Genomic DNA, 56,078 nt, shown 5'->3' on the forward strand with positions numbered 1-56,078 from the left:
CTCTACGCGGTGCAGGACGCCGTGGGCACCCCGTTCCTGCTGCTGGCAGGTCTCGAACCCGACCTGAAGTGGGAGAAGTTCACCACCGCGGTGCGTCTGCTGTCGGAGCAGCTCGGAGTACGCCGCACCATCGGCCTCAACTCCATTCCCATGGCGGTGCCGCACACCCGGCCGCTGGGCGTCACCGCCCACTCCAGCGACACCGACCTGGTGGGCGAGCACCACAAGTGGTCGGGTGAGCTGCAGGTGCCGGCCAGCGCCTCGTCCCTGCTCGAGTACCGCATGGCTCAGCACGGCCACGAATCGATGGGCTTCTCGGTGCACGTGCCGCACTACCTGGCACAGACGGCGTACCCGAGCGCGGCGGAGACGCTGCTCGAACTGGTAGCCGAATCGTCGAAGCTGACCATTCCGTTGAACGCACTGACGGAATCTGCGGCACGGGTGCGCGAGCAGGTCGACCAGCACGTCGAGGGCAACCCGGAGGTCCAGTCCGTGGTCCAGGCACTCGAGCGTCAGTACGACACCTTCGTCACGGCGCAGGAGCAGCAGTCGACGCTCCTCGCCGCGGACGAGGAACTGCCCAGCGGCGACGAACTGGGTGCCGAGTTCGAGAAGTTCCTCGCGGAGCAGACCGAGTTCGTCGAGGACGAGCCGTCGCCCGAGGGTCCCGAGGACGGAACAGACCGCTCCTGACGTCACGAGTTCTTACCCAGCCGTAACCCGACGGCTGTGTGAACGGTGACGATCCCGGTTTACGCTCGGTCGGCGACACACACGGTGCCGCCGATCGAGAGGGGCGGGGATGTCCGACACACGCCGCCGTGCCCTGCGTCCGGTTCCCGACGCGGAACCGCGGCTGCACTTCCGCACGGTGCACGGTTATCGACGTGCCTTCCGGATGGCGGGAGACGGACCGGTACTGCTGCTGATCCACGGCATCGGTGACAGCTCCGAGACCTGGCTCGACGTGCTCCCCCATCTCGCGTCGAAGTACACCGTCATCGCGCCGGACCTGCTCGGCCACGGACTGAGCGACAAGCCTCGTGCCGACTACTCGGTGGCCGCATACGCGAACGGCATCCGCGATCTGCTCGTCACCCTCAACATCGACGCGGTGTCCGTGGTGGGCCACTCGCTCGGCGGCGGTGTGGCCATGCAGTTCGCCTACCAGTATCCGGACATGGTCGAGCGCCTCGTCCTCGTCTCGGCGGGCGGTGTCACCAAAGACGTCCACCCGGCGCTGCGACTCATGTCCACGCCCATCGTCAACGAGGCGTTCAAGTTGCTGCGCCTGCCCGGCGCCATGCGCATGCTGCGCATGGCGGGCGCTGCGATCGACCAGTTGGACGGCACTCCTCTGCACCCCGGGGCCGTCCTGCACGACACACCCGATCTGGTCCGCGTTCTCGGCAACCTCCTCGACTCCACCGCCTACGACGCCTACCTGCGCACGCTGCGGGCCGTCGTCGACTGGCGCGGGCAGGTGGTCACCATGCTCGACCGGTGTTACCTGACCGAGAACCTGCCCGTGCAACTCATCTGGGGTGATCAGGACACGGTCATCCCCATCGCCCACGCGACGCTCGCGCACGCCGCGATGCCCGGCTCCCGCCTCGACGTCTTCGCCGGCGCCGGCCACTTCCCGTACCGCGACGATCCGATGCGCTTCCTCGAGGTCCTGGAGAACTTCCTCGGGACGACGATGCCGCTGAAGTTCGACGAACAGCGATGGCGGCAGATGCTCGTCTCCGGTGTCGGCGAGGACGCCATCACCGGCAGTGCGACGACGAGGCAGGCGGTCCTGGGTGCCATGGGGTCGGACGAGAGGTCGGCTACGTAACCTGTAGTGATGCTGCTGACCGAGATGGTTCCTGACTCCGCGTCGGCCGACGATCTGTACGACGCGTTCACCACCTGGGTCTCCGACCGTGGACTCGAGCTGTATCCGCTGCAGGACGAGGCCGTCATCGAGTTGGTCTCCGGCAACAACGTCGTGCTCGCCACCCCCACGGGGTCGGGAAAGTCGATGGTGGCCATCGCCGCTCACTTCGCCGCGTACGCGGCCGGCATCCGATCGTTCTACACGGCGCCGATCAAGGCGCTCGTCAGCGAGAAGTTCTTCGCACTGTGCGAGATCTTCGGTGCGGACAAGGTCGGCATGGTCACGGGCGACGCCTCGGTCAATGCGTCGGCACCCATCATCTGTGCGACAGCGGAGATCGTCGCCAACATGGCACTGCGGGAGGGGCCGGACTCGTCCATCGGCCAGGTGATCATGGACGAGTTCCACTACTATTCCGAGCCCGATCGCGGCTGGGCGTGGCAGGTGCCGCTCATCGAACTCCCCCACGCCCAGTTCCTGCTGATGTCCGCCACTCTCGGCGACGTCTCCTTCTTCCGCGACGACCTGACCCGCCGGACCGGACGGGTCACCACCGTCGTCGAGGGCTCCGAACGCCCTGTGCCGCTGATGTTCTCCTACCGACTCACACCCGTCGTCGAGACCATCGAGGAACTCGTCTCCACGCACCTCGCACCCGTCTACGTCGTGCACTTCACGCAGGCCTCCGCACTCGAACGGGCTCAGGCGCTCACCTCGATCACCGTCGCCTCCAAGGAGACCCGTGCGGCCATCGCCGAGGCCATCGGTGGGTTCCGGTTCACCACCGGATTCGGTAAGACGTTGTCCCGCTTAGTCCGTCACGGCATCGGCGTGCACCACGCGGGCATGCTGCCGCGCTACCGGCGGCTCGTCGAGAAGCTGGCGCAGGAGGGTCTGCTCGCCGTGATCTGCGGAACGGACACTCTCGGCGTCGGAATCAACGTGCCCATCCGCACCGTGCTGCTCACCGGACTGACGAAGTACGACGGTGTTCGCACGCGCCAGTTGCGCGCCCGCGAGTTCCATCAGATCGCCGGTCGCGCAGGCAGAGCAGGGTACGACACCCTGGGTACCGTCATGGTGCAGGCACCCGAGCACGAGGTGGAGAACGCCCGGTTGGTGGCCAAGGCCGGAGACGATCCCAAGAAGCTCAAGCGGATCCAGCGCAAGAAAGCACCGGACGGGTTCGTCTCGTGGGGCAAGCCCAGTTTCGAGAGGCTCGTGGCGGCGAGCCCCGAGCCGCTGACGTCGAAATTCACCGTCAACAACTCGATGTTGCTCAACGTCATCGCCCGCCCGGGCAGTTGTTTCGACGCGATGCGGCATCTGCTCGAGGACAACCACGAGACCCGAGCGAACCAACGGCGGCACATTCTCCAGGCGGTGCGGTTGTACCGGGGTCTTCGCGATGCGGGCATCGTCGAGCAGCTTCCCGAGCCCGACGAGGACGGTCGCACCGCACGGCTCACCGTCGACCTGCAGCGCGATTTCGCTCTCAATCAGCCGCTGTCGCCGTTCGCCCTCGCGTCGTTCGAGCTGCTCGACCAGGAGTCGCCGTCCTACGCGCTCGACGTGGTGTCCGTCATCGAGGCCACCCTGGACGACCCCCGCCAGATCCTGATGGCCCAACAACACGCGGCGCGCGGCGAGGCGGTGGCGCAGATGAAGGCGGACGGTCTCGAGTACGAGGAGCGTATGGAGCTGCTCGAGGAGGTCACGTGGCCCAAGCCGCTGGCCGATCTTCTGGGCCCCGCCTTCGAGATCTACCGCGGTGGGCACCCCTGGCTGTCCGAGTTCGGCCTCTCCCCCAAGTCCGTGGTGCGCGACATGATCGAGAAGTCGATGACGTTCACGGAGCTGATCTCACACTACGGTCTCTCCCGCTCGGAGGGCTCCGTGCTGCGGTACCTCGCCGACGCGTATCGCGCTTTGCGACAGACGGTTCCACCGGAGGCGCGGACCGAGGACGTCCAGGACATCACCGAATGGCTCGGCGAGACCGTGCGCCAGGTCGACTCCAGCCTTCTCGACGAGTGGGAGAACCTCACCGATCCGACGTTCGAGGAGGACGGCACACCCGTCGTCGCGTACGGAGCCGACACACCGAAACCCATCTCTGCGAACCCCCGAGCGTTCCGAATCATGGTGCGCAACGCCCTGTTCCGACGCGTCGAGCTGGCGTCCCGTCGTCGCTGGGACCTCCTCGAGGAGCTGGGCGACGAGGTCGACTGGCAGGACGAGCTCGAGCCCTACTTCGAGGAGTACGGCGAGATCGGCATGACGCCCGCCGCCCGCGGACCGCACCTGTTCTCGTTCGTCCAGACCCGCGAGGAGACCACTGCGCGTCAGGTTCTCGACGATCCGGACGGCGACCACGGCTGGTCGCTGGACGCGACGGTGGACGTCGAGGAGTCCGACGCCCTCGCCGAGATCGTGTTCGACGACATCACCGTCACCGCAGGCTGAGAGGAAGACCATGTCATTCGACGTCCATGTCGTGCGGGTGTTCACCGACGACCAGGGTCGATGGGGCAACCCCCTCGGCATCGTCGACGCTGCGTCCGTTGCCCCGTCGGATCGCCAGTCCGTGGCGCACGACCTGCAGTACAGCGAGACGGTGTTCGTCGATGTTCCCGAGAGCCCTGTCGACTCCGCCGTCCTCCGCATCCACACGCCCGCCGTCGAGTTGCCGTTCGCCGGGCACCCCACCGTGGGCACAGCAGCATGGCTGGCCGGCCGCGGAACTCCGGTGGAGACGTTGCTCGTCCCCGCGGGCGAGGTTGCCGTCCGAGTCGCCGGCGACACCACCTACGTCCGTGCACGGCCCGAATGGGCACCACACTTCGAGTTCCGTCAGGTCCGGGGCGCCGACGACGTTCTGGCCGTGGACCCCGCCGAGTTCACCACGGGCCATCACTACGTCTGGGCATGGGTGGACGAGGAGCGCGGGGCGATCAGGTCACGCATGTTCGCCCCCGACATGGGCGTCCCCGAGGACGAAGCCACGGGCTCGGCCGCCGTCCGCGTCACTGAGCTCCTGGGTCGAGATCTGAGCATCGTCCAGGGCCGCGGGTCGGTGCTGTCGACCACGTTGTCCGACGACGGGTGGGTGGAGCTCGGCGGGCGCGTGGTGGCGGACGAGTCGCGGACTCTCTAGTCCAGCACGACCGCGATCTCACGCCCCAGCTCGACGCCCTCCGCCAAGGGAAGGTGATCGCCGCTCCAGAACCGGCCGGGGTCGTACCAGTTCGCGCGGCGCCGCGGTGGCCTCAGGCCCACCTTGTCGAAGGGCTTCAGCGGCGTCGGTGACTCTCGTGGATCGAGCAGACCCATCGCCTCGTACGTCAGGGCCACCACCTCCGCGCAGTAGGCGGTCTCGAGTCGACGGTCGTCCTTGGCCGAGACCGCTGGGAGCCGCCCCGCGAACCATCTACCCGCCAGCTTCGCGGTGGTCGGGAATGCGGTGCCGTCGAGTCGCGCGATGGTCCGCATCAGCTCGTCTTCTTGTTCACGCGTGATCGGCGACTGCAGTTGCCGGAACCAGCATTTCTGGTCATAGCGCTCGCCCCAGTGAGTGACGGCGTCGCGTAGGTCGTGCAGCTGCACGCCGCGCTGATGGCGCCCGGTCCACATGTCGGGCAGTGACTGGCCCAACTCGGCATGCCACATCAAGGGCGGCAGGTCGTCGAGGACCACGGCCATGCCCACGTGATTCACCGGGCTGTTCGTCAGCGTCTGGATCGCACGATCCGCCGCCGACCGGCCGCGGAAGATCCAGAGATCGCCTGTCCGCGTGGTCTCCACGGCGGTGGCGAGGTTGACTGAGGACACTCCTTCGACGCTCATCGACGCCGAGCCTAGTTCGTGGCGCTAGCCTTCATGAATGGCTGCACGATCCCGAAAGATCTCCGTGCGCGGTCTGCTGAAGGTCGCAGGTCTCGCCGGCGCCGTCGGCGTGGCAGCGTCCGGCGTCCTCGTCGCCCGCAACGAGCGTCAGCGTCGTCAGTACGAACCGGACGAGGTGCGCGAGCGGTTGCACCAGCGGCTGGCCGTGGCCACGTCCACGAAGCGCTAGCGTTCGATCGTCACCTCCTAACTGCTCGGAGTGGTGATCGAGCGCGCGAGCGCAGTCGCGGGAAACCGCTCGTCGCGCCGGTAGTCCCGCAGTCGGCGCGCGAGCGCCTCGGCAACCTGTCCGGGCGCGTCATCGCCCACCAGCAGTCGCAGCCTGTCGTCGCCCGGGCTGCGGACATGGTCGACGATCGCCGCCGCAGCATCCGCGGGCGCCGTCCCACCGCCCGTCCCCTCCCTCGGCCACGGCACGTCGGGGGTGCCGAACACCGCGGTCCGCAGATCGTCGTAGTCGGGAGACGGAGCGCTGAATCGCATGCTTCCCGTGCCCCACTGGGTGTCGACCGCGCCGAGCTCCGCGATGCTCACGCGAATCCCGAAGTCCGTCACCTCTGCTGCCATCGCCTCACTGAAGGCTTCGAGCGCCCACTTCGACGCGGCGTACAGGCCCAGGGTGGGCATCGTGCCGACGGCTCCGACGGTCGATATCTGCACGATGTGGCCGGACCGCCGAGGCCGCATGACCTCGACGGCCGCCTGACTGAGCCAGAGCGCACCGAAGAAGTTCGTGTCGACGATGTCGCGGGCCTCCTGCTCCGTCGTCTCCTCGATGGCACCCACCGCCCCGTGACCCGCGTTGTCGACCAGTACGTCGAGGCGGCCGAACTTCTCCACGACGGAAGAGACGACCGCCCGCGCCGCGCCGCGATCGCGCACGTCCAGGTAATCGACGACGAGTCGCTCGTGAGCGGGAAGGTCCGCCTCGCCCCTCACGGTCGCGATCACGGTGTCCCCCACATCGAGTACACGGTCCACCAGCGCGCGACCGAGCCCTCGACTCGCACCGGTGATCAGCCACACCCGGCCGCTCATGATCCGACCCCCGCTCGACGGGTGTACTCGGCGATGACGACACCGGAGTCGAACGCCCGCAGTCGGGTGCGCTCGAACGATCGATCGGCGTACCGAGCACCGGCGAACAAGCGCACACCGTCTCCGAGAACAACCGGGTTGATCTTCAGGACGAGTCGGTCGATCCGGTCGACGAGGTCACCCGCCAGCGCTCCCCCACCCGCCAGCCAGATTCCGGCGCCGTCTTCCTCACGGAGCTCGCGGACGGTGGCGACGGGGTCCGCGGTGACCGTCACGTCCGGCGACACCGTCTGCCGGTGCCGAGAAGCCACGAACTGCCGCAGGTGCGGGTAGGGGCTGACGATCCCCACGTCCAGGGCCGCGGAGTATGTCGTCCACCCCATGATCACCGTGTCGAACATCGTTGCGTCCGAATGGATCCCGAGCGCATCCTGCACGTGTCCGGGAAGTGTGTCCGCGAACTCGTCGACCAGCACGTCCATATGGTCGCCCTCGTCGAGGAACGCGCTCCAGGTGCCGTCGGGAGCCGCGATGAATCCGTCGAGACTCGTGGCGACGTAGTAGGTCAGTTCTCGCATGGTCGAACCCCTCTCGGTCGGCCCTTGCACGGTAGGTGGTCGACCAGCGAGCGCGCGACCCCATTTTCGTGGCTGCAGTCGGGGCGCGCCTGACGCCACATGATTGCGACACATTCTGCGGATCGGTGGACATCGTGACGATCGTGTGGCAGAAAGCGCACAGAGGGGTTGAGTAGCCGCCGATGCCGAGGTTCGATGCCCGGATGGCTGTCATGACACGGCGGTGACCGCGTGGCAGAGGACACGTACCGCGCGCGGCCCGGGTTTCGTACCGTCGAACGATGTGGCGACGACGCGTGCGCGGGCCTCTCGTACCCGAGGGAACGCTGGCCGCAGCAGCGGCGACGCAAGGGCTTGTTCTCGACACGTCTCAGCTCGAGGCCGCAACCCGTCTCGAAACCATGGCCGGCCAGGGGATCTACCTCTGGGGTCCGCCCGGTCGGGGCAAGAGCTGGCTGATGGACACCTTCCTCGCGGAGGCACGCACCAGCCGGACGACGAGGACACACTGTCACCGCTTCTTCACCGACCTGCACGCCGAGCTGAACCTGCGCGCTCACGACCTCGACGCCGCGCTCGATCACATGCTCGGTGATGCGGAACTGGTGTGCTTCGACGAGTTCCACGTCCATGACCCGGCGGACGGCATCTTCGTCGACCGACTGCTCGACGCGTTGTTCCGGCGGCCCGTCAGAGTGATCCTGACGTCGAACTACCCTCCGCGACGGCTGCTTCCGAACCCTCTGTTCCACAGCATGTTCGAGCCCACCATCCACCGCATCGAGCAGAAACTGGCGATCGTGCACGTCGACGGCCCGATCGACTATCGCACCCTGGACCTCGACACACCGCGCAGCGGGTTCGCCGCGGGACGGTGGATGACGGGGGACCGATTCTCCGATCGGCGAGAACCAGGTGACGGAGACGCGGCCTCACTCTCGATCGGGGTACGTACGGTCGTCGCTCGAGCTGTGCGTCCGGACCTGGTGTGGTTCACGTTCGACGCTCTGTGCGCGCGACCCACCGCACCGTCCGACTTCCTCGAGCTCGCGGACCGATTTCCTCGGTGGGTCATCAGCGAGGTACCGGGACCCGACCGCCTCGGACGAGACGCCGCCCATCGGTTCGGCAGCCTCGTCGACGTGCTCTACGACGCGTCGATACGCACCGATTTTCTCGCGGAGGTTCCACTCGGACAATTCCTCCGGAGCCGGCATCTTCCGGTCGATGCCGAACGTATGGCGAGTCGCCTGAGCCAGTTGCAGACAACCCCGTGAGCAGCCGTCCCGCGGATCGAATCGGTTCCCGCTGATGCTGCAGCATCCACCACTCCCGATGACGTCCGCGGCAACTACGGCGACTCCACCAACTCCGGCCCCGCGGGGAAGTCGAGCACGTATTCCTCGCCCACGTCCCCCACAGCATCGGACGCGGCGGTCGTCAGGACGATGCGGTGGTCGTCCAGAGATCGGATGCGCACTGTGCGCCCCTCGAACAGGAACCTGTTCATGAGGAACCGGAGGCCGCGGCGCTCCACCGCTTCTTCCGCATCGGGCCACTCCGACACCGCCGACAGTGGTCGGCCCAGTCGATCGATGGGGATCAGATCCGGTGTCGCCGTCTGCATGTCGATCCACCCGATCACCTCGCCGTCCTCGCGGGCGTGCGGGATCCAGTGATCGGGCACTGCCACGACGCTCAGCTCACCGTGGCGTCCAGCGCCCGCGCGGTGGCGGACGCCATCTGTTCGACCTGCTCGTCGGTCATGACGAACGCCGGCGAGAACTGGATCGCGCCGTTGCCGGCCGCTCGCGCGGAGACACCTTCGCGGCGCAGAGTCTTGACGAACGGCATCGCGTAGGACGGATCGGCGAACTGCACCGCGGCGACGACACCCATCCCACTGCGGACCTCGCTGACCAGGTCGTGCGAGGCCAGGGGTGAGAGATGCCGGTGCAGCGTGGCTTCGAGGCGCGACGCGTGCGTCAGCAGGTCCTCCTTCTCGATGATGTCGAGGTTGGCCATGGCCGCGGCAGCGGCGCCGGCGTGCCCGCCGTACGTGTAGCCGTGGCGCCACCAGGCGCCGCCCTCGTAGAACGGCTCGGCGACGCGCGGGGCGACGAAGACCGCACCCATCGGCACGTAGCCCGACGTCAGACCCTTCGCGGTGCACATCATGTCGGGCTCGAGGCCCAGCTTCGACGACGCGAACCACGCTCCGCCGATACGACCGAATCCGGTCACCACCTCGTCGGCCACGAACAGGATGTCGTGGTCGCGGCAGATCTGACGCACCTCGTGCAGGTAGCCCTCGGGCGGCAGGTAGACCCCGCCGGCACCGATGATCGGCTCGGCGAAGAACGCGGCGATGGTGTCCGCGCCCTCCTTCTCGATCAGTTCGAGCAGCGCCTTGCCCTCGTCCCACGCGACCGTCCGCGCGTCCGTCATCAGCTCGCCGTAGTTCTCCCGGTTCAGCGGGAGTCCGGACAGTGCGGTGCCGGCGACGTGCATGCCGTGGTACGCCTTCTGGCGGCCGACGACGACGGTCTTGCCGGGCTTGCCCATCTGGTGCCAGTAACGCCGGGCCAGCTTGGCAGCGGTGTCGATCGAGTCGGAGCCGCCCGAGGTGAAGAAGATCTTGCTGCCCGCGACGGGCGCGATCGCTGCGAGGCGGTCGGCGAGTTCCAGCGTCACGTCGGGAACGACGTCGCCGAACGTCGAGTAGTGCGCGAGCGTGGACAGCTGCCGCGCCACGGCGTCCGCGATGGCGGTGCGGCCGTGACCCACGTTCGTGAACCACAGACCCGCGGTGCCGTCGAGATACTCGGTGCCGGCCGTGTCCCAGATGCGCGCGCCCTCACCTCGGGCGACGACGAATCGGCCGCCGGACTCGACGGTGTGCATGTCGGCGAAGCCGTGCCAGAACGCGGAGGACGTGTGCTGGGGAGTGGTCACGAGAGGTCAGCCTAGGCCACTCGTGGCGTGCTTCCGCGACCGGCGGGACGCCGCTAGTTCGCCCACTCTGTCGACCGCCAGGGCGATGAGCAGGAACGCCACGACCAGGACGGCGAGCCCGATCGCGAGGGGGCCGTACCCCCGCTCCCGCGGGTCCAGGAACGGATACGGGTACCACTCGACGATGGGCCCGCGGATCAGGCTGTAGACCCCGTAGACCACGGGAAAGACCAACCACAGCACCGGCCCGCTCTCCGCGCTGCGACGACGTGGTGGCGCCAGGATCCAGTCGAGAACGATGAGGACGGGCACGATGCGGTGCAGCACCGAGTTGGTCCACGCGTCCTGGATCTGCACGTCGACGTTCGACAGCAACACCGCGTACACGATCCCGGTGATCACCATGTAGGTCGTGGCCGCCCCGCGAAGCCTGTCGAAGGTCTCGGAGCGGGGATCGACGACCCCGCCGATCACGAAGACCACGACGGCCAGCACGTTGCTCAGCACGGTGAAGTAGCTGAAGAAGTTGGCTAGCGAGAATCCGGGGACGTCCGCGGACCGGACGGGGATCCAGATCAGGGCGGCCAGCCCGAGCAGCGCGGCGACGACTCGGAGAACGCGCAGCGCGACAGGGGTGGCGACGCGATCGTCCGGCGGAGTCATGGAGCGATCCTCACACGAGCGCGGTCCTCGGCGCCGAGCAACGAAGCACTAGAGCGCGACGCGATGCTCCCTGTCGCCCTGCCATGCGTCCACCGCGTCGGAGACCGGCAGTCCCAGTGCCGCACAGATCTGCAGCACGGTCCCGAAGCTGGGGCTCGCGATCCGACCCACCTCGATCTTGCGGAGCGTCTCGGGTGAGATCCGGGCGTCACGGGCGACGATCTCGGGGTCTCGTCCCGCTCGTGCGGCGCGCAGGACGGCGCCGAGGCGACGACCGGCCTCGACCTGCTCGGGACTCAGGGGAATGCGGACCACGAGGTCAGCATAGCGGTATTCCTGTACCGGTCTGCTACCGTTCGTTGGTATTGAAATACCGACAGGAAGCGATGGACGGATGATCGAGCTCAAGGGCCCTGCCGAGATCGACAAGATGGCGGTGACCGGCGCGTTCGTGGCCGAGACACTGACGACGCTGTCGGAGCAGGCGCAGCCCGGCGTGAACCTGATGGATCTCGAGCATCACTGCCGCGACCTCGTCGCCACCCGCGGCGCGGTGTCCTGCTACTGGGACTACGCCCCCGAGTTCGGCAGCGGGCCGTTCCGCAACGTCATCTGCCTGTCGGTCAACGACCGTGTACTGCACGGCCTCCCGTTCGACCACACGCTCGCCGCAGGGGACGTCCTCAGCCTGGACTTCGCTGTCTCCATCGACGGATGGGTCGCCGACTCGGCGCTGACCGTCGTCGTCGGCGACAACCCTGATCCCGCGGACGTCGAACTGATCCAGAGCACGCAGCGCGCACTGGATGCCGGCATCGCCGCGGCCGTCGTCGGTGGGCGACTCGGGGACATCTCGGCGGCGATCGAGAACGTCGCGCGGGAGACCGGAAAGCAGGTCAACACCGATTTCGGTGGTCACGGCCTGGGCCGGACGATGCACGAGGACCCGCACGTGGCCAACGCCGGCCGTGCGGGATCGGGATTGACACTCCGGGCCGGCATGACACTCGCGTTGGAACCCTGGTGGTCCCGCGGGACGGCGAAGCTCGTCATGGACCCGGACGGATGGACCCTCCGGTCGGCCGACGGATCCATGACCGCCCATTCCGAGCACACCATCGCGATCACGGACGACGGGCCACGCATCCTGACGCAGCGGTGACGGATAAACTGGCGTGAGCCATGTCGACATCTGCTCCCCCGTCCTCCGGACCCACCCGCCGCGACCTCACGGCCCGCCTGTCCGACCTCACCTTCCGTGACGCGCACAGGCTGCGCCGTCGGCTCGACCGCAGCCGCAAGCCCGCCGAACTCGCATCGATCGCTGCCGACATCGGCCGCGCCGAAGCCACGATCGCGGCTCGTCGAGCCTCCGTTCCCACGATCACGTATCCCGAGGCACTGCCGGTGTCCGCCCGCAAGGACGACATCGCAGCCGCCATCGCGGAGAACCAGGTCGTCATCGTCGCGGGCGAGACCGGCTCGGGCAAGACGACACAGATTCCCAAGATCTGCCTCGAGCTCGGTCGCGGCGTCCAGGGCGTCATCGGACACACACAGCCCCGGCGACTGGCCGCCAGGACGGTCGCGGAACGTATCGCCGACGAACTAGGGCAGGAGATCGGCGACGCCGTCGGTTACACGGTGCGCTTCACCGACCACTCCAGCGACAACACCCTCGTCAAGCTGATGACGGACGGCATCCTGCTCGCCGAGATCCAGCGGGATCGGCTGCTGCGTCGGTACGACACGATCATCATCGACGAGGCGCACGAGCGCAGCCTCAACATCGACTTCATCCTGGGCTATCTCGCCCGGTTGCTCCCCCAGCGTCCCGGTCTGAAGGTCATCGTCACCTCGGCCACCATCGACCCTGGCCGCTTCGCGCACCACTTCGCGGTGAACGGGGTCGACGCGCCGATCGTCGAGGTGTCGGGCCGGACGTTCCCCGTCGAGGTCCGGTATCGGCCGCTCACGGTCGAGAACGGCGAGCAGACCATCGAACTCGACCCGGTCGACGCCACGTGCGACGCCGTCGAGGAACTGCTCACCGAACCGGAGGGCGATGTCCTCGTGTTCCTGTCGGGCGAGCGCGAGATCCGCGACACCGCCGATGCTCTGAAGGATCGCCGACTGCGCAACGTCGAGATTCTTCCGCTCTACGCCCGGCTGTCGGCAGCCGAGCAGCACCGCGTCTTCACCGGCCACACCGGTCGACGAGTCGTGTTGTCCACCAACGTCGCCGAGACGTCGCTCACCGTGCCCGGCATCCGGTACGTCGTCGACCCCGGAACCGCGCGCATCTCGCGGTACTCGCTGCGCACCAAGGTGCAGCGTCTGCCGATCGAACCCATCTCGCAGGCGTCGGCCCGCCAGCGTGCCGGCCGGTGCGGTCGCGTCGCGGACGGCATCTGCATCCGGCTGTACTCGGAGGAGGACTTCGAGGCCCGCGCCGAGTACACGGATCCCGAGATCCTGCGCACGAACCTCGCATCGGTGATCCTGCAGATGGCCTCGCTGGGACTGGGCCGCATCGACGCGTTCCCGTTCGTCCAGGCACCGGACCCGCGCAGCATCCGTGACGGCCTGGGCCTGCTCGACGAACTCGGGGCGCTCGAGTCGCAGGGCGAGGACGGGCCCGTGCTCACCTCGCTCGGCAAGGAGCTCGCCGGCCTCCCGGTCGACCCGCGCATGGCGCGCATGCTGGTCGAGGCCAACCGCAACGGATGCCTGCGGGAAGTTCTCGTCATCGTCTCGGCGCTCTCGATCCAGGACGTGCGCGAGCGGCCCGCGGAGCATCAGCAGGCCGCCGACGAGATGCACAAGCGTTTCGTGGTGGAGGGTTCGGACTTTCTCGCACTGTGGCAACTGTGGACGTATCTGGGAGACCAGCGCCGAGAGCTGTCCTCCAACCAGTTCCGACGCATGTGCCGATCGGAATTCCTGCATTACCTGCGCATCCGCGAATGGCAGGACCTGCACGGTCAGCTGCGCCAGATCATGCGCGGCCTGGGCTGGACCATGCCTGACGCGGGCGACTCCTCGGAGCCGAACCATGCCGTGATCCACCAGGCACTGCTGCCGGGCCTGTTGTCGCACATCGGTCTTCGTGAGGGCGACAAGAAGGATTTCCTCGGAGCACGTGGGTCGACCTTCGCCGTCTTCCCCGGTTCGAGCCTGTTCCGCAAGCCGCCGCGCTGGATCATGGCGGCCGAACTCGTGGAGACCAGCAGACTCTGGGCCCGGATGGCTGCGCGCATCGAACCCGAATGGGCCGAGAAGCTGGCCCCGCACCTGATCAAACGCCAGTACTCGGAGCCGCACTGGTCGACGAAGCGCGAAGTCGCGATGGCCTACGAACGCGTCACGCTGTACGGCATTCCTCTCGCCGCCCGCCGGCCCGTCACCTTCAGCGGTATCGATGCCGAGGTGTCTCGCGACTTGTTCATCCGCCACGCTCTCGTACAGGGCGAGTGGCGGACGCACCACCGCTTCTTCCACGCGAACCAAGAGATGCGCAGCGACGCCGAGGAACTGGAGTCGCGCGCCCGCCGACGCGACATCGTCGTCGACGACGACACCCTCTTCGCCTTCTACGACGAGCGTGTACCTGAGACCGTGGTGTCGGCCCGTCACTTCGACCGGTGGTGGAAGAAGGCGTCCCGCACGACGCCGGACCTGCTCGACTTCGACCGCGCCACCGTCGTCAACCCGGACGCCGCCGCGGTCGTCGAGGGCGACTACCCCGACGCCTGGCGTCAGGGCGAGGCGCAGTTCCCCCTGACCTACCAGTTCGAGCCGGGCAAGGAGGACGACGGCGTCACCATCACCATTCCCATCGCCCTCCTCCCCCGCGTCGCCGACGTCGGATTCGATTGGCTCGTCCCCGGCATGCGCGTCGAGTTGGTGACGGCCCTGATCAAGACTCTTCCGAAGGAGTTGCGCCGCAACGTCGTCCCAGCGCCCGACCACGCGGTGGCCGCCGTCGCGGCGATGCGACCGAGGACGGAACCACTACTGGTCGCACTGTCGCGTGAACTCACCCGCATGGGCGCCGTGCCGATCGCACCGTCGGATTTCGACCCGTCCGCGCTGCCCCGCCACCTGAAGATGACGTTCGTGGTGGTCGACGATCGCGGCCGTCGACTGGACAAGGACACGTCCCTCTCCGCCTTGCGCACCCGACTCGGTGCTGCCGCGGCCGCTGCGGTCGGCGTCGCCGCCAAGGACTCGGAGAAGGCCCCGGTGACACGGTGGACGTCCGAGACCATCGGCACACTCGAGCCCACCGTCACCCGAACGGTCAACTCGCAGAAGGTGACCGGGTATCCCGCCCTGGTTCCCGAGAAGGGCGGGGTCGCCGTTCGTGTCCTGGGCACCGCCGCCGAGCAGCGAGCAGCGATGCGCGAGGGCACCCGACGCCTCCTGCTCGACGCCATCCCATTGTCGACGAAGAACCTGCTCACCGGACGCTCCCCGGCTCAGCGGCTCGCGCTGGGGCAGAATCCGCACGGAAGCATCGAGGCGTTCGTCGAGGACTGCCGCACCCTCGCGGCCGACGAGCTCATGATGAAGCACGGCGGCCCGGTGTCCACGCCCGAGGCGTATGCAGTGCTGGAGAAGGCGGTCCGGGGCGAGCTCGCCGGCCGGACGGCCGCGGTGCTCCGGGTGGCGGAACCATCTCTCGGTGCCGCGACGAGGGTCCGCCTCGCACTCGACGACGCGACGGGTGATGCCGCGGACGACGTGCGCCAGCAGCTCGACGGGCTGATCTTCCCCGGATACGTCTTCGAGACCGGCGAAGCGCACCTGCCACATCTTCCGCGCTACCTCGAGGCGGCCGAGCGCCGACTTCGCGCATTCCCGTCCAGCGCTCGCCGCGACGCGGCGGGGATGGACGTGCTGGACCGCGTCTATGCGGACTACGACGCCCTGCTCGGGTCGGTACCGGACTCGGTGGGCCGCAGCGATGCCGTGCGGGAGATCGCCTGGATGATCGAGGAGCTGAGGGTCAACCTGTTCGCTCAGACCCTGGGAACGCTGTACCCGGTGAGCGAGAAGCGGGTGCGCAAGGCCATCGACGACGTCCGACGTGCGGTGCGGCGCTGACTCACCGCTGAGCGGCGGGCTCCGCGTCCTGGGCGGGGGCGGCATCGTGCTCGGCGCGGTGGCGACGAAGGTCCTCGATCTCGCGCTCGAAGTCGTCCGCACTGCTGAACGAGCGGTAGACGGAGGCGAATCGGAGGTATGCCACCTCGTCGAGATCGCGCAGTGGCCCGAGGATGGCGAGCCCTACCTCGTTGCTGGGGATCTCGGCCGATCCGGAAGCCCGCACCGTGTCCTCGACCTGCTGGGCGAGGAGGACGAGCGCGTCGTTGTCGACCTGGCGGCCCTGGCAGGCCCGACGGACTCCCTTGACCACCTTCTCGCGACTGAACGGCTCGCTCACGCCACTGCGTTTCACGACGGAGAGCACTGCTGTCTCCACCGTGGTGAAGCGTCGACCGCACTCGGGGCAGGAACGACGCCGCCGGATCGCCTGGCCCTCTTCCGCTTCACGCGAATCGACGACGCGCGAGTCGGGGTGACGGCAGAACGGGCAGTGCATCGGACAGAGACCCCTCGATGGCTCGGGCGTTTCCCGAGCGCCACGGCGGCTCTCGGTGTGTCCAGCGTACCGGGACGGCCTTCCGCGGCCCCGGGGGCGTGTCCGGCCGGTGTCAGCGTCCGGAGACGACGCCCATCTCCACCTGCTCCGAGATGGACGGCTGTGCCGGAACGTCGGCGGAGCGCATGTTCGCCAACCCCACCAGCCCCAAAACGGACACTGCTGTGATCAGCGCCACAGCGATGGGCGTCGCGAATCCGTGTCCCCGACGAGTGCGGTGTTCGACCTGCGAGACACCGTTCGAGCGGCGACGGTAGTCGACAGTGCCGCCGTCGGGGCGGCGGGAGTCGCGCGGAGCGGGGCTGCGGCGGACCGTGGTGCGCTCACGCACGTCGGTCGTCGTGGACCCGGCCGCGCGGTCGGCCACACCCCAGTAGGAATCGTCGTCGCAGGTCCAGCGCGTGCGGACGGGTGCATGCATGTCGATGGAACGTGCGGTGCCGACAGTCAGCAGGTCACTTCGAGTCATTGCAACCACTCCTCGTGGATAGCCGGTGGCCGTCCGCGTCGCCGATGCACCGAGGTGTTCGAACAACACATTCGCCCACGCGTTCGAATGAACGCATGTTCGATGTATAGCAGTCCGGTCCGACAAAGTGCATCGAACACGCGACACGCTTCGAACAGGTGTTTGATCCGAGTCCCGTTTCGGTTTAGGTTCGACACACGCACAACGGACGTGACACCAGCACCACCTGCCCCACGTCCACTGCTACCGATGGAGGTATCTCGATGAAGGACGACAGCTCATCCGGCACGGTCGGCGGGCGCGCGTCAGCGACCGGCTCGGCCACGACCGCCGACACCGAGTCCGGTCTCACCGAACGTCAGCGGCGAGTGCTCGAGGTGATCCGTGCGTCGGTCGTCGAACGCGGCTATCCGCCGAGCATCCGGGAGATCGGTGACGCCGTCGGATTGACGTCCACCTCGTCGGTCGCGCATCAACTGCGCACCCTCGAACGCAAGGGGTTCCTGCGCCGCGACCCCAACCGTCCCCGCGCCGTCGACGTGCGTCTGCCGGGCGAGAACGGGCGCCCCGAAGAGGTCTCTGCCGTCGCGCAGGACGATCTCGTCGCCACGGACACCACGAATCACCTCGACAGCGCGGACACACCGTCGTCGGACGACGATCGCCTGCCCGCACCGACCTTCGTCCCCGTCCTGGGACGTATCGCCGCGGGTGGTCCGATTCTCGCGGAGCAGGCCGTCGAGGACGTGTTCCCGCTTCCGCGCGAGCTCGTCGGGTCCGGCTCGCTGTTCCTTCTCCGCGTCGTCGGTGAGTCGATGATCGACGCCGCCATCTGCGACGGTGACTGGGTGGTCGTGCGTCAGCAGAACGTGGCCGACAACGGGGACATCGTCGCCGCCATGATCGACGGAGAGGCCACCGTCAAGACGTTCAAGCGGACTGGTGGGGACGTCTGGCTGCTACCCCACAACGACCTGTTCGAGCCCATTCCCGGGAACGACGCCGTGGTGCTGGGCAAGGTCGTCACCGTGATGCGCAAGCTCTGATTCCGGACACACGAACGCCGGCGCTGGATGTCCAGCGCCGGCGTCGTCGTGTTCGAGGTTCCTACAGGTCCAGACCGCGACCGATGATCTCCTTCATGATCTCCGTCGTGCCGCCGTAGATGGTCTGCACGCGGGAGTCCATGTACGCCTTGGCGATCGGGTACTCCTTCATGTAGCCGTAGCCACCGTGCAGCTGCAGGCACCGGTCGATGAGCTTGACCTGGTTCTCGGTGGTCCACCACTTCGCCATGGCGGCTTCCTGGACCGACAGCTCGTTCGCGTTGAGCTGCTCGATGTACTTGTCCACCATGATGCGGACGGCAGTCGTCTCGGTCGCGCACTCCGCCAGCACGAATCGCGTGTTCTGGAACTTGCCGATCGGCTTGCCGAACGCCTTGCGGTCCTTGCAGTACTGGATCGTCATCGCGAGCGCGGACTCCATCGCGGCAGCCGCGACGACGGCGATCGACAGGCGCTCCTGCGGCAGGTTCTGCATCAGGTAGATGAAGCCCATACCCTCCTGACCGAGCATGTTGGCGGCAGGGATGCGGACGTCGGTGAAGCTGAGCTCCGCGGTGTCCTGCGCCTTCATACCGATCTTGTCGAGGTTGCGGCCGCGCTCGAAGCCCGGCATGTCGCGCTCGACGACGAACAGGCTGAAGCCCTGCGCGCCCTTCTCCGGATCGGTGCACGCCACCACGATGACGATGTCGGCGTTGATGCCGTTGGTGATGAACGTCTTGGAGCCGTTGAGCACCCAGTCGTCACCGTCACGGACGGCCTTGGTCTTGATGCCCTGCAGGTCACTGCCCGTGCCCGGCTCGGTCATCGCGATCGCGGTGATCAGCTCGCCGGAGCAGAACCCGGGCAACCAGCGCTGCTTCTGCTCGTCGTTGGTCAGCTCGATCAGGTAGGGAGCGACGACGTCGTTGTGCAGCGTGAACCCGATGCCGCTGTACCCACCGGCCGTGGTCTCCTCGGTGACGATGGCGTTGTAGCGGAAGTCCTTGACTCCGCCGCCGCCGAGCTCCTCCGGCACTGCCATGCCCAGGAAGCCCTGCTTACCGGCCTCGACCCAGACACCTCTGTCGACGATGTTCTGCGTCTCCCACTCCGCGTGATGCGGCGCGACGTGCTGCTCGAGAAACTTCTTGTACGAGCTGCGGAACAGGTCGTGCTCGGGCTCGAACAACGTGCGCTTCATGATTCTCCTCGTCGTGCGTACGGCGGATCTGTCTCGAGCCTAGAACCAGGTACGAGCGGGGTCGATGACCAGTGCGAGCACGTTCGGTGACCTCGGCGTCAGCCGATATCACCTGGCCCGTCCGCAATCGGCTCCGTAACCTCTGCGCGATGCCTTCTCACTTCCATGTCTCGTCGTCACGTAACCGCAACTCGATCTCGCGGTTCGGGCTGGACTGGCAGCGCATGGGTGCGGCACGGGGCATCGCAGGCAGCAATGAGCCCGAGCAGCAGGGATGCTTTCTGGCGCGAGACGAGTGGGAGTGTGACTGGTTCGTCCGGATGAACAACACCGGCGGGCCGGTCGATGTCTGGGAAGTGGCAGGTATCCGTTCCTCCGATCTCGTCGAGTCGCCTCACCACTACTTCTACTACCCCGGCGTGATTCCGCCCGCGCAGCTGACACGGCGTCACTGACTCGAATCCTGTGTGCTGAGCCGCGGTATCCGCGGCTCAGCGCACCCAGCCGCCCTAGAGCTCGAGCACCCATCGGTGCCCGACGCGCTCGGCCACCACACCGCCGCTGGTCGCGGACGCGAGGACACCGTCGATCCGGTCGCCGTCACCGATCACCCGGAGCCGCACGTCGGATCCGTAGGCGACGTCGTCGACGGCGAATCCGTGCACTCGCAGAACGCCCTCCACCCGACCGGAATCAGCATGGGACAAGCTCATCTCGAGAACGTCGACTCGCGCGAGTTCGCCCACCTCCACGCGGTCGAGCGCCGCACTCACCGCGCCCGAGTAGGCGCGCACCAAGCCACCGGCGCCGAGCTTGACGCCCCCGAACCACCGACTGACGACGGCCACCACATCGACGAGGTCGCGGCCGGTCAGCACGCCGAGCATCGGAACACCTGCCGTACCGCCAGGTTCGCCGTCGTCCGATGCGCGCTGACGACGGTGCTCCTGATCTGCGCCGACGACGAAAGCCCAACAGTGGTGGCCCGCATCGGGGAACTCTGCCGACACCGCAGCGACCACGTCGAGCGCCTCGGACTCGGTGTGGACGGTGACCACGCGGGCGAGGAACCGGCTCCGCTCGATCACCGTTTCCGCATCGACGTGTCGGGTCGAGACGAGGGCATGCGGCACGGAGCCAGCCTAGACGCGGCGATTGTGCCGAGCCTGCAGGACGAGGGGCGGCAGAACCCAGGCGACGATTGCCAGAGTCACCCACCAGTACTGACCCGGCACGCCGTTCAGAGCGAAGCCGACGACGACCACCGCCGAACCACTGGCACTCCGCAGCAGGTCGACGTCACGGCGACGCACCGCGGGGCCGCGCAACCAGGAGATGCGCTGGTCGCCGCTCTCGCGCACGGTCCGCCTCGTCGACGCAACGGCGAGAACCACAGCAACGATCAGGGCAACAGCCGCAACGGCCGCACGAGCAACAGAGTTCGGCAGCGCGAAGGTCGCCACGACGATTGCAACCCAGACGACGCCGATCAGCGGAACCTTCCACGCCGGCGTCGACGGCCACTCGTCCGGCGCGAGGCGCACGGGTCGCATCGGGTCGAGGTGTGGGTGGCTCACCGCTTCAGCGTGGCACAGACCGCTCAGTCTCGTCGCCGCTCCGACAGCGCGCGCAGCACCGGGTACGCGACCAGGATGCCGACCGAGCCCCACACGATGCCGCCGAGTTCGACGGATCCGATGGTCAGCGTCAAGTCACCGACACCGGCGACGAGGGCGGCCGCCGCGACCATCAGGTTGAGCGGCCTGGTGAAGTCGATCCCCGCTTCCTGCCAGATCCGCACGCCGAGAAGGCCGATGAGACCGTAGAGCACGAGCGTCGCGCCGCCGATGACACCGCTCGGGACCGTGAAGATCAGCGCGCCGAACTTCGGGGAGAACGAGAGCACCAGCGCCGTGGCGGCGGCGACCCAGTAGGCAGCGGTGGAGTACACGCGGGTGGCGGCCATGACGCCGATGTTCTCCGCGTAGGTCGTGGTGCCCGAACCACCACCGGCACCGGCGAGGACGGTCGCCGCGCCGTCCGCCATGAGGGCGTCACCGGCGACGTCGTCGAGGGACCGACCCGTCATCGCCGCGACCGCCTTCACGTGACCGACGTTCTCGGCGACGAGCACCACGACGACGGGCAGTGCGACGAGCACGACGGACAGCTGGAACGAAGGGCCCGTGAACTCGGGCAGTCCGATCCACGACGCGCTACCGAGTGCGTCGACGCGTGCGGGATCGAGAGCACCGGTGACGGCAGCGAACACCCATCCCACGACGACGCCGACGAGGATGCCGAGGCGGCCGATCAGCCCCGGCACCGCGACGGTGACCAGCAGGACCGCCACGAGGGTCACGGTCGCGACGAGCGGCTGAGCCTCGTACGAGGTCGCGGCGGTGGACGCGAGATTCAGGCCGATGAGCGCCACGATCGCGCCGGTCACGAGCGGCGGCATGACGGCGTCGAGGACGCGGCTCCCCGCCAACCGGACGAGCAGGCCGACCAGGAACAACACCACGCCCACCACGAGCACCGCGCCGAGCTGCGCAGCGGGACCGTCGCCCGCCGTCGCCGCCAAGGGTGCGATGAAGGCGAAGGACGAGCCCAGGTAGCTCGGGATCCGGCCGCGCGTGGCCAACAGGAAGATCGCGGTACCCAGACCGGAGAAGAACAGCGTCGTCGTGACCGGGAACCCGGTGATGGTCGGCACCAGCAGAGTGGCACCGAACATCGCGACGACATGCTGCATCCCGATCCCGATCGTGCGTGGCCACGAGAGCCGTTCGTCGGGAGCGACGACCGCGTCGGGCGCCACGGTGCGACCGTCACCGTGGACGGACCAGCGAGGGAAGAACTGCCTGGATCGAGTTGTCGTCACGGCGGAAATGATGTCATGCGGGAAGGCCGGAGGCCGGTCGGCAGGTCACCGGGAAGGCCGGAGGCCGGTCGGCAGGTCACCGGGAAGGCCGGAGGGCGGTCGGAGGGCGGGAGCGCATCACCCGAGCAGGCCGGCGGCAACCTCGCGTGCTTCGGCCGGGCTGGAAGTGGACAGCACGGCCTCGGCCGCGGCCTTGCACTGCTCGAGGGTCACGGTGCCGAGCTTCGCGCCGACACCGGCCACGGCGGCCGACGCGGCCGAGAGGGACGTGACGCCGAAGCCGACGAGGACACAGGCCAACAACGGGTCCGCGGCGGCCTCTCCGCAGACTCCGACAGGCTTGTTCACCGCTGCGCCGGCCTTCGCCGCGTGGGCGACGAGCGTCAGGACGGCGGGCTGCCACGGATCGGTCAGTGCGGCCAGGTCGGCGGACATGCGGTCGGCCGCCATCGTGTACTGCGCGAGGTCGTTGGTTCCGATGGACAGGAAGTCGACGTGATCGAGGATCCGGTCCGCGAGCAGCGCCGCGGCGGGCACCTCGATCATGACGCCGGGGGTGAGCCCGCGTTCCCGCACGTCGGCGGCGAAGGCCTGCGCCTCGGCGGACGTGGCGATCATCGGGGCCATCACCCACGGGGACGACTCGGTCGAGGCCGCTGCGGCCGCGATGGCGTCGAGCTGGCGGTGCAGGATGCCGCGATTGCCCTCGGCGATACGGATGCCGCGCACTCCGAGGGCCGGGTTGGCCTCGTCGGCGTGGTTCGCGAAGCGCAGCGGCTTGTCCGAGCCGGCGTCGAGCGTGCGGACGACCACCTTGGTGCCCTCGAACGCGGTGAGCACCTCGGCGTAGATCGAGGCCTGCTCGTCGACGGTGGGCTCGACGTCGCGGTCGAGGAAGCTGAGTTCGGTGCGGAAGAGTCCGACGCCGTCGGCCGCGGTCGACCGGGCTGCGCGAGCGCCGGCGCCGTCCTGCACGTTCGCGAGGATGTCGACACGGTGACCGTCGGACGTCCGGCCCGGCCCGCTCCAGTCGGCGACCTCGGCGAGGTGGGTGGCCGATTCCTCGACCGCGGAGCGTGCCGTGGACGGATCGGGCTCGATCTCGATGCGGCCGGTGGTGCCGTCCACCATGACGAGCGTCCCGGCGGGGACGTCGTCGAGGCCCGTCGCCGCGACGATGCACGGGATGCCGAGCTGACGGGCGATGATCGCGGTGTGGCTGGTGGGTCCACCGAGCGAGGTCGCGAGGCCGACGACCAGCGTGGCGTCGAGTCCCGCGGTGTCGGCGGGTGCGAGGTCCTCCGCCAGGAGAACCGAGGGCTCCGACGGGGTGGGCACGCCGGGCTCCGGGAGATCGGACAGCTCGGCGATCACGCGGTCGCAGATGTCCATGAGGTCGGTGATGCGCTCGGCCATGCGTCCGCCGAGCTTGGCGAACATGGCGACGAACTGGTCCGTCGCGGTGACGGCGGCGTACGCGGCGTCGGAACCCTTGCCGATGGCCTTGACGCCGGCGCCGATCCACCCGCGGTCCTCGGCCATCGCGGCGTTGGCGGCGAGCACCTCGGACGCGGAGCCGGTTGCCAGTGCGGCACGGGCCTGCAGACGTCGACCGACCTCGGCCGCCGCGGCGCGGAAGCGCTCCTTCTCCGCATCTCGCGCGTCCTCGGCGATCTCGACGGCCGTGTCGGGACGTGAGGGGCGCGGCGCCGGGCGGATCGCGGGGCCGTAGCCGACGCCGGGCACCACCGGCGTGCCCTGCACCGCGTGGGCCGTCGGCTGTGCCTCGTTCACGGTGAGCGATCCCGTCATCTGCTTCCTCCTGCTGCGCGGTGGTGCGGGGGCATCTCGCCTACCCGCTGTGCATCGCGTCTCCCACGATGGCTCTTGTGACTCAGATTACTCGAACCTCTTGACATGTCAACAGAGACGGGCGTAAAACAACATAAACCAACAGTGAAACAACGGATCGCACGGAGGGGCGGTGAACACGATGTACGCGGAAGAGCGGCAGAACGCCATCGCCGGCCTCATCGGACAGCGCGGTCGCGTCTCCGTCGCCGACCTGGCCGACACGTTCGGTGTCACCACCGAGACCGTGCGCCGTGACCTGGCCTCGCTCGACCGTATGGGCGTCGTGCGCCGAGTCCACGGTGGCGCAGTGCCCGCCACGTCGGTCACCGCGGTGGAGCCAGGGATGGCCGAGCGCGAACACACCCGCGCGAAGGAGAAGGACCGCATCGCCGCTGCCGCCCTCGCCTACCTGCCTGCACCCGGCGGATCCATCGCGCTCGATGCCGGCACCACCACCGGTCGCCTCGCCGCGCTGATCCCCGTCGAGTCGGATCTGACGGTGGTGACCAACTCGCTTCCCATCGCGACGCGTCTCGCCGCGGTTCCGTCCCTCGATCTCCACCTGCTCGGTGGCCGCGTCCGCGGTGTCACGCAGGCGACCGTCGGCGAGGACACCCTGCGAGTGCTCGGGACCGTGCGTGTCGACGTGACGTTCATGGGCACCAACGCGATCAGCGTCGGCCACGGTCTCTCGACTCCCGACACCGACGAGGCCGCCGTCAAGCGCGCGATGGTGAGCGCGGCGGACCGCGTGATCGTCGTCGCGGACTCGGCCAAGATCGGCCTGCAGTTCTTCATGTCCTTCGCCGCACTCGACTGTGTGGACGTCCTCGTCACCGACGACGGCATCACCGACACCGACTGCACCCGTCTGCAGCAACACGGATTGGAGGTGGTGGTCGCATGATCCTCACCCTGACGGCCAACCCCAGCATGGATCGCACGGTCTCCCTCGACGTGCCGTTGGTGCGCGGATCGGTGCATCGCAGCGCACTGACCACGACGGAGCCCGGCGGCAAGGGGGTCAACGTCGCACGCGTCGTCACCTCCGCCGGACGGACCGCCACAGCGGTGCTCCCGTGCAGCGGTTCCGATCCGCTGCTCAGCGCGCTCGGCACCCTCGGAGTCCGGTACCACGCCGTACCCACGTCGGGTGTCGCGCGCACGAACCTGACCATCAGCGAGTCCGACGGCACGACGACCAAGATCAACGAGCCCGGGGCCGGACTCGCGCCCGAGACGGTCGACGCCCTGATGGCGTCGGTCCTGGAACTCGCGCAGCGCGCCGACTGGGTCGTCCTGTCCGGATCGATCCCGCCCGGAATCGACGCCACCTGGTACGGCCGCCTCGTCACCGCGCTGCACGAGGTGTCGGCCAAGGTCGCGGTGGACACCTCCGACGATCCGCTCTCGGCACTCGCCGCCGGCTTCCCGGCGACGGCACCCGATCTGATCAAGCCGAACGCGGAAGAACTCGCGCACCTCACCGGCCACGACGGCGCCATGCTCGAAGCCAGTGCCGCACAGGGTGACCCGTATCCCACGGTCGAGGCCGCGCGCGTTCTCCTCGACCGCGGAGTGGCTGCCGTCCTGGCGACACTCGGTGGGTCCGGGGCCGTCCTGGTCACCGCGACAGGGTCGTGGTTCGCCACCCCTCCCCCGATCACCCCGCGAAGCACCGTCGGCGCGGGCGACTCGTCGTTGGCCGGATACATCCTGGCCGATCTCGACGGCGAGGACGGTGCCGGTCGACTCGCCCGGGCCGTCGCCTACGGATCCGCAGCCGCCGCCCTACCGGGCACCCGGTTGCCGACGCCGTCCGACGTCGACGTCACTGCCGTCCCCGTCCACACCCTCGACTCGTCACCCGCCGTACCCCAGTCCTGAAAACCCCAGTCCTGATCCCCCAGCTCCACTCCACTCCCAGAGGAAACGACATGTCCAGTCCCACCACGGCTCACGATGCCAAGCCCGGCATCATCGCCGAGGACCTCATCCTGCTCGACGCCGATCTCGGCTCGACGAAGGACGATGTCATCGCCCGCCTCGCTCGCGTCCTCACCGACGCGGGCCGTGCATCGGATGCCGACGCCCTGCGCGACGCCGCGATGGCTCGTGAGGCGCAGTCGGCCACCGGCCTGCCCGGCGGCATCGCGATTCCACACTGCCGCTCCGCCGCGGTCACGACGGCATCGCTCGGATTCGCTCGCCTGAACCCGAAGGTCGAGTTCGGCGCACCCGACGGCGACGCGGACCTGGTCTTCCTCATCGCCGCACCGGAGGGCGCCGGCGCGGAGCACATGAAGCTGCTGTCCTCGCTCGCACGCGCGCTGGTCAAGCCCGCATTCGTGACGTCGCTGCGCGAGGCGGCCACCCCCGCCGACGTCGTCGCACTGGTCGAGGGCGTTCTGGCCCCCAAGCCTCCGAAGGCTGCGACTCCCGTCACGACCACGAAGACCGCTCCTCCCGCTCCGACCGCCACGGCGGACGCTGCCAAGCACATCGTCGCCATCACCGCGTGCCCCACCGGCATCGCCCACACCTACATGGCCGCCGACTCCCTCAAGGACGCCGGCGACCGTGCGGGCGTCACCGTGCACGTCGAGACGCAGGGCTCGAGCGGCTCCACGGCACTGGACCCGGCGCTCATCGCGTCGGCCGAGGCCGTCATCTTCGCGACCGACGTGGGCGTCAAGGGCCGCGAGCGCTTCGCGGGCAAGCCCGTCATCGAGTCCGGCGTCAAGCGCGCGATCAACGAGCCCGACAAGATGGTTGCCGAGGCTCTGCGCGCCGGCGGTGACCCGAACGCCGCACGCGTCTCCGGTACCGCACCGGGAGCGTCCGCTGCGGCCGCTGCCGGTGGACTCGGCTGGGGCACCCGGTTGCGCCAGATCCTCCTGACCGGTGTCAGTTACATGATCCCGTTCGTCGCGGCCGGTGGACTCCTCATCGCCCTCGGCTTCCTTCTCGGTGGATACGAGATCAAGGGTGTCGCCGAGGACATCATGACCAACAACAGCCTCACCAACCTGCCCGACGGCGGGCTCCGCATCTTCATCGGCGCGGTGCTGTTCCAGCTCGGCGGCCTGGCCTTCGGCTTCCTCGTCCCGGCCCTGTCCGGTTACATCGCCTTCGCCATCGCGGACCGTCCCGGTCTGGCTCCCGGCTTCACCGCCGGTGCGGTGGCCCTGTTCGTCGGTGCCGGCTTCATCGGTGGCCTCGTCGGTGGCCTCATCGCCGGCTTCGTGGCGCTGTGGATCAGCCGGATCGCGGTGCCGCCGTGGCTCCGTGGCCTGATGCCCGTCGTCATCATCCCGCTGGGTGCGACCCTCGTCGTCGGCGGTCTGATGTTCCTCGTGCTGGGTCGCCCGCTCGCTGCCATCACTACCGGCCTGACCAACTTCCTCAACGGCCTCTCGGGCTCGTCGGTCATCATCCTCGGCATCATCCTGGGCCTCATGATGTGCTTCGACCTTGGTGGACCGGTGAACAAGGCCGCCTACGCCTTCGCCACCGCCGGGCTCAGCGTCGACAACGAGGCATCGCTGCGCATCATGGCCGCCGTCATGGCTGCCGGTATGGTTCCCCCGCTCGCCATGGCACTCTCGTCGACTCTGCGACCGAAGCTCTACAGCGAGGCAGAGCGCGAGAACGGCAAGGCTGCATGGCTTCTCGGAGCTGCGTTCATCTCCGAGGGTGCGATCCCGTTCGCCGCGACCGACCCTCTGCGCGTCATCCCCTCGATGATGGCCGGCGGCGCTGTGACCGGCGCCCTGATCATGTCCTTCGGGACGACGCTCAGCGCGCCCCACGGCGGACTGCTGGTGTTCTTCGCGATGAACAACTTCTTCCTGTTCCTGCTGGCTCTGGCGATCGGCACCGTGGTCTCCGCGGCGCTCATCACCGCCGCCAAGCAGTTCGCCGGCAAGAAGCCTGCGGAGATCGTCGACGAACCCGTCGCCGTCGCAGCCTGACACCCACGTCACCACCCCCACAGCTGGCAGTATCGACACCAGCACTCACCTGACGAAGAAGGAGATCACCACGATGCCCAGCACCACGGTCACGGTCGGATCCGCCATCGGCCTGCACGCCCGTCCCGCCGCCGTCATCGCCGAGGCGGTCGCCGACTCCGGCGTCGACGTCACCCTCGAGGTGGAGGGCGAAGAGGCCGTCGACGGCGGCTCCGCGCTCATGATCATGACGCTGGGGGCCACCAAGGGCACCGAGGTCACGATCACCAGTGATGATCAGGCCACGCTCGACAAGGTCGCCGCACTGGTCGCGTCGGACCTCGACGCCTGATCTTCCGCACAGACGACGACGGCCCCCACACACCGTGGGGGCCGTCGTCATGTGTGCTTCTGTGTCTACCGCGACCGGAACAGTCGACGCACGAAGAACAGGGTCAGCACCACGACCACACCGACCGACGCCGCGGCGGCGATCAACGGAACGAGGATGGACCCGGTGGGCTCGGCGGGTGCTTCGGAGTCCGCGGTCTCGGTGGCCTCCGGGCCGGCCTCGGCGGAGGGTGCCACATCGCGCAGGACGAGGACGGCGGGACGAGCTGCGGCCGTGTCCACACCCTGCTCGGACCCGAGCAGCACCTCGTCGTCCGAGGTGAAGGCGATCGACTCGCCCTGCGGCTGCGGCGGGAGCGCGACGACGCGGGCGGGGGCCGACGCGAAGGCCGCGGCCACGTCACCGTCCCGCACGGACCACAGGTACAGATCGGTGTAGGTGCGCACGGCAGCGATGGACCCGTCGGCGCTCACGGCGCCGCCGGTGACCAGGCGACTGCCGTCGAGCAGCGGCGGACCCCCGGGTGTGGTCGTCGCGGACGGCGCGAAGTCGGCCACGCGGCGCAGCGGGGTGGGACCGGGACTCGGGAGATCGGACACCGACGTGTCCGCGGTGTACACGGCACCGGTTCCGAGACCGTCCTTCGTGACGACGACGGGACGGCCGTCGGGCCCGATGAGGAGTGCTTCGGCATCGTGCGCACCGTCGGGATAGGTGAGCCGGTGCAGTTCACCGGCACCACCGGCCGCAGGATCCATCCGGGTGAGGGCCACGGCGTCGCGTCGACGGTCGTTGTCGCCGATGTCCGCGAGCCACAACGACCCCTCGAACGACGAGAGATCCTCGACGTCGTACGGATCCACCGGATTCGGAAGCCACTCCGCGACAGCACACTCGGAGTCGAGGCGCGCGACACGGTCGTCGGCGCCGCTGTCCCCGATCGCGTACACCGTCCCGTCGAGCACCGTCATACCCGAGAGTTCGGACAGTCCCGGATCGGTCGGCACACAGTACGGCTCCGCATCCGGTGCCTCGGTCTGCGCCGCCGCGGGAGACGCTGCCACGAGCGCCACCACGGCAGCGCCGAGCACCGGCGCGAACCGACGGCTCACGCGCTGTGGGCGTATCGCGTGAGTATCGAGGCCAGCGCCGTCGGCACGGTCGCGTCGATGCGCGTACCGCCGCTCTCGTGACTCGTGCTCGAGATCCGTCCGTCCGCATGGATGCGCGACACCAGGTCGCCGCGGTCGTAGGGCAGCAGGACGCTGACCGACACCTCGGGCGGGCGGACCAGCTCGCCCAGTCGTGTCCGCAGCTCCTCGATGCCCTCACCGGTCTTCGCGGACACGAAGACCGCACCCGGCAGCAGGCCCCGCAGCTGCGTCAGCGTGACGGGATCCGCGGCGTCGATCTTGTTGACCACGATCAGTTCCTCGGGCGCCGCGGCGTTCTGCTCGCGCACCACCGAGACGATGACCTCGCGGACCGCCTCGATCTGCCCGATGGGGAGCGGGTCGGACCCGTCCACCACGTGCAGCAGCAGATCGGCGTCCGTCACCTCCTCGAGCGTGGAGCGGAACGCCTCGACCAGCTGGGTCGGCAGGTGGCGGACGAAGCCGACGGTGTCGGTGAGCACGCACTCGCGGCCGTCCTCGAGCGTCGCCTTGCGCGTGGTCGGATCCAGGGTCGCGAACAGTGCGTTCTGCACCAGCACACCGGATCCGGTCAACGCGTTGAGCAGCGACGACTTCCCCGCGTTGGTGTAGCCGACGATGGCGATGGACGGCACGTTGCCCTGCAGCCGGCGCTCACGTTTGGTGTCGCGGGCCTGCTTCATGCCCCGGATCTCGCGACGTAGCTTCGCCATGCGCTCGCGAATGCGACGACGATCGGTCTCGATCTTCGTCTCACCGGGACCACGCAGGCCCACACCGCCGTTGCTACCGGCGCGGCCACCCGCCTGACGCGACATGGACTCACCCCAGCCGCGCAGACGCGGAAGCATGTACTCCATCTGCGCCAGGGCGACCTGCGCCTTGCCCTCGCGGGAGGAGGCATGCTGAGCGAAGATGTCGAGGATCAGCGCGGTGCGGTCGATGACCTTCACCTTCACGATCTTCTCCAGTGCCGTCAGCTGCGCAGGCGTGAGTTCACCGTCGCACACGACGGTGTCCGCGCCGGTCGCGATGACCACCTCGCGCAGTTCCTTCGCCTTGCCGGAGCCGATGTAGGTGGAGGCGTCGGGTCGGTCGCGACGCTGCACCAGCCCTTCGAGCACCTCGGAACCCGCCGTCTCGGCCAGAGCCGCGAGTTCGGTCATGCTGGACTCCGCCTCCTCGGCGGAACCGCTGGTCCAGACACCGACGAGCACCACGCGCTCGAGCCGCAACTGGCGGTACTCGACCTCGGTGACATCGGTGAGCTCGGTGGAGAGTCCGGCCACACGGCGCAGTGCGCTGCGATCGTCGAGCTGCATGTCGCCGGTGGACCACTCGGCGTCCTGCTCGAACCCGTCGCTGTGGGAGGAACCTGTCGTGTCGGCCCTGTCGGCCGCTGCATTCGTTGTCGTCATACGAGACCTATGATCCACGAGAACGTCCTGACGTGCACTGTCATTTACGCAACCGTGTCGCGGGGAATACCCGCACCCCGGCCGTCACGCTTCCAGCCCCGCCCACCAGGCGTCCGACAGCTCCCCCGACGCCACCAGCACCGACGGCCCCCGCATCGACGCGGAACCGTTCGACACGCGCACTGACACGACACCACCGGGAACGTGGACGGCCAGCTCGCCGTCGCCGGACCCGTCGAAGCGCAGGGCCGCGACCGCGGCGGCGACGATGCCCGTGCCACACGATCTGGTCTCCCCCACGCCGCGCTCGTGGACACGCATGCTCACCGCACCGTCCTTCGGCACGGTGACGAACTCGATGTTGACCCCGTGCGGGTACACCGCACCGTCGAAGGTGGGTTGCGCCGTGAGGTCGAGGTCGCCGAGGGTCTCCGCATCGAGATCGGCGGACACGCAGGCCAGGTGCGGATTGCCGACGTCGACGCCGATGCCCGTGAAGGACCTGCCGTCGACCTCGGTGTCGGAGGTCTCGAAGACCTGCGGGGTGCCCATCTCGACGGTGACCACGGCGTCGGTGGCGTCGTGCGAGTGCACCGTGACCGGTTTTCCGCCGGCGCGCGATCCGACGACGAACTCGTCCGAGTCCACGAGACCGGCCGCACGAACGTAATGGGAGAACACCCGGACACCGTTGCCGCACATCTCCGCGATGGACCCGTCCGCGTTGCGGTAGTCCATGAACCAGTCGCCGGCGGACACGCCCTCGGGCAGCGCGTCGAGCACGCCGCGGTCGACGAGAGCACCGCTGCGGGCGACTCGCAGTACCCCGTCCGCGCCGAGCCCGGCTCGGCGATCGCACAGCGTCGCCACGCGGTGTGCGCTCAGATCGAGGAGTGCGTCCGGGTCCGGCAGCACGACGAAATCGTTCTGCGTTCCGTGTCCCTTGGTGAACTGCATGGGATCAGTCTCCCACCGGCGCGGACGTCCGCGCGATCAGCCGTTGGCGGGTGATCTCGTACAGCCCGACGGCGCCGGCGGACGGTGCTCCGAGGGAGCTCGCCGCGCCGCCTATCGGGATGGACACGACGACGTCGCAGGCATCCCGCCACGCGGCACTCATGCCGCGGGTCTCGTTGCCCACCACCAGCACCGTTCCTCCTGTGAAGTCGTGCTCGTGCGCTGCCACCGTGCCGGTCTCGTCGGTGCCCACGATCGTCATGTCGGTGCCCTGCTGCCGCAGCCTGTCCACCATCGCGCGAACCTGCTCCGGACCTCCGACCTGTCCCACGGGGAGTGCGAACAGGGACCCGGTGGTCGCGCGGACGCACGCGGGATCGAACGGGTCCGCGGCATGCCCGCTGACCAGCAGCCCGGACGCTCCGAAGGCGTCCGAGGACCGGATCAGGGTGCCGAGATTGCCCGGCGACGTCGGCCGATCGAACGCGACCACCACCGGCGCGTCGCCCGTCGGAGTCCAGTGGCCGGGATCGAGGAGCCGTGACCGTGCGAGGAGCAGGACCTCCGGTGGTTGATCGACGCGTTCGCCGAGCTCCGCCATCAACTCCGGCGCGACACCCACCGCGGGCACGCCTGCGGCCCGGCAGCGGTCCACAGTCGACGTGGCCCAGGACGACAAGGGGTCGCCGGTTCGATAGAGCACGGACTCGAGAGGCCACTCGTGCTCGACGGCCAGCGTCACCGGCCGCACTCCCTGCACGAGGAAGACTCCCGCCTTGGTGCGCTTGCCGCGGGTGACGAGGTAGGACTGCCACTGCTGGAACCGCGCGTTCCTCGACAGGACGAGCGCATCGCTCATCGGTGTTCTCCCCTCGTGCGCAGTGCGGCGTCCAGCAGGTCCGATGCGCCCCCGCGCAGCCAGTGCACGCGGGGATCGCGGCCGAACCAGGACCGTTGGCGGCGAACATAGCGGCGGGTACCGACGAAGGTCGCCTCGCGCGCGGCCGCCTCGTCGATCTCGCCGTCCAGCAGCTGCAGCACCTGCGCGTAGCCGATCGCCCTCGGGGCGGTGACTCCCTCGCGCAGTCCCTGCCCCACGAGGGTCTCGACCTCGGCGACGAGCCCCTCGGCGAACATCGCGTCGGTGCGTGCCGCGATGCGCGCGTCCAGCTCGTCGGTGTCACGGTCGATGCCGAGGACGACGGTGTCCCAGCGCGGCTCGCCGATGGTGGGCGCCGACGCGGCGAACGGCTTCCCGGTGAGGCGTCCCACCTCGAGCGCGCGGACGATGCGTCGGCCGTCGGTCGGCAGGATCGATGCCGCGGCCGCCGGATCGGACTCGGCGAGTGCGCGATGCAGCGCCGCGACCCCCTCGGCGGCGAGCCTGGCCTCGAGTTCGGCACGCACCGCGGCATCCGTGGCCGGGAACTGCCATCGGTCCAGCAGAGCCTGGACGTACATCATCGATCCGCCGACGACGACGGGTACGACGGACTGCTCGAGCAGCTCCTCGATCTCCCGCACCGCGGCGTCCTGGTACGCCGCCACCGTTGCCGTCTCCGTGACGTCCAGGACGTCGAGTCGGTGGTGCGGGATGCCGCGACGCTCCGCCACCGGCGTCTTCGCGGTACCGATGTCCATGCCTCGGTACTGCTGCATCGCGTCGATGTTCACGATGTGCCCGCCGAGGCGCTCGGCGAGATCGAGCGCGAGGGCCGACTTGCCCGTGGCCGTGGGTCCGATCACCGCGACCGGTGTCGGTCGCGTCACAGCGACCACGAGGCGACGTGATACCCGACTCCGTAGGGGGCACCGCGAAAGAGACTGTGCGGCACCACTCGTGCGGGTCCGACCAGCGTGGCCGCCACCTGCCATGCCACCCGCCCGTCCACGCCGAGGGCATCACACAGAGCAGGGTCCAGGGACGCCAGCGCATCGACGTCGGCTCTGCCGAGCGCATCGTCGATCGCGTGCTGCACCGCCTCGGCCCGGTCGTCGAACGCGCCGGGCGCCTTGTCGGTCAGGGTCGTCGCCCCGTCACCGACGACGAGCAGCCCCACCGGGCCGGGCGCGGCGTCGACGCGGCCGCGCAGGTCGAGCGCCACTGCCGCCACGTCCTGGACACTCGCGTTCCGAGCGACGAGCTGTACGGGGACCGACCACTGCGGAACAGCCTGCTCGCGAAGCAGCCCGACGGTCAGCGCGGCCAACTCCATCGCGCGATCGACAGGCCCGCGATCCGGGGCGAGACCGACCACGACATCGGCCCCGAAACCGGCGTACGTACCCGCGGCATCGCCGTCGATCCAGGTCGTGGTCGCACCGACCCCGACCCCGATCCAGCCGTGACAGGACTGCCCCAGGTCGTCGCACACCTCGCGCACGGCTGCACGCAGATCGTCCAGTTCGCCTGTGGCGGAACCGGCGAGCTCCGCGAGCAGCAACGGAGGCGACGGGACGAAGGCGAGGGCGGACAGCACGGACGCCACGGTAGTCGACCGTCCGAGGGCGTCCCTTTTCTGCGCGTCCCTCGGGGTTTGCATGGTCGCCGACGCGCGGAGGGGGTTGAATGGGCCGAGAACGACCGAGCAGAGAACCACGTAGCGCCAGGCAGCCGTGACGCGCGGCAGAGACGGAGAGAACCATGACCGAGCACGAGACGACCGAGAACGCCCCCGGCGAGGCGCAGGCGAGCCCCACACCTCCCCGGCCCGGGCCCCGACCGGGTCCTCGACCCGGCGGCGCACCGCGCCCGGCGCCCACCCGGCCCAGTGCCCCGGCCGATCCGTCCGCACCGTCGTCGTCCACAGGCGACGGGGAGTCGCACCCGACGCCGCATCCGGCTGCACACCACGTGCCGACGACGCCCGCTGTCGTCCCGGTCGTGACCGATCCGTCCCGCTGGGGCCGGGTCGACGAGGACGGTTCCGCGTGGGTACGTACCACCGACGGAGAGCGGCAGGTCGGTTCCTGGCAGGCCGGTGACGCGGCCGAGGGCCTCGCACACTTCGGGCGCCGCTACGACGATCTCGCCACGGAGGTCGCACTCCTCGAAGCGCGACTCGCCTCCGGCGCCGGCGACGCCAAGAAGACGAAGACCGCCGCCGTCGCGCTCGCCGAGACCCTGCCCACCGCTGCTGTGATCGGCGACATCGACGCGCTGGCGACCCGCCTGCAGGCCGTGATCGAACACTCCGACGAGGTCGCCGCCGAGCATCGCAAGCGCAAGGATTCCGAGCGGACCGAATCGACGGCACGCAAGGAGGCGCTGGCCGTCGAGGCCGAGACCATCGGCAGCGAATCCACGCAGTGGAAGGCCGCGGGTGACCGTCTTCGCGTGATCCTCGAGGAGTGGAAGACCATCCGCGGCGTCGACCGCAAGGTCGACGACGCCCTGTGGAAGCGCTACTCCAAGGCACGGGAGGCGTTCAACCGCCGCCGCGGCGCGCACTTCGCCGATCTCGACCGCGAACGCGGTGCCGCCAAGGTGCGCAAGGAAGAACTGGTCGCCAAGGCCGAGGAACTGTCGTCGTCCACCGACTGGGTGGGCACCGCGCAGGTGTTCCGCGATCTCCTGAACGAGTGGAAGGCCGCCGGCCGGGCTCCCCGCGACGCCGACGACTCGCTGTGGCAGAAGTTCAAGGGCGCCCAGGACGTGTTCTTCGAGGCACGCAACGCGGCTCAGTCCGAGCAGAACGCGGAGTTCGAGCAGAACGCCGAGGCGAAGGAACGGCTGCTGGCCGAGTCCGGTCACATCGACCCGTCCAAGGACATCGAGGCGGCCCGCGCAGCACTGCGGACATTGCAGGACAAGTGGGACGCCATCGGCAAGGTCCCGCGGGAGAAGATGCACGATCTCGAGGGCAAGCTCCGCGCGATCGAGAAGCGCGTCCGCGACGCCGCCGACTCCGAGTGGCGACGCACCGACCCCGAGGCGATGGCGCGCGCGGCTCAGTTCCGTGAGCGGGTCGCGCAGTTCGAGGAGCAGGCCCAGAAGGCCGAGGCCGCGGGCAAGGCCAAGGACGCCGAGAAGGCCCGTGCGCAGGCACAGCAGTGGCGCGAGTGGGCCGACGCCGCCGACAGCGCCCTCGGCGGTCTGTGACTCCGGAGGATCAGTTGTCGCGGCGCCGGGACGTGTCCAGCACGTTCTCGCGCCGCGCCTCGTCCATCACGGCCGCGTCGCGCCGGGCGGCGGCAGCCGCCCACTGAGCGTTGGAGCGGTTCCACACCACCTTGAACCAGTGGAACGCCAGCACGACCACGAGCAACCAGCCGAGGACGAGGCCCAGCCCGGGGCCGGCCCCGGTGAGGCCGACGGGAACGGTCTGACGCGACCAGATGGCCAGGATGCCCAGCACCGTCGCCACCCCGGACCCGTAGAGCGCGACCCAGGCCAGCGCCCAGCGTTGAGTGACCAGGGCGAGGGCCGAGAAGCCGACCGCGAACACCAGGGTCAGCCACACGAAGATGCGTGACGGCAGTGCCACCGACTCCGCCACGGCGTCCTCGTCGTGCACCAGCACGTCCCACGCGTTGGCCGAACCTGTGTGCGGCAGTGCGAAGCTCAGTAGCAGCAACAACACCACCACTGCCACGACGACGGCGCGGACCCCCGGGTCGATACGCCCCGAGATCCGCTTCTCGGCGGCCGCCGGATCGGACCCGGTCGTCGGCTCGGTACTCACAGTGAACATCCCATCGTCGTGACCGGCTCGGGCGCCGGGGCGCCGACGGACGGCAACCCCAACCCGACACCGACCGGTGCGGTCCGGGGCATCGTGCCCCGCTCGTGTCGGTCGCCGGCCGTGGTGCGCCGGTGCGAGCGCACCGGGACGTCGGCGACCAGGTGATAAGGCTTCGCGTCGGTCACCGTGGTGACGACGACGTCGCCGGGCCGGACGGCGCGGTCGATGGCGCCCGTCGGGGTGAAGTGCACGAGTCGCCCGTCGCGGGTGCGTCCACTCATCCGCTCGGTGACGGCGTTCTTGCGTCCGGCCCCGTCGGCGACGAGCAACTCCACCTCGGTTCCGATGACGCGACGGTTCTCTTCGTGGGAGATCTCCTCCTGCAGAGCGGCGAGCCGCTCGTAGCGTTCCTGCACGACGGCCTTCGGCACCTGATCCGGCATGTCGGCGGCCGGCGTTCCCGGTCGCTTGGAGTACTGGAACGTGTAGGCGCTGCTGAAGCGAGCGCGACGGACGACGTCGAGGGTCTCCTGGAAGTCCTCCTCGGTCTCCCCGGGGAAGCCCACGATGATGTCCGTCGTCAGTGACGCGTGCGGGATGGCTTCGCGCACCCGGTCGATGATGCCGAGGAACTTCTCCTTGCGGTACGAGCGGCGCATGGCACGCAGCACGCGGTCCGATCCGGACTGCAGAGGCATGTGCAGCGTCGGGCACACGTTGGGCGTCGACGCCATCGCCTCGATGACGTCGTCGGTGAACTCGGCGGGATGCGGCGAGGTGAACCGGACGCGCTCGAGACCGTCGATCTCCCCGCACGCGCGCAGGAGCGATGCGAACGCACCCCGGTCACGCGGCTGCTCGGGATCCGCGAACGAGGCGCCGTACGCGTTGACGTTCTGTCCGAGCAGCGTCACCTCGAGCACGCCCTCGTCGACGAGGGCCTGCACCTCGGCGAGGATGTCGCCCGGCCTGCGGTCGACCTCCTTGCCGCGCAGTGCGGGCACGATGCAGAAGGTGCAGGTGTTGTTGCACCCCACCGAGATGGACACCCACCCGGAGTAGGCGGAGTCGCGCTTGGCCGGGAGAGTCGAGGGGAACGCGTCCAGCGACTCGAGGATCTCGACCTCGGCGCGCTGGTTGTGGCGCGCCCGGTCGAGCAGCGCCGGCAGGGATCCGATGTTGTGGGTGCCGAACACGACGTCCACCCACGGCGCCTTCGTGACCACGACGTCGCGGTCCTTCTGTGCGAGGCACCCACCGACGGCGATCTGCATGTCGGGGTTCTCGTCCTTGGCCGGCCGGAGTTGGCCGAGGTTGCCGTACAACTTGTTGTCGGCGTTCTCGCGTACCGCACACGTGTTGAAGACGACGAGATCGGGGGACGACCCGGAGTCGGCCTTCTCGTAACCGGCCTCCTCGAGAAGGCCGGACAGTCGTTCGGAATCGTGCACGTTCATCTGGCAGCCGTACGTGCGCACCTCGTAGGTGCGCGCAGTCCCGGACCGCGCAGGCAGGGTCTGGGTGTCGATCGTGTCCACCCCTCCAGGGTACGGCGGCGCTCGAACCCGACCCACCGAGCGGTCCGAGTAAAGTTTCCATTACATATCCGCGGTCCCCGCACCAAAACGAGCAGTGGCGGAGGAAACTACCTCTAGGGTCATCGCCATGACCCACCCTGACGGCGAGCGCGAACATCGCTCGTCCACAGCATCGTCTGCCCCCATGATCGCGATGCACGGCGTGCAGAAGCACTTCGGTGATCTGCACGTCCTCAAGGACATCGAACTCGACGTTCCCAGCGGCCAGGTCGTCATCGTCCTCGGCCCCTCCGGGTCGGGTAAATCGACGTTGTGCCGCACCATCAACCGGCTCGAGCCCGTCGACGAGGGCACCATCGAGGTCGACGGCAAGGCCCTCCCCTCCGAGGGCAAGTCGCTCGCCGCGTTGCGTGCCGACGTCGGCATGGTGTTCCAGTCCTTCAACCTCTTCGCGCACAAGACGATTCGAGAGAACGTCATGCTCGGACCGACGAAGGTCCGCAAGATGAAGAAGGACGAGGCCGAGAAGACCGCGCAGCGTCTGCTCGAACGCGTCGGCATCGCCAACCAGGCCGACAAGTACCCGGCGCAGCTCTCCGGCGGCCAGCAGCAACGTGTCGCCATCGCGCGTGCACTCGCCATGAACCCCAAGGTGATGCTCTTCGACGAGCCGACCTCGGCGCTCGATCCCGAGATGGTCAACGAGGTGCTCGACGTCATGACGTCGCTGGCCAAGGAGGGCATGACCATGGTGGTCGTGACCCACGAGATGGGCTTCGCCCGCCGCGCCGGCGACCGTGTCATCTTCATGGCCGACGGTCAGATCGTCGAGGACACCGATCCCGAAACCTTCTTCACCACACCGAAGTCCGATCGCGCCAAGGACTTCCTCGGCAAGATCCTGAGTCACTGATCTCCCACCCGCTCGTCACACCTTCTGGAGGATCTCGATGAGAATCACCCGTACCGCCCGTGTCGGCGTCGCCGCACTCGCGCTCGCCTTCGCCGCCACCGCGTGTGGTGGCGACGAGGCCACCAGCGCATCGTCCAGCGCCGAGAGCGGCAAGCTGACCGTCGGCATCAAGTTCGATCAGCCGGGTCTGGGTCTGCGTACCCCGGACGGCTCGTTCAGCGGCTTCGACGTCGAGGTGGCGAAGTACGTCGCCGGCAAGCTCGGCGTGACGCCCGAGAACATCACGTTCAAGGAGTCGCCGTCGGCGCAGCGAGAGACGCTGATCGAGAACGGTGAGGTCGACTACATCGTCGCCACCTACTCGATCACCGACGCCCGCAAGGAGAAGGTCGACTTCGCCGGACCGTACTTCGTCGCCGGACAATCGCTCCTCGTCGCCGACGGCAACACCGACATCACGGGCCCCGAGTCGCTCAGCGGCGGCAAGCGCCTCTGCTCCGTCTCCGGCTCCACCCCCGCGCAGAAGGTCAAGGACCAGTACGCGCAGGACGTGCAGCTGCAGGAGTTCGACACCTACTCCGCCTGTGTCGAGGCACTGCGCAACGGCGCCGTCGACGCGGTCACGACCGACGACATCATCCTGGCCGGCTACGCGGCTCAGTACCCGGGTGAGCTCAAGGTGGTCGGTGAGCCGTTCACCGAGGAGCGCTACGGCATCGGCCTGGCCAAGGGCGACGACGAGACCCGCACCAAGATCAACGACGCGATCGACGCCATGATCGAGGACGGGTCGTGGCAGAAGGCATTCGAGGACACCGTCGGACCGTCCGGGTACCCGCTGCCCGCACAGCCGACCGTCGATCGCTACTGATCACCACTCTTCGCGAGACCCGAACGGGCGGTTCACACCGGTGAACCGCCCGTTCGACTCGTCACCGCTCTCGGAAGGAGTCGCCGGTGGACATACTGAGTGACTACGCGCCCGAACTCCTCGACGCGTTCTGGATGACGATCAAGCTGACGGTGCTCTCCGCCATCGGCGCTCTCGTCCTCGGCACCCTGCTCGCGGCGATGCGGGTCTCCCCCGTTCCCGTCGCGCGGTGGATCGGTGCCACCTACGTCACCATCTTCCGCAACACCCCGCTCACGCTGATCCTGCTGTTCTGCGCCTTCGGCCTCTACCAGACCCTGGGCGTCACGCTCGCCGATCAGGCGTCCCCGACCGGCCAGGCGGACAACAACTTCCGGCTCGCCGTTCTCGGTCTCAGCATCTACACGGCCTCGTTCGTGTGCGAGTCGCTGCGGTCCGGAATCAACACCGTGAATGTCGGTCAGGCGGAGGCCGGGCGTTCGCTCGGTCTGACGTTCTCGCAGAACCTGCGCTTCATCGTGCTCCCCCAGGCGTTCCGTGCGGTCATCGGCCCGCTGGGCAGCGTGCTCATCGCCCTGACGAAGAACACGACCGTCGCCGCGGCGATCGGCGTCCTCGAGGCGGCCATCCTGATGAAGGAGATGATCGAGAACGAGGCGGCGATCTTCGTCGTCGGCGGTATCTTCGCGCTCGGCTTCGTCATCCTGACCTTCCCCACCGGCCTCTTCTTCGGCTACCTCGGCAAGCGATTGGCGGTTGCCCGATGACCACAGCGAACGCACCTCTGAGCACCGAGGCACCGCCCAAGAAGGTCGCCTCCGCCGAACGCGCCACCGTTCTCTACGACGCTCCGGGGCCCCGCGCCAAGGTGCGCAATCACATCATCTCGGCCGTCGTGCTCGTCCTGGTACTGCTGGCGGCGTACGTGATCTACGCGAAGCTGGACGAGAAAGGCCAGTTGACGTCGGAGAAGTGGAGTCCCTTCACCGAGTCCTCGACCTGGACGACGTACCTGGTCCCCGGCATCCAGGGGACGCTGATCGCCGCGGGGCTGTCCATCGTGTTCGCGCTGATCCTCGGCGCGGTTCTGGGGATCGCTCGCCTGTCCGACCACCGGCCGGTGCGGCTGGTCGCCGGATTCTTCGTCGAACTGTTCCGCGCCATCCCGGTGCTGATCCTGATGATCTTCCTGTACCAGTTCTTCGCCGAGTACCAGGTGTTCAAGTCCCGCTACCTGGCCCTGGCCGCGGTGGTGACGGGCCTGACGCTCTACAACGGCTCGGTCATCGCCGAGATCGTGCGGTCGGGCATCCAGTCCCTGCCGAAGGGTCAGACCGAGGCCGCCATGGCCATCGGCCTGCGCAAGGGCCAGATCATGCGCATGATCCTGCTTCCCCAGGCCGTGACCGCGATGTTGCCCGCCATCATCTCGCAGATGGTGGTGGCGCTGAAGGACTCCGCGTTGGGCTACATCATCGGCTATGTCGAGGTGGTCCGGTCGGGCCAGCAGGTCGGTGCCTTCTACGGCAATTTCCTGCCGGCACTGATCATCGTGGCCATCATCATGATCATCCTGAACTCGCTGCTGACGTACCTCGCCACGAAGGTGGAGAAGCGACTGCGACGAGCGAAGAAGAGTCCCGTTCCTGTCGATCAGGGTGCCGCCATGGGTGGCGCGACAGTCTGACGTTCTAGTACTCGAGGCCTTCGGAATCGTTTCCGAGGGCCTCGAGTTCTGTCCGAACCACGTCGAAGGCCATGCCCTGGGCGAACCCGCGACGCGCGAGCATCGACACGAGCTTGCGCACCACCTTGTCGCGTTGCGCACGCCGCTCCCGCGGATCCTCGATCTCCTCGTTCAGAGCGGACAGCAGAGCTGGGGCTCGGAGCTTCTTGACGACCAGTTCGCGCGCACGCTCCCGCTCGTCCTCGGGCTCGATCGTGTCGAGTGCCTCGGTGGCCAGCACCGGATCGATGCCCTTGGTGCGTAGTTCTGTGCGCAGCGCCTGCTTGCCTCGGCCCGAGTACGTGTGTCGCGAGCGGACCCACTGATGGGCGAAGTCGCGATCGTCGACCAGCTTGATCTCGGTCAGCCTGTCGAGCACGGACGTGATGATCTCGTCCGTGAATCCTTTGGCGGCCAACCGCTGTTCGAGCTCGGCGCGGCTCCGGGCGCGATCGGTGAGCAACCGCAACGCGGCATCCTTGGCCTGCACCGCCGTGCCCCCGCCCGGGGGCGGCGTCTCGCCCGATCGGCGGCCGGAACGGGACCGGGCGCCCGACGTACGTCGGGCGCCCGGTGCACGCGAGTCCGGAAACTCGTCGTCGTTCACAGTCGAGAGACCTGCTGTCAGAAGTCGACCGGAGCAGCGACGGCCTCGTCGGGCGTACGCACGTCTGCACCGATGCCGAGCTTCTCCTTGATCTTCTTCTCGATCTCGTCACGGATGTCGGTGTTCTCGAGCAGGAACTTGCGTGCGTTCTCCTTGCCCTGGCCCAGCTGATCACCCTCGTAGGTGAACCAGGAGCCGGACTTGCGCACGAAGCCGTGCTCGACACCCATGTCGATGAGCGAGCCTTCCTTGCTGATGCCCTTGCCGTACAGGATGTCGAACTCGGCCTGCTTGAACGGCGGCGACACCTTGTTCTTGACCACCTTGACGCGGGTGCGGTTACCGACTGCGTCGGTTCCGTCCTTGAGCGTCTCGATACGACGGATGTCCAGGCGCACCGATGCGTAGAACTTCAGCGCCTTACCGCCCGTCGTGGTCTCGGGCGAGCCGAACATGACGCCGATCTTCTCGCGCAGCTGGTTGATGAAGATGACCGTGGTGCCGGACGAACTGATGGCGCCGGTGATCTTGCGCAGGGCCTGGCTCATCAGGCGGGCCTGCAGACCGACGTGACTGTCACCCATCTCGCCCTCGATCTCGGCACGGGGAACCAGGGCTGCCACGGAGTCCACGACCAGGATGTCGATGGCACCGGACCGGATCAGCATGTCCGCGATCTCGAGCGCCTGCTCACCGGTGTCCGGCTGGGAGACCAGCAGCGCGTCGGTGTCGACACCGAGCTTGGCGGCGTAGTCCGGATCGAGGGCGTGCTCCGCGTCGATGAACGCGGCGATGCCGCCGGCGGCCTGTGCGTTGGCGACCGCGTGGAGCGCGACCGTCGTCTTACCCGAGGACTCCGGGCCGTAGACCTCGACGATGCGGCCGCGCGGGAGTCCGCCGATGCCGAGCGCGACGTCCAACGCGATCGAACCCGTGGGGATGACGGCGATGGGCACACGGGCCTCGTCGCCGAGACGCATGACCGACCCCTTGCCGAAGTTCTTGTCGATCTGCGCGAGCGCGAGATCGAGCGCCTTGTCCCGATCGTATGCAGCTGCAGCCATCATGGTCTCCTTCTCGAAGTTCTTGTCCCCGAAGCGTCTGTACCCCGTCGATCTGTCGCCAAGGTAGAGGGGGGTACCGACAAGAACCGCTGCCGTGCGATTCCCGTCGACTCTGCACACGACTATAAGCGAACAGGTGTTCGATACCCAGCGACACGCCGGAGGTTCACCACCGCGATCGGGGAACGTCGAACTCGACGCACAGTGCACGCCACACGTCCTTCGGATCCTCGCCGTCCTCGATGGCCTGCGCGGCGGTGCGGTTCCCGAGGCTCAGCAGCAGGTGGTCGACCAGCATCGAGTCCCCGGTCACGGTTCCGAACTGTTCGGCGACACGGTCGTGGAAGTCGGTCAGGCGCACCATGTCACCGTAACCCGGGACGTCCGCGCTCCCCCTCAGCGCGGGCGGGAGTCGACGATCACGCTGCGGCACACCGCGACGGGATCCTCGACCGCGGCGGCGGTCGCCGCGGCACGACCTGCCGCGGCGGCGTACGTCGAGTCGCTCAGCACCCGGTCGATCGCCTCCGCCACGGCGTCGGCGGACACCGGACGCACGATCGTGGCGCTTCCCTGCCGGGCCGCGCGGTTGGCCAGTTCCCACTGATCTCCCCCGCCGGGGATCACGACCACCGGGACGCCGGCGGACAGCGACTTCGCCAACATCCCGTGGCCGCCGCCGCACACCACGACCGACGCCAGCGGCAGCAGCGCGTCCTGGCGCCCCAGTCCGCCCACCGCCCAGGACGGTAGACCGGCCGGAACGTCGTCCACCGTGGTGATCACCAGTCGACGACTCCGGCCGCGCGCACGTGAGGCCGCCGCCGCCTCGACAGTGGCCTCGACCATGGACACGGCGCCGGTCGCGGCCGTCGACGGTGCCAGCAGGATCAGCGGTTCGGTCCCCGGCGGCGGGTCGAGGAGAGCGGTCGTCGGCTCCCACAACAACGGACCGACGACCCGCGCCTCGGCCGGCCAGTCCGACCGCGGCACCTCGAGCGCGGGGATGGTCGCGACGAGGCGCCGCGCGGGGCCGGGGTCCGACGCGGGCAGACCGACGCCCTCGCGCGCCCGAGCGCGCTGCGCCAGCCCCGCTCGGACGGAGCGGTCCGTCAGAGCTCGCATCACGGTGTCCCGCAACCGACCTCGCAGTCCCGTGCCCGGTGCGAGGCCACTCCCGATCGGGGGCAACGACACGGAGGGCCGGTAGAGCGGGTGCGGAGACAGTTCCACCCAGGGAACTCCCAGCCGCTCGGCGGCGAGACCGCCGCCGGCCGTGAGAATGTCCGAGACCACCAGATCGGGAGCCGCCTCGGAGAGCACCGGCAGCAGCATCGAGGACATGTGGGCCGCTCGCTCGTGAATTCTGCGGCCGGCGTCCGCGTCGTCGTCCTCGGGCCGCGGTTCCAGTCCCGGCAGCAGGCGAGTGTCCACCCCGTCCGCTCGCGCGGCGTCGAGCCACCGATGGCCGGTGTAGACCACGGCCGTCTCTCCTGCGGCCGTCAGCGCCTTCGCGAGCGCGATGGCAGGGAAGGCGTGCCCCGCATCGGGGCCGGCGACCACCGCGACGAGCATGGGCGAAGCCTAGGTCAGCGCGGCACCGGGGACGTCAGAAGGGTGACTTCGCCGAGTCGCGATCGCCGCTCATCGCGCGGAAGAGGAAGTAGAGACCGGTTCCCACCACGGCCAGCGCCACCAGGGGGAACAGCGCCTTCAGCAGGGCGCCGAGAACGACGATGCCGATCCACACCAGAACGATCGCACCGAGAATCTTCCAGAACATGTCGAACTCCTTCTCGTCGGGGACTCCCGTCGCCGGCCGCGGTGGAGGTCACCGGCGATCCGTCGACGAGTTCGACACTGCCAGAACCGAACTGGCACAGCACCGAATCGTCCCGGAGTTCAGGGTGAAGATCGGGGTCGACCCCGAGGACGGTACGTCGATCTCAGGGTCGCGGTCGGGGTGAGACCGTCGCCGAGGTCAGGGCTTCTGCAGGTTCTCGAGGCCGAATGCCCAGCCCTCGAGGCGATCGGACGCGAACTGGAGGGCGTCCCGTCGCGCGTCGAGTGCGGTGAGCGAACCGGAGGAGCCCGGTGCGGTGAGCAACGCAGCCGCGGCGACGAGCCCGTCGAACTGATGCACACCGTCCGTCAACCGGGCCGCGGTGGACCCGATGGACCCGGACAGATGGACCGCTGCAGCCGGACTTCCCAGCGCTGCTCTCTCCATCGCGACGATGTCGTGCGCGACCTCGGTGAGAGCTGCCGACGCGGCCGCGGCGATCCGAGTCGTGTCGTGCACGTCGTCCGCGGCGACCGCCCCGGATCGAGCGAGGAGGCCCGTCAGCTCGTGCAGACTGCGTTCGGCGGCCGCGAGACGTTCGATGGGCTCGCGAGCGGCGGAGCCCACCGGAGGCAGAGCACGGCGGACCGGCGTTGCTGCCGGCAGTGGCTGGGCCCGCAGCCGTCGGTAGGCCGCCGCCGCGGCCACGGCGGGCACCGCGAACAACACCGTGGTGCCTGATCCCCCGACGACGATCCAGTCGGGTGCGGACGTGGCCGCCACCGTGACGGTGGCGACGCCCATCGACCCGGACGCCGCACCGAAGAGCGTGGCCCGCCGGCGAGTCCGACGGATCCGCCGTTCGGCCTTCTTCCGCGGGTCGTTCCACGACTTGGCGGCGTCGAGGAACGGCCGCGTGACGTCCACGACGCCACGAGCCCGGGCGCGCACCAGGTCGGCCGCGCGCCCCACTTCGGCCGGAGCAGCGGGCCGCTCGTGCCACAACGGCCGTCGGTGCGGGTCGCCGTGTCCGGACATCAACGCTCCGTGAGGGTCTCGTGCAGGCAGATCAGTTGGCCTGAGGAGGCTCGGGGGTCGCCTGCGGGGACGACAGGTTCTTCTGCGTGGACACGCCGTCCGCGGAGGGGCCGGCGGTGAGCGAGTCGCCCGCCATGGAGGCACGGATCTGCTCGAGGCGGCTGTGTCCGGCCATCTGGACGCTCGCCTGCTGGACCTCCATCATGCGGCCCTGCACGGAGTTCTGAGCGAGCTCGGCGGAGCCGAGCGCGTTGGCGTAGCGGCGCTCGATCTTGTCCCGGACGGCGTCGAGGCTGGGCGTGTTGCCCGGTGCGGACAGCGTGGAGTCCATCGAGCGGAGCGACTCGCTGACGCGCTCCTGCATCTTGGCCTGCTCGAGCTGGCTGAGCAGCTTGGTGCGCTCGGCGACCTTGGCCTGCAGCGTCATGGCGTTCTGCTCGACGGCCTTCTTGGCCTGGGTGGCGGCCTGGAGCGCCTGGTCGTGCAGAACCTTGAGGTCCTCGACGCTCTGCTCGGCGGTGACCAGCTGGGCCGCGAACGCCTCGGCGGCATTGGTGTACTGGGTGGCCTTCTCGACGTCGGCAGCCGCATTGGCCTGGTCGGCGAGGGTGACGGCCTGGCGCGCATTGGCGTTCAGCTTCTCCACCTCGTCGAGCTGGCGGCTGAGCTTCATCTCGAGCTGGCGCTGATTACCGATGACCGACGCGGCCTGCTGCGAGAGCGCCTGGTGCTGACGCTGGGCGTCCTCGATGGCCTGCTGGATCTGGACCTGCGGATCCGCCTTCTCGTCGATCTTGGAGTTGAACAGAGCCATCAGATACTTCCAGCCCTTGACGAAAGGATTGGCCATCGGTTCTTCCTGCCTCCATGTGATCCGCCGCGTACGCGACCCGGCTGGCGACCGTCACCGCCGGTGATGCTGCGCGTGTCCGGGACACGCGGTCTGTCTGTGATCGGTACCCGCCATGATCCCATGTCGAACCACGAATGGTCGGAAACGGGACGCGAAGATCAGGCAGCGGCGAGTGCTCGCGCGGTCGGGGCCGGGATGACCACGCGCGTCTCGTCCGAGATGTGGGCCGCACCGCGCTCGGCGGGAACACCCGTCGACGCGGCCGCACTCGCCATCGTGTCCGTGAGCGATTCGCTCACGTCGAACAGAACGTCCGACAGTGGGACGTCGAGGGCATCGCAGATGGCGTTGAGCAGTTCGCTCGACGCCTCCTTGCGGCCACGCTCGACCTCCGAGAGATACCCGAGGCTGACGCGCGCCGTGTTGGAGACCTCGCGCAACGTGCGGCTCTGAGCGACCCGTGTGCGGCGAAGACTGTCGCCCAATGCCTCACGCAAGAGCAGCGCCATGTGGCCCCTCCTTCATCGTGTTCGAACTACGTCGTGGTCGACCGCGGGAACGCCTGTCGGTGCACCGTCGCTCGACCCTCGTCCACCTACAACGCCGGAACGGTCCGATCGGTTCCCGCGACGCGTGTGGACACCCGTCGGAACGGGTGAGAGAACCCTAACCCCCGCCCGCGATCCGCACGCGGCGGAGCACCGGACGGCTCATCGCCCGTCGTGTGGTGTCCGGACCCGCGGCCGCACTGCCTGCACCACGTAGTCGAGGCCTGTGATCACGGTCAGCGCCACGGCCACGATCATCAGCACCATCGCTGCTGGGATCACAGCGTCGGGAAGCGGCAGAACGTAGACCCCGATGGCCACGCTCTGGACGAGGGTCTTGAGCTTGCCGCCGCGTCCCGCGGGGATGACACCGTGCCGCAGGACGGCGAACCGCAGGAGCGTTATGCCTATCTCGCGGGCACCGATGACGAGGGTGATCCACCAGGGCAGGTCCCCCAGCATGGACAGTCCGACCAGGGCCGCCCCGATCAGTGCCTTGTCGGCGATGGGGTCCGCCATCTTGCCGAACTCCGTCACGAGCCCGTGCTTGCGCGCCAGTTGGCCGTCGATGCGATCGGTGATCGCCGCGACGACGAAGATCCCGAAGGCCGCGAGCCGCCACCCGGTCTCCTGGCCACCGTCCGCGAACAGAGCCCACAGGAACACCGGGACCAGCGCGATCCGCAGGACGGTCAGGACGTTGGCGATGTTGAGCAGTGGAGCCGGAGTGAGCGGGCCCGAGCCGACGACGGCGTCCGGCGTCGGCGCGGACGCGTCACCGGGGCCACGACCGACGTCGTACTGAGCGCTCACGTCGCCGAGCCCGCTCTCGGGACGTGACGTGAGTTACCGGCGCGGGACACACGGTCACAATATCGGTACGCCCGATGACTACTGTTCACCCCATGACTTCCGACCTCGATCCGGAGACGGACTCCCGGGCGGCGCAGGATCGCGCAGACGTCCGGACCGCGTCCGGGTCCACCACCGAGCGCGTGCGCCTGCGCCGTGCCCGCACCTCCGACATCCCGGAGATCAAGCGACTCATCGACATCTACGCGGGCCGGATCCTGCTCGAGAAGAATCTCGTGACCCTCTACGAGGCGGTCCAGGAGTTCTGGGTCGCCGAGGTCGACGGTGTCGTCGCCGGCTGCGGCGCGCTGCACGTGCTGTGGGCGGATCTCGGCGAGATCCGCACGGTCGCCGTCGATCCGTCGGTCAAGGGCCACGGCGTGGGCCACCTCATCGTGTCCCGGTTGATCGACGTCGCCCGCGAACTGCAGCTCTCCCGCATCTTCGTGCTCACCTTCGAGGTGCCGTTCTTCGCCCGCCACGGGTTCTCCGAGATCGACGGGACCCCGGTCACCGCCGAGGTCTACGCGGAGATGTGTCGCTCGTACGACACCGGTGTCGCCGAGTTCCTCGATCTCAGCTACGTCAAGCCGAACACTCTCGGCAACACCCGCATGCTGCTCACGCTCTAGATCACCCACCACCCGCTCACACCGCAGGAGAACATCGATGGCCCATTTCCTCGTCAACTACACGTACTCGTCGGCCACCGCCGAGGGACGCGACCGCGTCCGCGCCGAGCACCGCGACTGGCTGCGGGATCTGCTCGCCCGCGACATCGTGGTGGTGGCGGGACCGTACGCGGACGACAGCGGCGCGACCATCATCGTCAAGGGTGAGAGTGCGGACCAAGTGGGCACGCTGTTCGCCGAGGACCCGTTCGCGGTGGAGAAGCTCGTCGACGCCGTGGCGATCCAGGAGTGGAAGCCGGTGATGGGCGTCCTCGCGGAGTGACCCGCCCTCCGGCACCCACCGGACACGAGAACAGCCCGGCACCTCTCGGTGCCGGGCTGTTCTCGTGCGGGACGGATCAGCGCGAGTCGCGCTCGGTGTCCGTGACGCCGGTCGACGTGGTACCGGTCGAGGCGGCCGTGGTGTCGTCGCCGAGGACCGGGCTTCCGGTCTCGCCGTCCTTCACCGCGGGCTTCGCGTCGCCGCGGGTCTTGAGCAGGCTGGCCACGGTGGTGACGATCAGGATGCCCATGATGACACTGAGCGACACTCCGGTGCTGATCTCGGGGACCGACAGGTTCTCGCCGCCGTTGATGAAGCCGAGCTCGTTCTCATGGAGCGCGTGGAGGACGAGCTTGACGCCGATGAACGCCAGTACCAGGGACAGGCCGTAGGACAGGTAGACCAGGCGATCGAGCAGTCCGCCGATCAGGAAGTACAACTGGCGCAGACCCATGAGGGCGAACGCGTTGGCCGTGAAGACGATGTACGGCTCGGTGGTGAGACCGTAGATCGCCGGGATCGAGTCCAACGCGAACAGGATGTCGGTGAAACCGATGACGACCAGAGCCAGCAGCATCGGGGTGACCACGCGCTTGCCGTCGATCTTCACCGTCAGACGATCACCGTGGTACTCGTCCGTGGTGGGGAGGATCTTCTTGGCGAACTTCATGATCTTGGTGTCCTGCTGGACCTCGTTCTCCTCCTCTTCCCCGGCCTCCTTGATGAGCTTGTAGGCCGTGTAGATGAGGAACGCACCGAAGAGGTAGAAGACCCAGCTGAAGTTGTTGATGGCCGCGGCACCGAGGGCGATGAAGCCACCGCGCATCACGAGCGCCATCACGATGCCGATGAGCAGCACCTTCTGCTGGTACTGACGCGGTACGGCGAACGTCGTCATGATGATGAGGAAGACGAACAGGTTGTCGACGCTGAGCGCCTTCTCGGTGACGTACCCGGCGAAGTACTCACCGCCGTAGGTCGCGCCGTACTGCCAGAACACGATTCCGCCGAAGATGATGGCGATCGTGATGTAGACGACGGACCACGTCGCCGATTCCTTGAAGGTCGGCTCGTGGGGGGTCTTCACGTGAGCGAAGAAGTCGAAGACGAAGAGTCCCAGGATCACCACGATGGTGACGATCCAGACTGTGGACGAGACATTCATGTGAGCAACTACCTCCGGTAGTCCATGGGTGGGCTCCGGAGGTCTCTCCCACAGAACCAGTGATGATGTCTCGTGTGACCACTGTGTCTGCCGATGACCCGGATCGAGGCAGGGCTCGATCGTGCTGACGGGTCCTTCGCAAGCTGGGGATACTCCCCTCCTGAGAACAACCATGCCACAGCCCCGGCCGTATGGAGGCACGCGAAGGGTAATGCACAGGTAAAACTCAGCTAGCGTGAGAGTCAATTCACAACGGGGCCACCGTCACTCGTCCGGATTGTCCGACTCTCCCGGATCCCCGCCCTTGATCGACCACAGCAGCCCGTCCAACTCGTCGGGCTTGACCAGGACGTCGCGGGCCTTCGATCCCTCGCTCGGGCCGACCACGCCGCGCGTCTCCATCAGATCCATGAGCCTGCCGGCCTTGGCGAAGCCGACGCGCAACTTGCGCTGCAGCATGGACGTCGAGCCGAACTGACTCGTCACGACGAGTTCGACGGCTTGGAGCAGCACGTCGAGATCGTCGCCGATGTCGGCGTCGACGTCCTTCTTCTCCGCGGCCTTCTGCGCGGTGACGCCCTCCTGGTACTCCGGCTCCGCCTGGTTCTTGGCGAAGTCGACGACCGCGGTGATCTCCTCGTCGGTGATGAAGGCGCCCTGTAGACGGGTGGGCTTGCCCGCGCCCATCGGCAGGAACAGGGCGTCGCCCATACCGATGAGCTTCTCCGCACCCTGCTGATCCAGGATGACGCGGGAGTCGGTCAGCGACGACGTGGCGAACGCGAGCCTGGACGGGACGTTGGTCTTGATCAGGCCCGTGACGACGTCGACGGACGGGCGCTGGGTCGCGAGCACGAGGTGGATGCCGGCCGCGCGCGCCTTCTGCGTGATGCGGACGATCGCCTCCTCCACGTCCCGCGGCGCGGTCATCATCAGGTCCGCGAGCTCGTCGACGATCGCGAGGATGTACGGGTAGGGCTTGTAGACGCGCTCGCTGCCGAGCGGTGCGGTGATCTCGCCCGACTTCACCTTCTTGTTGAAGTCGTCGACGTGGCGCACCCTGTTTGCCTGCATGTCCTGGTAGCGCTGCTCCATCTCCTCGACCAGCCAGGCGAGGGCCGCGGCAGCCTTCTTCGGCTGCGTGATGATCGGCGTGATGAGGTGCGGAATCCCCTCGTACGGGGTCAGCTCGACCATCTTGGGGTCGATGAGGATCATCCGGACCTCCTCCGGCGTCGCCCGCGCGAGCAACGACACCAGCATGGAGTTGACGAAGCTCGACTTGCCCGAGCCGGTGGAGCCCGCCACCAGGAGGTGCGGCATCTTCGCGAGGTTGGCGCTGACGAAGTCGCCCTCGATGTCCTTGCCGAGGCCGATGACCAGAGGATGGTGATCCTTGCGGGTCGAGGGCGCCGTCAGCACGTCGGCCAGGCGGACCATCTCGCGGTCGGAGTTGGGCACCTCGATGCCCACCGCCGACTTGCCGGGGATGGGGGCCAGCAGACGCACGTTGTCGGTGGCCACCGCGTACGCGATGTTGCGGGCGAGCGCCGTGATCTTCTCGACCTTGACGCCCGGTCCGAGCTCGACCTCGTAGCGCGTGACCGTCGGTCCGCGGGTGAAGCCGGTGACGGCGGCGTCGATCTTGAACTGCTCGAGGACCTCGGAGATCGCCTCGATCATCGCGTCGTTCGCCTGGCTGCGCGTCTTCGGCGGATCGCCGTCGATCAGCAGGGACAGCGAGGGCAGGACGTAGTCGCCGTCGACGACGCGGTCCACGACGAGTTTGTCGTCCTCCTTCGGCTTCGGCGGAGTCGCCGCGACGACCGGAGTGGGCTTCGGCTTCGGCGTCGGCTCGACCGCCGGTTCCTTCGCACGCGTGCGGACGGGCGGCGGCACCGGCACGTACTCGGTGGGAGCGTCGTCCACCGGTGCCGACTCCTCCACCGGGTACGCGTCGGTCGGCGCGGACGATCGGCGGCGGCGCGACCTCGCCGGCTTCTCGTCGACCGGGTAGCCGTCGGCGTCGAACAGGGCCGGGTCGTACTCGTCGTACGAGGAGCCGTAGCCCGCGGAGTCGTACCCGTTCGGTGCGAAGTCACCGAGGTGCGACTCCTCCTCCCAGTCCTCGTAGTCGCTGTACTCGTCGCCGCGGTTCGCCGTACCGAACAGGGTCCGCAGACGCGCGGGGATGTCGCGCACGGTCGTCCCGGTGAGGAGAAGGACGCCGAACAGGACCGCGAGCAGGAGCAGCGGCACGGCGAGCCAGACGGTGACCCCGCTGCTGAGCGGACCGCCGACGACGAAGCCGACGAAGCCGCCGCCGGACGCACGCCCGGCCAGGTCGTCCGGTGATCCGGAACCCAGATGCCAGAGTCCGAGCATCGGCAGGCCGACGAGCAGAGACCCGAGGACGAGCCGGGGGCGGTCGTCGGGAGCGGGTTCGGTCCGCATCAGGGCTACGGCGACGCCGATGCCGAGCAGCGGCAGCAGGATGGCCGCGCTGCCGACGACGGCGCGCAGCCCGATCTCGATCCACTCCCCGACCGGGCCACCGGCCGAGAACCAGAGACCGGCGGCGACGACCACGCTGACCGCGAGGCACCCGAGGGCGATGCCGTCGCGGCGGTGGCCGTGTTCGATGTCGGCGGCCTTGCCGACGGTGCGAGTGGTGGCACCGAGTCCGCGCGCGGCGAGGCCCCACCCCTTGCCGATGCCGCGACCCACGGAGTTCAGGGCCGCGCGACCGGGCGAGATCGTGCGCTTGGGGGCGCTGCGAGGTCGGGCTCCGGACGACGACCGTGCGGTACCGGACGAGCGAGTCGCCGGGGTGCGCCCGGTGGACGACCGGGGGGCGGTGGGCTTGCGCGGCGTCGTGACCGTCCGCCCGCGTCCGGTGGAGGCACCACTCGTGCCGGTGCCTGCCTTGCTCGATCCGGCCGCGCCGGATCGGGACGCGCGCGTACTCGTCTTGCCTGCCATACCCGTCAGGCTAGTCGGTCGACCCCATCCGGACCATCCGCAACACCAGTAACAGCTCGACCGCTGTCACACGCCGCGGTCGAGGCCCTTCACCGCGGCGACGTCCGCTTGGTCGCCGTCGAACTCCAGCACCACCGCATCGCGGCCGAACGCGTGCAGCACCAGCTCCGACGGCTCCCCGCGCAGCGCCACCCGGCGCGAGGCCGACTTCTTCCCGAACGTCCGCCGACGACCGTCCGGGGTCTCCACGTCCACGGCCACGGGGGCTCCCCTGTAGGCGACACGGCCGAGCAGACCCAGCAGACCCCACAGGGCGGTCTGCATCTCGGCGCTCAGTTCTCGCGGAGTCGGTGCGGATCCGTCGGCCCGCCGGACGTCCTCGTGGTGGACGAACATCTCCCCGAGGTTGATCTGCGCGTCGAGGAGCTTGTACGGCGACCACACCGGAGGTCCCGTGCGCACGTCGTCGACGAGACCCACCCACTCCCCCGCGGCGACCGAGTCCTGCACGCGGCGCGTGTACCCCGCCAGCGGCGGTAGGAAGATGCCCGGAGCCGCATCCAGGCGGCGTTCGCGGATCACCAGATGCGCCGCAAGATCCCGGACGGTCCAGTCACCGCACAGGGTGGGAGCGTCCGGACCGACCTTCGCCATCGTGTCGGCCAGTTCCAGACGTTCGTCGTGCGCAAGGCTCATGACACACGAATCTAGCCGTGTCGTACGGTCGCCGGTGTGCCCGTCTCCGAAATAGTCCTCGTGCTGCTCGCGGGGTTCGCCGCCGGTGGCATCAACGCCGTCGTCGGGTCAGGAACGCTCATCACGTTCCCCACTCTCATCGCCTTCGGTTACCCACCCGTCACGGCGACCATGAGCAATGCGATCGGACTGGTGGCAGGCAGCGCCTCCGGCGCATGGGGCTACCGACGCGAACTACGCGGCCAGTGGTCGCGGTTGCGCTGGCAGCTCCCCGGATCGCTGCTCGGCGGCGTGCTCGGTGCCTGGCTCCTGCAGCACCTGCCCGAGAAGACCTTCACCGCCGTGGTTCCGGTGCTGCTGATCCTGGCGCTGGTCCTGGTGGTCACCGGCCCCCGCATCCAGGCCTGGGCCCAGAAGCGCTCCGAGCCGGACACCGCCGCCGGGATCGGCCGCGGACGCTTCGTACTGCTGGTGATCGGGACGTTCGCCGTGGGTGTCTACGGCGGCTACTTCACCGCGGCCCAGGGCATTCTGCTGATGGGCGTCATGGGCGCGTTGCTGCCGGAGAACATCCAGCGCATGAACGCGGCCAAGAATCTGCTGTCGCTCGTGGTCAACGTCGTGGCGGCGGCATCGTTCATCATCTTCGCCTTCGACCGGATCAGTTGGGCGGCAGCCGGTCTCATCGCCGTCAGCTCCCTGATCGGCGGCGCGGTGGGAGCACGGTACGGCCGGCGTCTGTCACCGCGGGTGCTGCGTGCCTGCATCGTCCTGCTGGGCCTCGTCGGTCTGTACAACCTGCTCGCCTAGCCGGCCGACGACGGGGCGAGAGACACGACAGGCCGGCGCCGGGGTGTCCCCGGGGCCGGCCTGTCGAGTGCGACCGTGTCAGCTCGGCGTGACCTCGAGCACGGTCGGCACGATCATCGGCTTGCGGCGGTACTTGTCCGCCACCCAGCGACCGACGATGCGGCGGACCGACTGCGCGATGCGGTGCGTGTCCCGCACACCCTCGCCGGCGAGACGCACCAACTCCGCCTCGACCAGCTGCGCCGCTTCCTTCAGTGCCGCGGGATCGTCGGAGAAGCCGCGACCCGAGACTTCGGGAGTGCCGACGGACTTGCCGGTGGTGGTGTCCACGGCCATGGTGATGGCGATGAAGCCGCCCTCACCGAGGACGAGGCGGTCGGACAACGTCGAGTCGCCCACGTCGCCGACGGACAGGCCGTCGACGTACACGTGGCCGACCGGCACCTGGCCGACGATCTCGGCGAGGCCGTCGACCATATCCACGACGACGCCGTCCTCGGCCAACACCACGCGCTCCTCCGGCACACCCGTCGACACCGCGAGAGCGGCATTGGCGCGCAGGTGCCGCCACTCGCCGTGTACGGGCATCGCGTTGGTGGGACGGACCGCGTTGTAGAGGTACAGCAGCTCGCCGGCCGACGCGTGGCCGGAGACGTGCACCTTGGCGCTCTGCTGCGTGACCACCTTGGCGCCACGCTTCGCGAGCCCGTTGACGACGGCGAACACGGAGTTCTCGTTGCCGGGGATCAGCGACGACGCGAGGACGACCAGGTCGTCGGCACGGATGTTGATCTGACGATGCTCACCCCGCGCCATCCGGGACAGCGCGGAGAGCGGCTCGCCCTGAGAGCCGGTGGAGACCAGGACCAGCTTGTCGTCCGCGAGCTTCGTCGCGGTGTCCATGTCGACCTCGACACCCGAGGGCACCGTCAGGTACCCGAGCTCCTGGGCGATGGCCATGTTGCGCACCATCGACCGCCCGACGAAGGCGACCTTGCGGTTGTAGCGG

57 protein-coding genes (2 of these 57 running past the window's edge) are annotated in these 56,078 nt (G+C 68.5%); 22 read left to right on the top strand and 35 right to left on the bottom strand.

Annotation, left to right across the window (positions count from 1 at the left end; genetic code table 11):
* The 4 genes from HQ308_RS01840 to HQ308_RS01855 all read left to right on the top strand — a co-directional run.
* Positions 1 to 696, top strand: the 3' portion of a protein-coding gene (locus tag HQ308_RS01840) for a proteasome assembly chaperone family protein (protein WP_056444855.1). The gene continues 273 nt to the left of window position 1, outside the view; 696 of the gene's 969 nt are visible here — the last part of the coding sequence; its start codon lies beyond the left edge, outside the window; it ends in the stop codon at positions 694 to 696.
* A gap of 109 nt (positions 697 to 805) precedes the next feature.
* Complete coding sequence (locus HQ308_RS01845; protein WP_027505158.1) at positions 806 to 1,843, top strand: alpha/beta fold hydrolase; 1,038 nt, start codon at positions 806 to 808, stop codon at positions 1,841 to 1,843.
* 9 nt (positions 1,844 to 1,852) lie between these two features.
* On the top strand, positions 1,853 to 4,351 hold the full coding sequence (locus HQ308_RS01850) for an RNA helicase (RefSeq protein WP_222645295.1): 2,499 nt from the start codon (positions 1,853 to 1,855) through the stop codon (positions 4,349 to 4,351).
* Between the two features lie 10 nt (positions 4,352 to 4,361).
* Positions 4,362 to 5,042, top strand: coding sequence for a PhzF family phenazine biosynthesis protein (locus tag HQ308_RS01855; protein WP_222645296.1), 681 nt, complete (start codon positions 4,362 to 4,364; stop codon positions 5,040 to 5,042).
* Here the strand turns inward: HQ308_RS01855 and HQ308_RS01860 are convergent.
* Positions 5,039 to 5,731, bottom strand: coding sequence for a hypothetical protein (locus HQ308_RS01860; RefSeq protein WP_222645297.1), 693 nt, complete (start codon positions 5,729 to 5,731; stop codon positions 5,039 to 5,041). The two genes, HQ308_RS01855 and HQ308_RS01860, sit on opposite strands and share 4 nt — an antisense overlap.
* Before the next feature lie 37 nt (positions 5,732 to 5,768).
* Between HQ308_RS01860 and HQ308_RS01865 the strand changes: the two genes are divergently transcribed.
* Positions 5,769 to 5,960, top strand: a complete 192-nt coding sequence (locus tag HQ308_RS01865; protein WP_037185345.1) for a hypothetical protein — start codon at positions 5,769 to 5,771, stop codon at positions 5,958 to 5,960.
* 17 nt (positions 5,961 to 5,977) lie between these two features.
* Here HQ308_RS01865 and HQ308_RS01870 read toward each other — a convergent pair whose 3' ends face one another.
* Both HQ308_RS01870 and HQ308_RS01875 read right to left on the bottom strand, forming a co-directional pair.
* A complete protein-coding gene (locus HQ308_RS01870; protein ID WP_261775623.1) occupies positions 5,978 to 6,829 on the bottom strand; it encodes an SDR family NAD(P)-dependent oxidoreductase in 852 nt (283 codons plus the stop codon).
* The gene (locus tag HQ308_RS01875; RefSeq protein WP_222645298.1) at positions 6,826 to 7,407 is read right to left on the bottom strand and encodes a dihydrofolate reductase family protein; all 582 of its coding nucleotides are present in this window, start codon (positions 7,405 to 7,407) and stop codon (positions 6,826 to 6,828) included. The genes HQ308_RS01870 and HQ308_RS01875 overlap by 4 nt, the downstream gene beginning before the upstream one ends.
* A gap of 281 nt (positions 7,408 to 7,688) precedes the next feature.
* Between HQ308_RS01875 and zapE the strand changes: the two genes are divergently transcribed.
* Positions 7,689 to 8,684, top strand: a complete 996-nt coding sequence (zapE, locus tag HQ308_RS01880; protein ID WP_222645299.1) for a cell division protein ZapE — start codon at positions 7,689 to 7,691, stop codon at positions 8,682 to 8,684.
* A 74-nt stretch (positions 8,685 to 8,758) separates the two neighbouring features.
* Here zapE and HQ308_RS01885 read toward each other — a convergent pair whose 3' ends face one another.
* The 4 genes from HQ308_RS01885 to HQ308_RS01900 are packed head-to-tail and all read right to left on the bottom strand — an operon-like array spanning position 8,759 to position 11,340.
* Complete coding sequence (locus tag HQ308_RS01885) at positions 8,759 to 9,100, bottom strand: hypothetical protein (protein WP_222645300.1); 342 nt, start codon at positions 9,098 to 9,100, stop codon at positions 8,759 to 8,761.
* Between the two features lie 5 nt (positions 9,101 to 9,105).
* A complete protein-coding gene (locus HQ308_RS01890; protein WP_222637809.1) occupies positions 9,106 to 10,311 on the bottom strand; it encodes an aspartate aminotransferase family protein in 1,206 nt (401 codons plus the stop codon).
* 57 nt (positions 10,312 to 10,368) lie between these two features.
* A complete protein-coding gene (locus tag HQ308_RS01895) occupies positions 10,369 to 11,025 on the bottom strand; it encodes a Pr6Pr family membrane protein (RefSeq protein WP_222637646.1) in 657 nt (218 codons plus the stop codon).
* A 48-nt stretch (positions 11,026 to 11,073) separates the two neighbouring features.
* Complete coding sequence (locus HQ308_RS01900; protein ID WP_222645301.1) at positions 11,074 to 11,340, bottom strand: helix-turn-helix domain-containing protein; 267 nt, start codon at positions 11,338 to 11,340, stop codon at positions 11,074 to 11,076.
* 79 nt (positions 11,341 to 11,419) lie between these two features.
* Between HQ308_RS01900 and map the strand changes: the two genes are divergently transcribed.
* Both map and hrpA read left to right on the top strand, forming a co-directional pair.
* Positions 11,420 to 12,187 (top strand): type I methionyl aminopeptidase, encoded by a 768-nt coding sequence (map, locus tag HQ308_RS01905; protein WP_222645302.1) that lies wholly within the window; start codon positions 11,420 to 11,422, stop codon positions 12,185 to 12,187.
* Positions 12,188 to 12,207: 20 nt separating this feature from the next.
* On the top strand, positions 12,208 to 16,134 hold the full coding sequence (gene hrpA, locus HQ308_RS01910; RefSeq protein WP_222645303.1) for an ATP-dependent RNA helicase HrpA: 3,927 nt from the start codon (positions 12,208 to 12,210) through the stop codon (positions 16,132 to 16,134).
* 1 nt (position 16,135) lies between these two features.
* On the opposite strand, the gene nrdR is transcribed toward hrpA, so the two are convergent.
* On the bottom strand, positions 16,136 to 16,633 hold the full coding sequence (gene nrdR, locus HQ308_RS01915; RefSeq protein WP_027505147.1) for a transcriptional regulator NrdR: 498 nt from the start codon (positions 16,631 to 16,633) through the stop codon (positions 16,136 to 16,138).
* A gap of 112 nt (positions 16,634 to 16,745) precedes the next feature.
* Positions 16,746 to 17,162, bottom strand: a complete 417-nt coding sequence (locus HQ308_RS01920) for a hypothetical protein (protein ID WP_027505146.1) — start codon at positions 17,160 to 17,162, stop codon at positions 16,746 to 16,748.
* A 263-nt stretch (positions 17,163 to 17,425) separates the two neighbouring features.
* Between HQ308_RS01920 and lexA the strand changes: the two genes are divergently transcribed.
* Positions 17,426 to 18,208 carry a transcriptional repressor LexA gene (lexA, locus tag HQ308_RS01925; protein ID WP_222645304.1) on the top strand — a complete coding sequence of 261 codons (783 nt, stop codon included), beginning with the start codon at positions 17,426 to 17,428 and terminating at the stop codon, positions 18,206 to 18,208.
* Between the two features lie 61 nt (positions 18,209 to 18,269).
* Here the strand turns inward: lexA and HQ308_RS01930 are convergent, their stop codons facing one another.
* Positions 18,270 to 19,412: an acyl-CoA dehydrogenase family protein gene (locus HQ308_RS01930; protein WP_222645305.1), complete on the bottom strand. Its 1,143-nt coding sequence runs from the start codon at positions 19,410 to 19,412 to the stop codon at positions 18,270 to 18,272.
* Positions 19,413 to 19,561: 149 nt separating this feature from the next.
* On the opposite strand from HQ308_RS01930, the gene HQ308_RS01935 reads away from it, so the two are divergent.
* A complete protein-coding gene (locus tag HQ308_RS01935; protein ID WP_261775625.1) occupies positions 19,562 to 19,867 on the top strand; it encodes a hypothetical protein in 306 nt (101 codons plus the stop codon).
* 54 nt (positions 19,868 to 19,921) lie between these two features.
* Here HQ308_RS01935 and HQ308_RS01940 read toward each other — a convergent pair whose 3' ends face one another.
* From HQ308_RS01940 to HQ308_RS01955, 4 genes are all read right to left on the bottom strand, one after another.
* A complete protein-coding gene (locus HQ308_RS01940) occupies positions 19,922 to 20,545 on the bottom strand; it encodes a YigZ family protein (RefSeq protein ID WP_222645306.1) in 624 nt (207 codons plus the stop codon).
* A 9-nt stretch (positions 20,546 to 20,554) separates the two neighbouring features.
* The gene (locus HQ308_RS01945) at positions 20,555 to 20,989 is read right to left on the bottom strand and encodes a hypothetical protein (RefSeq protein WP_222637649.1); all 435 of its coding nucleotides are present in this window, start codon (positions 20,987 to 20,989) and stop codon (positions 20,555 to 20,557) included.
* A 23-nt stretch (positions 20,990 to 21,012) separates the two neighbouring features.
* The gene (locus tag HQ308_RS01950) at positions 21,013 to 22,296 is read right to left on the bottom strand and encodes a uracil-xanthine permease family protein (RefSeq protein WP_222645307.1); all 1,284 of its coding nucleotides are present in this window, start codon (positions 22,294 to 22,296) and stop codon (positions 21,013 to 21,015) included.
* 117 nt (positions 22,297 to 22,413) lie between these two features.
* Entirely contained in the window at positions 22,414 to 24,108 is a 1,695-nt protein-coding gene (locus tag HQ308_RS01955; RefSeq protein WP_222645308.1) for a phosphoenolpyruvate--protein phosphotransferase, read from the bottom strand.
* Positions 24,109 to 24,289: 181 nt separating this feature from the next.
* Here HQ308_RS01955 and HQ308_RS01960 point away from each other — a divergent pair, with 181 nt between their 5' ends.
* From HQ308_RS01960 to HQ308_RS01975, 4 genes are all read left to right on the top strand, one after another.
* Positions 24,290 to 25,057, top strand: coding sequence for a DeoR/GlpR family DNA-binding transcription regulator (locus tag HQ308_RS01960; RefSeq protein ID WP_027505139.1), 768 nt, complete (start codon positions 24,290 to 24,292; stop codon positions 25,055 to 25,057).
* Positions 25,054 to 26,037 carry a 1-phosphofructokinase family hexose kinase gene (locus HQ308_RS01965; protein WP_222645309.1) on the top strand — a complete coding sequence of 328 codons (984 nt, stop codon included), beginning with the start codon at positions 25,054 to 25,056 and terminating at the stop codon, positions 26,035 to 26,037. Before HQ308_RS01960 ends, HQ308_RS01965 begins: the two co-directional genes overlap by 4 nt.
* A gap of 50 nt (positions 26,038 to 26,087) precedes the next feature.
* Complete coding sequence (locus tag HQ308_RS01970; protein ID WP_056444900.1) at positions 26,088 to 28,124, top strand: fructose-specific PTS transporter subunit EIIC; 2,037 nt, start codon at positions 26,088 to 26,090, stop codon at positions 28,122 to 28,124.
* Positions 28,125 to 28,197: 73 nt separating this feature from the next.
* Entirely contained in the window at positions 28,198 to 28,455 is a 258-nt protein-coding gene (locus HQ308_RS01975; protein ID WP_027505136.1) for an HPr family phosphocarrier protein, read from the top strand.
* Positions 28,456 to 28,520: 65 nt separating this feature from the next.
* Here the strand turns inward: HQ308_RS01975 and HQ308_RS01980 are convergent, their stop codons facing one another.
* From HQ308_RS01980 to HQ308_RS02005, 6 genes are all read right to left on the bottom strand, one after another.
* Positions 28,521 to 29,567, bottom strand: a complete 1,047-nt coding sequence (locus tag HQ308_RS01980) for a hypothetical protein (protein ID WP_222630894.1) — start codon at positions 29,565 to 29,567, stop codon at positions 28,521 to 28,523.
* A complete protein-coding gene (hflX, locus tag HQ308_RS01985; protein ID WP_027505135.1) occupies positions 29,564 to 31,027 on the bottom strand; it encodes a GTPase HflX in 1,464 nt (487 codons plus the stop codon). The genes HQ308_RS01980 and hflX overlap by 4 nt, the downstream gene beginning before the upstream one ends.
* Before the next feature lie 84 nt (positions 31,028 to 31,111).
* Positions 31,112 to 31,984 carry a diaminopimelate epimerase gene (gene dapF / locus HQ308_RS01990; RefSeq protein ID WP_027505134.1) on the bottom strand — a complete coding sequence of 291 codons (873 nt, stop codon included), beginning with the start codon at positions 31,982 to 31,984 and terminating at the stop codon, positions 31,112 to 31,114.
* A gap of 4 nt (positions 31,985 to 31,988) precedes the next feature.
* Entirely contained in the window at positions 31,989 to 32,843 is an 855-nt protein-coding gene (locus tag HQ308_RS01995) for an RNA methyltransferase (protein ID WP_222645310.1), read from the bottom strand.
* Complete coding sequence (gene miaA, locus HQ308_RS02000) at positions 32,840 to 33,754, bottom strand: tRNA (adenosine(37)-N6)-dimethylallyltransferase MiaA (RefSeq protein ID WP_222645311.1); 915 nt, start codon at positions 33,752 to 33,754, stop codon at positions 32,840 to 32,842. The genes HQ308_RS01995 and miaA overlap by 4 nt, the downstream gene beginning before the upstream one ends.
* On the bottom strand, positions 33,751 to 34,473 hold the full coding sequence (locus tag HQ308_RS02005; protein ID WP_222637657.1) for a hypothetical protein: 723 nt from the start codon (positions 34,471 to 34,473) through the stop codon (positions 33,751 to 33,753). The genes miaA and HQ308_RS02005 overlap by 4 nt, the downstream gene beginning before the upstream one ends.
* 155 nt (positions 34,474 to 34,628) lie before the next feature.
* Between HQ308_RS02005 and HQ308_RS02010 the strand changes: the two genes are divergently transcribed.
* Positions 34,629 to 36,086 carry a DUF349 domain-containing protein gene (locus HQ308_RS02010; RefSeq protein ID WP_222645312.1) on the top strand — a complete coding sequence of 486 codons (1,458 nt, stop codon included), beginning with the start codon at positions 34,629 to 34,631 and terminating at the stop codon, positions 36,084 to 36,086.
* Positions 36,087 to 36,096: 10 nt separating this feature from the next.
* Here the strand turns inward: HQ308_RS02010 and HQ308_RS02015 are convergent, their stop codons facing one another.
* Positions 36,097 to 36,678 (bottom strand): hypothetical protein, encoded by a 582-nt coding sequence (locus HQ308_RS02015; protein WP_037185326.1) that lies wholly within the window; start codon positions 36,676 to 36,678, stop codon positions 36,097 to 36,099.
* On the bottom strand, positions 36,666 to 38,207 hold the full coding sequence (gene miaB / locus HQ308_RS02020; RefSeq protein WP_222645313.1) for a tRNA (N6-isopentenyl adenosine(37)-C2)-methylthiotransferase MiaB: 1,542 nt from the start codon (positions 38,205 to 38,207) through the stop codon (positions 36,666 to 36,668). Before miaB ends, HQ308_RS02015 begins: the two co-directional genes overlap by 13 nt.
* A gap of 184 nt (positions 38,208 to 38,391) precedes the next feature.
* Between miaB and gluA the strand changes: the two genes are divergently transcribed.
* The 4 genes from gluA to HQ308_RS02040 all read left to right on the top strand — a co-directional run bounded on the left by gluA (position 38,392) and on the right by HQ308_RS02040 (position 41,678).
* Positions 38,392 to 39,120 (top strand): glutamate ABC transporter ATP-binding protein GluA, encoded by a 729-nt coding sequence (gene gluA, locus HQ308_RS02025; RefSeq protein WP_027505130.1) that lies wholly within the window; start codon positions 38,392 to 38,394, stop codon positions 39,118 to 39,120.
* Positions 39,121 to 39,157: 37 nt separating this feature from the next.
* Entirely contained in the window at positions 39,158 to 39,991 is an 834-nt protein-coding gene (locus HQ308_RS02030) for a glutamate ABC transporter substrate-binding protein (protein WP_027505129.1), read from the top strand.
* A gap of 86 nt (positions 39,992 to 40,077) precedes the next feature.
* Positions 40,078 to 40,758, top strand: a complete 681-nt coding sequence (locus tag HQ308_RS02035; RefSeq protein ID WP_027505128.1) for an amino acid ABC transporter permease — start codon at positions 40,078 to 40,080, stop codon at positions 40,756 to 40,758.
* Positions 40,755 to 41,678, top strand: a complete 924-nt coding sequence (locus HQ308_RS02040) for an amino acid ABC transporter permease (RefSeq protein WP_222637661.1) — start codon at positions 40,755 to 40,757, stop codon at positions 41,676 to 41,678. Before HQ308_RS02035 ends, HQ308_RS02040 begins: the two co-directional genes overlap by 4 nt.
* Before the next feature lie 4 nt (positions 41,679 to 41,682).
* On the opposite strand, the gene HQ308_RS02045 is transcribed toward HQ308_RS02040, so the two are convergent.
* The 9 genes from HQ308_RS02045 to pgsA all read right to left on the bottom strand — a co-directional run bounded on the left by HQ308_RS02045 (position 41,683) and on the right by pgsA (position 48,327).
* Positions 41,683 to 42,324, bottom strand: a complete 642-nt coding sequence (locus HQ308_RS02045; RefSeq protein ID WP_222645314.1) for a regulatory protein RecX — start codon at positions 42,322 to 42,324, stop codon at positions 41,683 to 41,685.
* 17 nt (positions 42,325 to 42,341) lie between these two features.
* Positions 42,342 to 43,388 carry a recombinase RecA gene (recA, locus tag HQ308_RS02050; protein ID WP_027505126.1) on the bottom strand — a complete coding sequence of 349 codons (1,047 nt, stop codon included), beginning with the start codon at positions 43,386 to 43,388 and terminating at the stop codon, positions 42,342 to 42,344.
* A 166-nt stretch (positions 43,389 to 43,554) separates the two neighbouring features.
* Entirely contained in the window at positions 43,555 to 43,749 is a 195-nt protein-coding gene (locus HQ308_RS02055; RefSeq protein WP_027505125.1) for a DUF3046 domain-containing protein, read from the bottom strand.
* Between the two features lie 35 nt (positions 43,750 to 43,784).
* Positions 43,785 to 44,963: a glycosyltransferase gene (locus HQ308_RS02060; RefSeq protein ID WP_222645315.1), complete on the bottom strand. Its 1,179-nt coding sequence runs from the start codon at positions 44,961 to 44,963 to the stop codon at positions 43,785 to 43,787.
* Positions 44,964 to 44,997: 34 nt separating this feature from the next.
* Positions 44,998 to 45,171: a hypothetical protein gene (locus tag HQ308_RS02065; RefSeq protein WP_027505123.1), complete on the bottom strand. Its 174-nt coding sequence runs from the start codon at positions 45,169 to 45,171 to the stop codon at positions 44,998 to 45,000.
* Between the two features lie 198 nt (positions 45,172 to 45,369).
* Complete coding sequence (locus tag HQ308_RS02070; protein ID WP_261775626.1) at positions 45,370 to 46,209, bottom strand: hypothetical protein; 840 nt, start codon at positions 46,207 to 46,209, stop codon at positions 45,370 to 45,372.
* 31 nt (positions 46,210 to 46,240) lie between these two features.
* A complete protein-coding gene (pspA, locus tag HQ308_RS02075) occupies positions 46,241 to 47,059 on the bottom strand; it encodes a phage shock protein PspA (protein ID WP_027505120.1) in 819 nt (272 codons plus the stop codon).
* A gap of 161 nt (positions 47,060 to 47,220) precedes the next feature.
* Positions 47,221 to 47,571 carry a helix-turn-helix domain-containing protein gene (locus HQ308_RS02080; RefSeq protein WP_027505119.1) on the bottom strand — a complete coding sequence of 117 codons (351 nt, stop codon included), beginning with the start codon at positions 47,569 to 47,571 and terminating at the stop codon, positions 47,221 to 47,223.
* A gap of 201 nt (positions 47,572 to 47,772) precedes the next feature.
* Positions 47,773 to 48,327 (bottom strand): CDP-diacylglycerol--glycerol-3-phosphate 3-phosphatidyltransferase, encoded by a 555-nt coding sequence (gene pgsA / locus HQ308_RS02085; RefSeq protein ID WP_027505118.1) that lies wholly within the window; start codon positions 48,325 to 48,327, stop codon positions 47,773 to 47,775.
* Positions 48,328 to 48,611: 284 nt separating this feature from the next.
* Between pgsA and HQ308_RS02090 the strand changes: the two genes are divergently transcribed.
* Together HQ308_RS02090 and HQ308_RS02095 are read left to right on the top strand one after the other, a co-directional pair.
* A complete protein-coding gene (locus HQ308_RS02090) occupies positions 48,612 to 49,094 on the top strand; it encodes an amino-acid N-acetyltransferase (RefSeq protein WP_027505117.1) in 483 nt (160 codons plus the stop codon).
* A gap of 37 nt (positions 49,095 to 49,131) precedes the next feature.
* A complete protein-coding gene (locus HQ308_RS02095) occupies positions 49,132 to 49,416 on the top strand; it encodes a YciI family protein (protein ID WP_027505116.1) in 285 nt (94 codons plus the stop codon).
* A gap of 76 nt (positions 49,417 to 49,492) precedes the next feature.
* Here the strand turns inward: HQ308_RS02095 and HQ308_RS02100 are convergent, their stop codons facing one another.
* The 3 genes from HQ308_RS02100 to HQ308_RS02110 form a co-directional block, all read right to left on the bottom strand.
* The gene (locus tag HQ308_RS02100; RefSeq protein ID WP_081821174.1) at positions 49,493 to 50,581 is read right to left on the bottom strand and encodes a TerC family protein; all 1,089 of its coding nucleotides are present in this window, start codon (positions 50,579 to 50,581) and stop codon (positions 49,493 to 49,495) included.
* A gap of 264 nt (positions 50,582 to 50,845) precedes the next feature.
* The gene (locus HQ308_RS02105; protein ID WP_222645316.1) at positions 50,846 to 53,563 is read right to left on the bottom strand and encodes a DNA translocase FtsK; all 2,718 of its coding nucleotides are present in this window, start codon (positions 53,561 to 53,563) and stop codon (positions 50,846 to 50,848) included.
* Between the two features lie 66 nt (positions 53,564 to 53,629).
* Positions 53,630 to 54,259, bottom strand: coding sequence for a TIGR03085 family metal-binding protein (locus HQ308_RS02110; protein WP_056444917.1), 630 nt, complete (start codon positions 54,257 to 54,259; stop codon positions 53,630 to 53,632).
* Between the two features lie 36 nt (positions 54,260 to 54,295).
* On the opposite strand from HQ308_RS02110, the gene HQ308_RS02115 reads away from it, so the two are divergent.
* Positions 54,296 to 55,069, top strand: a complete 774-nt coding sequence (locus HQ308_RS02115) for a sulfite exporter TauE/SafE family protein (RefSeq protein ID WP_056444919.1) — start codon at positions 54,296 to 54,298, stop codon at positions 55,067 to 55,069.
* A gap of 78 nt (positions 55,070 to 55,147) precedes the next feature.
* Here the strand turns inward: HQ308_RS02115 and HQ308_RS02120 are convergent, their stop codons facing one another.
* Positions 55,148 to 56,078, bottom strand: partial view of a ribonuclease J gene (locus tag HQ308_RS02120; protein ID WP_027505112.1) — the 3' portion only. Its footprint extends 1,094 nt past the window's final position; the window shows 931 of its 2,025 coding nt (coding positions 1,095-2,025); its start codon lies beyond the right edge, outside the window; it ends in the stop codon at positions 55,148 to 55,150.

Origin of the sequence: Rhodococcus sp. BP-241, from assembly GCF_019836145.1 — a bacterium.
In the GTDB taxonomy this organism is placed as follows: Bacteria; Actinomycetota; Actinomycetes; order Mycobacteriales; family Mycobacteriaceae; genus Rhodococcoides.

What these genes read in the sequence shown, in the direction of transcription:
- HQ308_RS01845 (WP_027505158.1), top strand. Translation starts at nt 806, where the DNA reads ATGTCCGACACACGCCGCCGTGCCCTGCGTCCGGTTCCCGACGCGGAA.
- HQ308_RS01850 (WP_222645295.1), top strand. Translation starts at nt 1,853, where the DNA reads ATGCTGCTGACCGAGATGGTTCCTGACTCCGCGTCGGCCGACGATCTG.
- HQ308_RS01855 (WP_222645296.1), top strand. Translation starts at nt 4,362, where the DNA reads ATGTCATTCGACGTCCATGTCGTGCGGGTGTTCACCGACGACCAGGGT.
- HQ308_RS01860 (WP_222645297.1), bottom strand. Translation starts at nt 5,731, where the DNA reads ATGAGCGTCGAAGGAGTGTCCTCAGTCAACCTCGCCACCGCCGTGGAG.
- HQ308_RS01865 (WP_037185345.1), top strand. Translation starts at nt 5,769, where the DNA reads ATGGCTGCACGATCCCGAAAGATCTCCGTGCGCGGTCTGCTGAAGGTC.
- HQ308_RS01870 (WP_261775623.1), bottom strand. Translation starts at nt 6,829, where the DNA reads ATGAGCGGCCGGGTGTGGCTGATCACCGGTGCGAGTCGAGGGCTCGGT.
- HQ308_RS01875 (WP_222645298.1), bottom strand. Translation starts at nt 7,407, where the DNA reads ATGCGAGAACTGACCTACTACGTCGCCACGAGTCTCGACGGATTCATC.
- zapE (WP_222645299.1), top strand. Translation starts at nt 7,689, where the DNA reads ATGTGGCGACGACGCGTGCGCGGGCCTCTCGTACCCGAGGGAACGCTG.
- HQ308_RS01890 (WP_222637809.1), bottom strand. Translation starts at nt 10,311, where the DNA reads ATGCACACCGTCGAGTCCGGCGGCCGATTCGTCGTCGCCCGAGGTGAG.
- HQ308_RS01895 (WP_222637646.1), bottom strand. Translation starts at nt 11,025, where the DNA reads ATGACTCCGCCGGACGATCGCGTCGCCACCCCTGTCGCGCTGCGCGTT.
- map (WP_222645302.1), top strand. Translation starts at nt 11,420, where the DNA reads ATGATCGAGCTCAAGGGCCCTGCCGAGATCGACAAGATGGCGGTGACC.
- hrpA (WP_222645303.1), top strand. Translation starts at nt 12,208, where the DNA reads ATGTCGACATCTGCTCCCCCGTCCTCCGGACCCACCCGCCGCGACCTC.
- nrdR (WP_027505147.1), bottom strand. Translation starts at nt 16,633, where the DNA reads ATGCACTGCCCGTTCTGCCGTCACCCCGACTCGCGCGTCGTCGATTCG.
- HQ308_RS01920 (WP_027505146.1), bottom strand. Translation starts at nt 17,162, where the DNA reads ATGACTCGAAGTGACCTGCTGACTGTCGGCACCGCACGTTCCATCGAC.
- lexA (WP_222645304.1), top strand. Translation starts at nt 17,426, where the DNA reads ATGAAGGACGACAGCTCATCCGGCACGGTCGGCGGGCGCGCGTCAGCG.
- HQ308_RS01930 (WP_222645305.1), bottom strand. Translation starts at nt 19,412, where the DNA reads ATGAAGCGCACGTTGTTCGAGCCCGAGCACGACCTGTTCCGCAGCTCG.
- HQ308_RS01935 (WP_261775625.1), top strand. Translation starts at nt 19,562, where the DNA reads ATGCCTTCTCACTTCCATGTCTCGTCGTCACGTAACCGCAACTCGATC.
- HQ308_RS01955 (WP_222645308.1), bottom strand. Translation starts at nt 24,108, where the DNA reads ATGACGGGATCGCTCACCGTGAACGAGGCACAGCCGACGGCCCACGCG.
- HQ308_RS01960 (WP_027505139.1), top strand. Translation starts at nt 24,290, where the DNA reads ATGTACGCGGAAGAGCGGCAGAACGCCATCGCCGGCCTCATCGGACAG.
- HQ308_RS01965 (WP_222645309.1), top strand. Translation starts at nt 25,054, where the DNA reads ATGATCCTCACCCTGACGGCCAACCCCAGCATGGATCGCACGGTCTCC.
- HQ308_RS01970 (WP_056444900.1), top strand. Translation starts at nt 26,088, where the DNA reads ATGTCCAGTCCCACCACGGCTCACGATGCCAAGCCCGGCATCATCGCC.
- HQ308_RS01975 (WP_027505136.1), top strand. Translation starts at nt 28,198, where the DNA reads ATGCCCAGCACCACGGTCACGGTCGGATCCGCCATCGGCCTGCACGCC.
- hflX (WP_027505135.1), bottom strand. Translation starts at nt 31,027, where the DNA reads ATGACGACAACGAATGCAGCGGCCGACAGGGCCGACACGACAGGTTCC.
- dapF (WP_027505134.1), bottom strand. Translation starts at nt 31,984, where the DNA reads ATGCAGTTCACCAAGGGACACGGAACGCAGAACGATTTCGTCGTGCTG.
- HQ308_RS01995 (WP_222645310.1), bottom strand. Translation starts at nt 32,843, where the DNA reads ATGAGCGATGCGCTCGTCCTGTCGAGGAACGCGCGGTTCCAGCAGTGG.
- HQ308_RS02010 (WP_222645312.1), top strand. Translation starts at nt 34,629, where the DNA reads ATGACCGAGCACGAGACGACCGAGAACGCCCCCGGCGAGGCGCAGGCG.
- HQ308_RS02015 (WP_037185326.1), bottom strand. Translation starts at nt 36,678, where the DNA reads ATGTTCACTGTGAGTACCGAGCCGACGACCGGGTCCGATCCGGCGGCC.
- gluA (WP_027505130.1), top strand. Translation starts at nt 38,392, where the DNA reads ATGATCGCGATGCACGGCGTGCAGAAGCACTTCGGTGATCTGCACGTC.
- HQ308_RS02030 (WP_027505129.1), top strand. Translation starts at nt 39,158, where the DNA reads ATGAGAATCACCCGTACCGCCCGTGTCGGCGTCGCCGCACTCGCGCTC.
- HQ308_RS02040 (WP_222637661.1), top strand. Translation starts at nt 40,755, where the DNA reads ATGACCACAGCGAACGCACCTCTGAGCACCGAGGCACCGCCCAAGAAG.
- recA (WP_027505126.1), bottom strand. Translation starts at nt 43,388, where the DNA reads ATGGCTGCAGCTGCATACGATCGGGACAAGGCGCTCGATCTCGCGCTC.
- HQ308_RS02060 (WP_222645315.1), bottom strand. Translation starts at nt 44,963, where the DNA reads ATGCTCGTCGCGGTGGTCGCCGGCCCCGATGCGGGGCACGCCTTCCCT.
- HQ308_RS02065 (WP_027505123.1), bottom strand. Translation starts at nt 45,171, where the DNA reads ATGTTCTGGAAGATTCTCGGTGCGATCGTTCTGGTGTGGATCGGCATC.
- HQ308_RS02070 (WP_261775626.1), bottom strand. Translation starts at nt 46,209, where the DNA reads ATGTCCGGACACGGCGACCCGCACCGACGGCCGTTGTGGCACGAGCGG.
- pspA (WP_027505120.1), bottom strand. Translation starts at nt 47,059, where the DNA reads ATGGCCAATCCTTTCGTCAAGGGCTGGAAGTATCTGATGGCTCTGTTC.
- HQ308_RS02080 (WP_027505119.1), bottom strand. Translation starts at nt 47,571, where the DNA reads ATGGCGCTGCTCTTGCGTGAGGCATTGGGCGACAGTCTTCGCCGCACA.
- HQ308_RS02095 (WP_027505116.1), top strand. Translation starts at nt 49,132, where the DNA reads ATGGCCCATTTCCTCGTCAACTACACGTACTCGTCGGCCACCGCCGAG.
- HQ308_RS02100 (WP_081821174.1), bottom strand. Translation starts at nt 50,581, where the DNA reads ATGAATGTCTCGTCCACAGTCTGGATCGTCACCATCGTGGTGATCCTG.
- HQ308_RS02105 (WP_222645316.1), bottom strand. Translation starts at nt 53,563, where the DNA reads ATGGCAGGCAAGACGAGTACGCGCGCGTCCCGATCCGGCGCGGCCGGA.
- HQ308_RS02110 (WP_056444917.1), bottom strand. Translation starts at nt 54,259, where the DNA reads ATGAGCCTTGCGCACGACGAACGTCTGGAACTGGCCGACACGATGGCG.